This is a genomic window from Algoriphagus sp. AGSA1, from assembly GCF_021390545.1.
Taxonomy (GTDB): domain Bacteria; phylum Bacteroidota; class Bacteroidia; order Cytophagales; family Cyclobacteriaceae; genus Algoriphagus.
Genome location: NZ_JAJUWR010000012.1, coordinates 1 through 57,671, shown reverse-complemented (window position 1 = coordinate 57,671; position 57,671 = coordinate 1). Strand labels below are relative to the sequence as shown.

The window sequence follows — 57,671 nt, the reverse complement described above, 5'->3', positions numbered from 1 at the left end:
TGGAATACAGACCCAATTCCTCTTTGATCATCGGATTGCTCGCTGACTTTTATGCCAATTATCTTCCCGATACCGAAAAATACTTGGAGTATGCGCTAAAAGGTGTGCAGCTGGATGCCGGGTCTAATGATTCCGTGGCTACCAGCTACTTTTATTTAAGATTGGGTAATGCTTTGATCCAAACAGGCTTCGTGGAAGAGGCGGGCTATTATATCGATAAATCCTTGGAATATTTCTCGGGCAACTTGTATTCACGTTATGTAAAGGCCTTTATCAGCTATGCGCAGGATTCCAATCTAAGGCATACCCGTCAATTGTTGAAAATCGAATTTGACAAAGATACCTCTCGCTTTGATATTCTTCAGGATCTGGGGAAAGTCAGTTATTACCTGAGAGACTACGATTCTGCCTATTTCTACTATGAGCGCTTCAACCGCCTCAGAGAGGAGAATAACCTGAACGTGTATGTACACGAAAACATGCTGATCGGCGTGGTGTATGAGCAAATGGGGAAAATGAAAGAGGGCAGAAGATTTATCGAGAGCTATCGGGACTATCTGGATAAAGACCAAACAGTGTACAAAAATCTGGGATTGACTATGTACTATGCCCATGAAGGGGATTTCGACAAGGCGCTGGAACATTTTCGACTTTTTGGCAAAGAGGATAATATCCAGTATTGGGTTATCCTGTTTTTGAATAAGGATCCCATGGCGGACAAGATCAAAAACCATCCTGAGTTCAAAGAGATCTGGACAGGAGTAGAGGATGAATTCTGGCGTCATAATGCTGAAACCAGAGCTCGACTGGAAGAGCAGGGATTGCTGTAAGTGCGGATTTTTAAATAGGGCAGGCTGCAATACGCCAGTAATAGACCAAAAGCTCCTCCCTTCACAGTAGATTTTCGCATATTGAAATAAATTTATGCAGGTATTTTGATCAAATTTTTAGCCTATATCTGTTTTTTGGTCAATATAGAGTCTGTTTTTGATAAATGAGTTAATTTTTCACAATAAGAGATGGCCTAATTTTAAAATATTCTACTGGATTAAATGATTGAAAAATTATCTGTTCAGTAAATTTTATTAACCACTTAAAAATTTTGCCTATGAACCTATTTACAAAAAGGATGGTCTTTTTGGCTATGCTAAGTTACCTTGGAAGTATGCTTTATCCTCCATATGTGGCCGCCGCTGACATTGGAGACAAGACTTCCGCACGCTTCTATGATGGCTACAATCTGGATCCAGATGAAGAGTTGACAGTCAGCGGCACGGTATTCAGTGATGAAGATAATTTACCTCTTCCGGGCGTCACAGTCCTGGTAAAAGGAACCACAAGAGGTGTTTCTACAGATGCCGATGGTAAATTCACCATAGATATACCGGATCAGGGGGCAATCCTGGTATTTAGTTTTATAGGTTTTGCCCCGCAGGAAGTAGAAGTCTATACAGACAAAGAACTTTCAATCACACTAAAAGCAGAGCTTACCTCCATGAATGAAGTGGTGGTAGTAGGATATGGAACTACCAGAAAGGGTGATATCACCAGTTCTATCGCCGGCGTAAAGGAAGAGAATTTTGTGAAAGGTGCTGTTAGAGACGCTGGGCAGTTAATCCAGGGAAAAGTAGCTGGTTTGCGGGTGACTACTCCAAGCGGTGATCCAGGTGCTGGCACACAAATCAACCTTCGGGGAATCAACAGTATCAACGGTACGTCGGATCCTCTGGTGCTGATAGATGGAATCCCTGGGACACTCAATACCGTTCCACCAGAAGATATAGAGTCGATCGATGTGCTCAAAGATGGCTCCGCAGCGGCAATCTATGGAACTAGGGCCACAGGCGGTGTGATCTTGATTACCACAAGAAAGGTAGCAGAGGGGAAAGAAACACTGTCAGCTATGATGCTTATGTAAGTGTCCAGCAAATTGCCAGAAAACTGAACCTCCTTGATGGGGACGATTACCGAAGATTGATCGCTGAAGAGGGTATTCCTTATACTGATTATGGGGGGAATACTGATTGGGTGGACGAGATGACCAGAAGTCCCATCAGCCAGAACCATAATTTAAGTTTTACAGGCGGAAATAAGACCACCAATTACACTGCTGCAGTCAATTACCGAAATTGGCAAGGGATTTTTTTGCGCTCCAATCAAGAGCGGTTTAACATCCGGGCGGATATGAACCACAGTATGTATGATGATAAACTAAGGGCAAATTTCCAGATCATCAACAGGGTGTTTACTTCAGATCAGGGGGGAGCGGATGGTTACGCATATCGCCAGGCCATCATCAGGAACCCGACAGACCGGGTGAGAACTGAAGATGGAGGCTGGCAGGAAAGGGACGGATACTTTTATGAAAACCCTATTTCCAGAATTTATGAGGCGGATTCAGAGTCCAAAACCAAGGAGATGAGAGTAAATGGTAGTCTTACTTATTCTCCGGTAGATAATCTGGATTTAAAAATGATGGTGTCCAACGTGCAAAATAGTAACCTGACTGGTTACGCCACCTCTTTTGAACACACCAATACAAGACTCAATAATCAGAATGGGACTGCTTCGAGATCTACCAGTGCCTATAATGAAAACCTGATGGAACTGACTGCCAATTACAATCATACCGTCGGTGACCATTATTTCACGGTATTGGGTGGATATAGCTGGCAAGATGCGACTTATGAGGATTTCTTTGCCTCCAATTGGGATTTTCCTACTGACTTATACAAGTGGAACAATCTTGGGGCAGGTGGGGCATTACAGGCTGGCCAGGCAGGTATGGGCAGTTCCAAAAACCGGTGGCAACTTGCAGGCTTCTTCGGTCGGGCTACTTACAACTTCAAGGATAAATACCTCTTCATGGCCAGTATGAGAAGAGAGGGTTCTTCAAGGTTTGGGATAAATAACCAATGGGGTACTTTTCCTGCTGCGTCGGTGGGCTGGAAAATCAGCAATGAGCCATTTCTAAGAGATCTGAAAAATGTAGGGGAAATCAAGTTGAGGTTTGGTTATGGGGTGACCGGAACCATTGCCAATTCTCCTTACTTATCCCAGATTAGTTATGATTTCAACAGAGCAAATGGAGCATATATCGGAGGAGAATGGGTTCAGGGATTTATCCCAGCCCGGAATTTCAATCCTGATCTGAAATGGGAAAAGAAACAGGAGATCAACTTCGGTGTCGATTATAGTTTCTTCAATGATCGGGTAAGTGGATCAATAGATCTGTACAGAAGGGATATCAACGATTTGTTATACAATTTCCCCGTGCCGGTTCCTCCATACCTTACAGGCTCAATGACCATCAATGCGGGAGTCTTGCAAAATGATGGGTTGGAGATTCTATTGAACCTGGCACCCATCAGAAAGCCTGGTTTTTCATGGAACACGAACATCACTTATTCCACTAACAGAAACAAATTGGTGTCCTTATCGAATGACCAGTTTGAGGCTACAAATGATTTTTTCACAGCGGGCTATACCGGTGAGCCAATACAGGATTATACCCACAGGGTAGAAGTGGGCGGGCCTATCGGAAGGTTTTTCCTATGGAAAACTGTAGGTGTGACTCCGGATGGAGAGTGGCTGATAGAGAATACCGAAGGGGAGGCCATACCGATCAGTACGGCTTCACAGGAAGACCGGCAGTTTTATGGCAATGGCATCCCACTCCATATCCTTGGCTTCAACAATAGCTTCCAAATCAGGAGTTTTGATGTCCAATTCAATTTTAGGGGTGCCTTCGGACACGAGATTCTCAATTTTCAGAGGATGTTCTATGAAAACCCTTATAATCCGGCCTATAATATGTTGGAAACGGCATACGACCCAGTTTATGGGGAGCGCTTGAACAGTGATTTGGCATTGGTGAGCCATTATATCGAAAAAGGAGATTACTTCAAATTAGACAATTTTACGGTAGGCTATACCTTTCCGAAGGTTGCTTTCCTAAGAAATGCACGAGTGTATGCTTCTGGGCTTAATCTGTTTACGATTACCAATTACAAAGGAATTGATCCAGAGGGAGTGAGTATCACCGGTTTTGATCCAGGCAATGACGAACGGGATAAATATCCCACTACGAGGACTTACACACTGGGCCTAAATCTCACATTTTAATCTGAACAGTATGAAATCGAGCATGTTGCTGGCAATAGACTGAGGGGGGATTTTAGTACATGCGAGATTCCATGTGACCGATAAAATCAAATTATATACACATGAAAATCAATAGAAATAATACAATTAAGTTACTAGTGATCGGATTGGCTTCGTTGGGGCTAAATTCCTGTCTAAATCTTGACGAAGAAGTATATTCCGAAGTACTGGCTACCAATTTCAATCCAACCGAAAAGGATATACCCTCTATAATAGCGCCCGTATATGGGTCTTTTAGAGGATTGATGATGGGCTGGCAGGGGTATTTTGACACACAGGAAGAATCAGCAGACATCATCATAACCCCTGCCAGGCCAAACGGATGGTATGATGGTGGTACCTATCTGCGTATGCATCAGCACAACTGGACTTCCCTGCAATGGCAGCCAACAAATATCTGGCAGAGTGCTTACCGTAGCATCACTACAGCCAATAGGGTGATGTCTCAGATTGAAGAAGGGGAGATACCCATCACAGATCAAAAGGAGGCTGTAATAGCTGAATTACGGGCTGCAAGGGCCTTTGCATATTACTTGCTCTTGGACAATCACGGCAATGTGCCGATTGTGACAGATTTCAAAGATGTTTCTTTGCCCGAGCAGAAAAGCAGAAAAGAAGTCTATGATTTTGTTGTCAACGAATTGAAGGAAGTTATGCCCATGCTAAGCGAAGATGTGAACAATACCTATGGACAATTTAATAAATGGGTAGTTCAGACTTTACTGGCTAAAATCTATCTTAATTCGGAGGTGTATATAGGTGAGGCTGCCTGGCAAGAATGTATTGATGCATGTGATGAAGTGATTATGGGTGGAGCGGGCTACGCCTTAGATGACAACTATTCCGATATTTTCAACTGGGAGAACCATAATTCTCCTGAAATCATCTTTGCGATACCTTACGATGAAATCTATGGTACCGGAAATACTGTGCATATGAAAACACTGGATCCTTTAAGTAGATTTGTGTACAACATGCAGGCAGGGCCGTGGGGGGTAACTGTGCAGTGCCACAGTTTATTAATACGTATGACCCCAATGATACAAGGCTAGGTGACACGTGGCTTTTAGGTCCGCAACTGCATGCTTCTACCGGAGAGCCGGTCATCACTTATGTAAATAAGGTGCCGAGTATGGCTGGAACCGAATCAAATCAAGGTGCCAGAATAGGGAAATATGCCATCAAGCAGGGAGCTACCGGGTCTTTGGATAATGATTTTCCGATGCTGAGATATGCAGATGTGCTCATGATGAAAGCAGAGGCATTGTTGAGAACGGGACGTGCAGATGAAGCTGCCCTTTTAGTGACCGAAGTTAGACAGCGCGCGTTTCTTGCAACCGATCCGTCAAAAGCTGTGGTAACGGGAGCGGAGCTTCTTCAGGGAAGCTCCTACCAGTATGGTATCCAGAATGAGGATGGTACCGTCACAGGGACTGGTGGGGATGACATTGAATTTGGTAGGTTTCTTGATGAATTGGGTTGGGAGTTTGCCGCCGAAGCCCACAGGAGGCAGGATATAATCCGGTTTGGAGTTTTTCAGACCAAAAGTTGGTTCAACCATTCTCCCCATCCCCAGGCGGACAGCAGGACATTATTTCCAATCCCGAATGATGAAATGAACAAGAATCCTAAACTGACCCAAAATCCTGGGTATAACGATTAATTGCAGTTTAGCTTTATCTACAGAGACGGGGACTTTTTCCCGTCTCTTTTTTTGACTGATTCTAGGCGGCTGGGTGAAAATGTATTCTTATATCAATGTTCCAAAACCGAACAAAACCGAACACTTCTGGTTTTTCTTAAAGACTGAAATAGCCCTAAACCGGTTGTACAAAGCGTTTTTCAACGTGGCACAATTTTTTAATACTACAATTAGGAATCAATTGTTTTGCCATGAAGAAATATCAATTGGGGGAATTCGAGGAAGTCGTCATGCTGACGGTAGGTGTGCTGTTTGACGAAGCTTATGGAGTTTCAATTAAATCTGAAATTGAATCAAGACTGGAGCGCAGTGTCAGTGTAGGAGCTTTGCAAACTGCGCTAAAACGATTGGAGGACAAAGGGTACTTAAAATCAAGGGAAGGCGAGAGCACCCATGAGCGGGCGGGCAGACCAAAAAAATATTTCCAGATCACGGCTTTGGGCAAGGAAGCCATGCAATTTACCCGTCGGACCAGAGAGGATCTTTGGAAAGCTATTCCCGATGTCGTATGGAATCTAAAAATGGGCTAAGAGACTATGGGAAAGAAGGGAACACAACCACCCGGATTAGCTCAGCGATTTTTCAGATGGTTTTGTGATAAGGATCTGCTCGCTTCCATAGAAGGGGATTTATTTGAACTATACCATGAGCGGCTTCAGAAAGAAGGTAAGCTCAGGGCTGACCTGCGTTTTGTCCGGGATGTGCTACTGCTCTTCCGACCGGGGATCATTGGGATCAATAGCAAAGAATATAAGACTAACCATATTGACATGTTTCGAAACAATTTTAAAATAGCCAGAAGGACACTCTGGAAGAACAAAGCCGCCACCATCATCAATATGCTGGGGCTTATCGTGGGGATCACCTCATGTATGCTGATCGCTCTTTTTATCCAACATGAAATGAGTTACGATACCTTTCAGCCCAATGCTGAAAGAATCGGTAGGGTGGTCATGGAATATTCCTTTGATGGGGGAGAAGAAAGCTCAAAAGGAACATTCACCAGTACCAAAGTAGCTCCTGTCTTCTCGAGGACATTTCCCGAAGTGGAAAAAGCTATCCGCATGAATCAATCTTCCGCGATTTTGCAACTTGGCGGAAATCCTGTTACGGAAGCGGGTTTCATGTATGCGGACTCTACTTTTTTCGATGCTTTTGCTTACAAGATCATCCAAGGGGATCCAAAAATTGCCCTAAATGGCCCCAGAAAAGTAGTTTTGACTGAAAGTATGGCCAAAAAGTACTTTGGAGAATCTAATCCAGTAGGTCAGGCTCTAGAGGTGGGGGATAATAAAACAGTCTATGAAGTGACCGGGGTGATGGAGGACTATCCTTATAATTCCCAATTTCGATTCGACTTTCTGGCTTCTTTCTCTTCTCTGGGCGTGAATCAAGAGGAATCTTATTGGAATGCAAACTACACAACTTATGTGCTTTTGCAGGATGAAAGTTCCTTTGGTAGTATGGCGGAGAAGTTGCCGCCATTTATGGAAAAGGAGTCAGCGGATTTGGGAGCGACAATCAATTTTACTTTAGAGCATTTTGACAGGGTACACCTGTACTCTCCTTATTCGGATTTTGTGCCCAATACCCATATCAAGTACCTCTACATGCTTGCGGGGATTGCATTGCTGATCTTGGTGATCGTTTGTTTTACCTACATCAATTTGAGCACGGCGAGATCTGTGGAGCGGGCAAAGGAGGTGGGGATCCGAAAAGTCTCAGGAGCCGGACAATCCCAGCTATTCTGGCAGTTTATCGGAGAGTCATTTCTGTTATGTGGCCTGTCTGTAGTTGCCAGTTTTATAGTTGTTTATCTAGTATTGCCCAGTTTCAATAATCTTATTGATAGAGAATTAATGCTTGGGGACTTGCTGTCACTTACGTTTTTGACTTTTACATTGGCCCTTACCCTGGGGCTGAGCTTGATTGCGGGGGCATATCCGGCGATTTTTTTGTCCAAATTCCAGCCCATGAAGGTTTTGAAAGGAATATTCAAAAACACTCCTTCTGCAAAGTGGCTCCAGCAATCACTCACGGTGTTCCAGTTTGGGATTTCAGTTTTTCTGATCATCGCCACTTTGGTAGTACAGGGTCAGCTCAACTATATCCAAAGCAGGGATTTGGGATATGACAGGGCGCATATTATTTCTTTGCCGATAGGCTGGAACACTGATTTTCAGAAAATCAACACATTGAAAAAGGAGTTAAAAGCCAGTTCCCAGATTCTTGAAGTTTCCAGGGCTGCCTCCAGTCCGGTCAATATCAATAGCGGATACAGCATGAATTTGCCGACCAGACCTGAAAATGAGGTGATCTCTGTCAATGCCAATCCGATAGATGAAAACTTCATACCAGCTACAGGGCTGAAAGTGATCGCAGGAACCAATTTTACAGAACAACATATCCGGCAGACAGAAATAGAACCTTGGGAGAAAAAGGAATTCCATTATATCATGACCGAAAGTGCGGCTGGTAAATTCGGCTGGAGTCCTGAAGAGGCTATAGGGAAAGAAATGATTCTAAACCAACAGGGTACTGTAGTAGGAGTAGTCAAGGATTTTCATTTCCAATCCTTAAGAAATGACCTTCAACCATTGGTGTTGTTTTCAGCCTCTTGGGGCGGCAGGTTACTGGTAAAGATCAATGGGGAAAATATGCCTGAATCTTTAAGTTTCATTGAGAAAACCTGGGAGAAAATATTGCCCGAACGACCATATTCTTACCATTTTCTAGATGAGGATTATGATCGAATGTACCAGTCCGAAATGCAGTTGGGCAAGTTGATGAACCTGTTTTCCACCTGTGCCATAGTATTGGCCTGTCTGGGTTTGTTTGGATTGTCTTCCTATATGATTCAGCAGCGATTGAAGGAAGTCAGTATCCGAAAAGTGCTGGGAGCATCGACTTTTCAGGTTCTCAATATACTTTCAGGAAATTTTGTGCGTCTGGTATTGATTGCCATTGTTCTTGCATCACCGATTGCTTATTATGTGATGAGCAGTTGGCTGGAGGATTTTGCTTTCCATATTTCGGCTCCTTGGTGGGCGGTAATGGTCGCGGCCGTCCTGACTTTGGGAATTGGACTGATCACCTCAGGGATCCACGGCCTAAAGGCAGCCCTGAGCAACCCTGCCAATAGCTTGAAGAGTGAATAAGGTTCTTCGCTTCGACCAAATGTCTGCGGATCGAGGCAGTTGTATAAAATACTTTGAAAAATCTGCTAACGGGACAGGATAGAGTTTGTCCAGGGTATTAAGGTGATGCTGCTCTCTAGCCCCAACAGTTTACTGGGAATTGATAATCATCATTTCGGGTGGAACAGCAGGGGCAGTGGTGGATGTAATTTATGCAGCTGGGATTAGGATATTTATCGGCTCGGTCATTCTGACTGATAATCAAATGAGTGTAAATCTGATAGTAGTTGAGTAGGATTATAGACTTATAAAAAGTATCAGGAAGGTAGAAAAGGTACTGGATACCCCACTAATGGATTATTCCATTGGCGATTACAGGGAGCTTTAGCATAATAAAAGTTTTATTGGCCCAGGATTTTATAGGATATAATTTATACTTTGGAGTTTAACTATTTGTTAATCTCTTAATTCGGCCAACAAAGATGCACAAAAGTATATTTGTTTCATTATGATGAATAAGGAAGACAATGATGCTTTAGCTCAGCTATCCTGTAATAATACGGATGGGCTCAAATATATTTTTGACAAATACTATAATGGCCTCTGTGACTTCGCTACCATTTATGTTCGCCCATCCGATGTGTCATCGGATTTGGTAAGTGATTTTTTTATTCGCTTCTGGAACCAGCGCCATCAGATAAAGATCACAGGTTCACTTAGGGCATACTTGTATAAATCCGTGAAAAATGCCTGTCTCAATCATCTCCGGGGCCGAAAGGTGGAAATGATGAATTACGAGGACTATTCTGAAGTATTTATCAGTACTGAGCTATCACCGGATGAACAGATGGAGTTCAAAGAATTCCAGGATAAGCTGGACTTTTTCACCAATTCCCTACCAGATAGAAGGAAATTGATTCTTCAGCTAAAACTTAAATCAGGCTTTTCAAATTCGGAAGTCGCTGAAGCGTTGCAGATTTCTGAAAGCACTGTAAAAAACCAGATGAGGGCTGTAATAAACAGCCTTAAAGAAAAAAACAATCTTTCCTGATATTTTTCAGTAGTTCAATAGTCAAATTCATTTGAAACTGTGTCTTGCCTGTATATGCAGGGAAACATGAGTTTAGAAAATTTTGAATATTTTGAAAAATACTTACTTGAACAGTTGTCCACTGAGGAGGTTTCTGAGTTTGAAAAAAAACTCAGGGATGACGCTCAGTTTGCCCAGGAGTACAGATGCTTTTTAGGACAGCTCGACAATACTTTTGGATCTAAGGGATTTAACTCTGCTGATAAAAATTCAGCTTGGCAGAAAGTGATTACTGGTATCTATATTCCTTCGTCAGGGGTAAAACCGATTACGCAAAGAAGCTGGAGTTGGGGCAGGGCTGCCAGCGTCACTATTATCATGTGTTTAGGATTATTGGCGTTTTGGCTTTACAGGGCTAGCCCTGAAAAAGGTATTGAAATGGTAACCAAATCTACAGTCGAAGGCCAGAAAGCTACGATTACGCTGGCAGATGGAACCACAGTCCGATTAAATTCATCTTCTTCAGTTTCGTATCCTGTCGAATTTTCTGACAGTACAAGAAAAATCATGCTGTCCGGCGAGGCATTTTTTGAAGTAACCTCGGATAAAAGCCGTCCATTTATTATTTCCTCGGGTCAATTGGAAACCAAAGTCTTGGGCACATCATTTAACATCAGGTCATTTCCGGATGAAAAGCGTCAGGAAGTTGCGGTAAAGTCAGGTACAGTGCAGGTGGCTTTTCCAGTGCAGTTATCGGATCCCGTCAATCTTCAGGTTGGTGATGTTGTTATTTATGACAATGCCAGTTCCACAATGGAGTTGGAGAAAGTTGACCCTGAATCTATTGCATTATGGACCCAGGGGTACATATACTTTGAAAACGAGACACTTGGACAGGTGCTGAAAAGTCTAAGCAGATGGTATGGGGTGGAGTTTTCGGTGGAAGATCCAAGGATTCTAAACTGTAGAGTGACATTAAAACAACGCGATGAAACCTTAAAAAATATTCTTGAAATCCTAAAATATGCCAGCTATGTAGAATACGAATTCAACGAGAACCAAATGATCATCATCAAAGGGAAGCCTTGTTAAAAGAAAAAACGGGAGTGTTGCAGCACCCCCGCATTTCTGGTAGAAACGACCTGTATAGATAAGTCTACAGGAGCATTTCCTTTTGTCTAAACTCACATTTAAACAATTCAAAATTATGGAATCACGCTTACTAAAAAAAGTAAAGCCCTGGCTTATGAGGCTATTTTACAGTGTACTTATTTCATGCTTACTCACCACTACACTGCTGGCAGGCAATGTATCCGGACAGGACCTGGAAACGACCAAAGTAAAGTTCAGTTCAAAATATGCAAATCTGGATCAGGTGTTATCAGTTATTGAAAAACAGACTGAATTTCTTTTTACCTATAATGCGGCTATTCGCCCCAAAAAAATAGCTATCCAGATTGGTCCAGGTGAAGGGAGCCTGTTGAAAGTGTTGGAAGATATATCAAGGACTACTAACCTGAGTTTCAAGCAGGTGAACTCAATGATTGCAATCAAGGAAAAGAAAACGGAACTGTCGGTGAAACAAGCCAAGTTCCAGTTGTATTCCGGAACTGTGATGGATGGAGACAGTGAGGAAGTCCTACCCGGAGCAACTGTTCAGATCAAGGGTACTACTACCGGTACAGTGACGGATGTGAATGGGGCGTTTGAGATAAATGCTGAATCCGGGCAGGTTTTGGTGATCAGTTTCATTGGCTATGAGTCGCAGGAAATCACTCTCGGGGACAATCTGAATATTACAGTTTATCTAGGAGGGGATACCAAGGCACTGGAAGAGGTGGTGATCGTAGGGTTTGGAGAGCAAAAGAAAGTGAATGTAACCGGTGCGGTGGAGATGGTTACCCATGAGGATTTGGAAAACAGGCCTACCACCAATACTTCCAATTTATTACAAGGGTTGATGCCCGGCTTGGTAGTCCAGAATTACACGGCCATGCCTGGACAGGATAATGGATCTATAAGGATCAGGGGAGTAAGCAGCATCAACAATTCCAATCCATTGGTGATTATTGATGGGATTGAAGGGAACATGAATATCCTTAATCCCGATGATATAGCATCTGTCTCAGTCCTAAAGGATGCTGCGTCCGCATCCATTTATGGTTCTCGCGGTGCAAATGGTGTGATTTTGATCACCACAAAATCCGGTAAGAGAAAAGGTGCCCCACAGATTAGCATCACTAGTTATTTTGGTATCCAGAAGCCTATCCAACTTCCGGAAATGCTGGGATCTGTGGAAATGATGCAGCTTCAAAATGAAGCACTTCGGAATGTGGGCCAATCCGAAACATACTCGGATGAGGATATCCAAAAAGTAATCGATGGGACAGACCCTAACTTCTCGGCAAACACCAACTGGATAGAAGAAATTTTTAAAGAGCGGGCTCCCCAGCATCAGACGAATGTGTCTGTTTCAGGGGGGGCTGAAAATTTAAGTTATCTGGTGTCTTATGGTAATTTGACCCAAGACGGACTCGTAGTTGGGGATGCCTATTCTTCCAAGCGAAACAATTTAAGATTTAAGTTAAATACGACATTGCTGGATATACTGGATTTAGATGCAAATATTGGATATATCGATCGGGTTTATCATTCCCCACAATGGTCCACGACTGCCTCTGGAGGTGTAATCCGTGGGGCATTGAATATTTCTCCTTTGGTACCTGTCAGATATACAAATGGTGAATGGGGCTATGGTGGAGGGGCCAACAACCCGGTAGCCATTGCTACCGATGGAGGCAGTAATGTCTTTGCTTCCCAGGAATTTACCGCCAATATCACAGCACAGGTCAGCCTGCATCAAAATCTAAGTCTAAAGGGACAGTACGGCCAGGTCATGAGCAATTCAAGGCGGGAGACATTTGTGAAAAAGGTGGTCCATAGACACCCTGATTCAGGAGATGTCCTTTGGTTCAATGTGGAGGAAAATTCTTTGGAAATCAGGGATTATGTCAACCGGTATCAAAATACGTTGGCTCAGTTAGACTATAGAAATTCATGGGGAGATCATAATTTTAGTGGACTTTTAGCTTTTCAGCAGGAATGGCAGCGATATGAGTCCTTTGCGGGCAGCCGCAAAAACTTTCTCTCAGAAGATGTTCCCGCGTTGGACTTAGGTACAAATCCAGTACAGAATAACAGTGGCGACGGATATCATTGGGCACTTAGATCCGGGATAGCACGATTGAATTATGACTATAAAGGGAAATACCTGCTAGAATTGAATGGCAGATATGATGGTTCTTCCAGATTATCCAAGGAAAATCGCTATAAGTTTTTCCCTTCCCTTTCTGCCGGTTGGAGATTTTCAGATGAAGGGTTCTTTGAAGTCCTAAAAAAGGTAGTCTATGATGGAAAAGCGAGAGTGTCGTTCGGTGAATTGGGGAACCAATACCTAAGCGACATGACTGGATATGCAGAGTATTATGCCTATCTACCCGTACTCAATGATGTAGGGACGATGCCGATTGGAGATCAAAGAACCAATGGATTTGCCCAGACTATTTCTGCAGGTACCAACCTTTCCTGGGAGACTGTACAAATGTTAAACATCGGCTTGGATCTATACTTTTTGGATGGCAGGCTTTCATTTACCGGAGACTGGTTCAACAAACAGACCAAGGATATCCTGTTAAGGGTTCCTCAGCCTTCTGTTTTGGGAATAACCCCCAGTGATATCAATGCGGGAGCAGTGGAGAACAAGGGGTGGGAACTGAGTCTAGACTGGCAGGATCAAATCAAGGAATTTAGGTATGGAGCAAATTTCCAGCTTTCTGATGTACAGAACAAAGTTTTGGATATGGGTGATACACCTCCTGCTTATGGGACCAATGTAAATCTGGTTGGCTATGCCAGTGGATCTTATTATGGCTATGTGGCTAAACGCCTGGCTCAAGAAAGTGATTTTGATCTGGTAGATGGCAGACTGGTACCCAACATTCCCGTGGCAGCGAGTGAGTTAAGCAAGTTTGGACCAGGTGACCTGGTTTATGAAGATTTGAACGGGGACGGAGAGATCACAGCAGAAGGGGATAGGACAGTTCTCGGCAATGCTTTTCCTCGATACACTTACTCTTTTAGAGGAAACATAGGATGGAGAGGGTTTGATCTGTCTTTCTTTTTTCAAGGTGTAGGGCAGGCTGTGGGCTATTTGTATGATAATGCACGACATGCCTACAAAAACTCTTCGATGTATCCTCAGACTATCCACAGGGATCGTTGGACTCCCGATAATACTGATGCCTCCTACCCAAGACTTATTTTCGGCGAGACATATAATTCCAGAGTTTCCTCCTATTGGCTGGAGGATGCTTCCTACCTCAGATTAAAAAATCTTCAGATTGGTTACACCTTACCAGTCCATCTGCTAGAAAGGCTAAGAGTGAATAAATTCAGAGTCTATTTCTCAGGTGATAATCTATTTACCAGAACTGATTTCTATTACGCTTATGATCCGGAATCTCCGCTATCGGCGGGAGGGTATTACCCGCAGGCGAAGACCTTTACAGTAGGGGTAAACATCGGGCTTAAGTAGTATGCACTAAGACATAAAAAGATGAAAAATATCAAAACTATTCTAGTATTACTGATTACTACGCTGATTTTCCAGTCTTGTAACGATGACTTTCTAGACAGAGAGCCTTTGGATGCAATTTCGGATGCCAATTTTTGGCAAAATGAGGAACAGTTGCTGTTGGCAGTCAATGGTACCTATGCCTACGTTAAAGGGAAAAATACCGTGGACATGGAAAATATGGGAGACAACACAGTATGGCCTACACAGACTTCCTATCGGCTGATTTCCAGCGGAAATTATAACAATGATCTGGGAACTCTCAATACCGAATGGACGGAAGCCTATGCGGGAATTAGAAGATGTAACCATTTTCTTGAAAACTATGACAAAGCGGAAATGACAAATGAGGAACTCAAAGACAGATATGCAGGTGAGGTCAGGTTTATACGTGCCTACTTATACAGTTATCTGACCTTTTTGTTCGGAGATGTGCCCCATGTGACCCAAGCACTGAATGTGGGAGACCCGGAAATTTACGGGGAACGGAATTCCAGAGAAGAAATTGTAGAATGGATTTTGGCAGAACTTACCGCGGTAGCCGAAGATCTTCCGGAAAGTTATTCTTCCTCGGATTATGGAAGAATTACCAAAGGCACAGCGTTGGGATGGAAGTCCAGGGTAGCCTTGTTTTATCAGAAGTTTGATGTGGCGGAAGCTGCTGCCAAAGAAGTAATGGATCTAGGGGTGTACCAGCTTTATCCTGATTATTATGAACTTTTTACGATTGAAAGTGATGCATCCAAATCCCCATCAAATAGGGAAACCATGTTTACCAGGATTTATACGACCGATATCAGCATGCATAACCTGAGCCGGGAAATTCAGGTTCCTGATCAGTCAGCTAGATGGAATCCTACTAAATCTCTGGTAGATGCTTATTTGTGCGTGGACGGTAAAACAATTCAGGACTCCCCATTATATGATGAATCCACTTATGACAGCCTTTTTGAACACAGGGATCCAAGGATGAAAATGACCATTCTTTCACCTGGTAGTCCTTGGGGGGGCAGGGAGGATGGGAATCCTGAGAATACAGATAATTCTGTCTTTACCGCTCCAAAGTTTAACCAAAACAGACTGGGGTCTGTCACTCCTACTGGGTATTATTTCACTAAATACTGTGACCTGGATGCTGTACCAACTTACAATCGGGATGAAAATGATATCATTATCATGAGGTATGCTGAAATATTGCTCAACTACGCTGAAGCAAGACTGGAGCAGGGAACTCTTACACAGGAGGACTTGGATAATACAATTAACCTGTTGAGAGAAAGAGTAAATATGCATCCCATGATTATTTCTGAACTACAGGAATGGGGAATGGATCTCAGGGAGGAGATCAGAAGGGAAAGACGGGTAGAATTGGTGCTGGAAGGCCAACGGTATTTTGATATTCTCAGATGGAAAAGGGGCGACCTGCTTGCAAGAGATGTAAAGGGGATTAAAAAGGATTTTATCATTCGCCAGGGAGATGTAGAAAATGTTCCTACCGATGAGGAGGGGTACATTGTGTTTTTAACCGGTAATACCTTTGATGAGTCCAAACATTATCTGTGGCCGGTTCCATTGGCCCAGCGGGATCTCAATCCCAATCTTTCGCAAAATCCTAACTGGTAAATTAACCTTGTCCTGGCCCTATAGGGGCCAGGCTTTTCCCTAGAATCAGCCATGCATAAATTTCTATTACTTCTTAGTTTGTTTTTCGGCATTTCTTCCTGCGCCAATTCGGAAGAACCTACTAAACCTGTCCTTCAATATCCAGTTGCTTTGGAGGGCAGGCCAATCAAAGTCCTTTCATACAACATCCATCACTGTAATCCACCTTCTCGACCTGATTTTATAGATCTTGAAGCAATTTCCCGGGTAATAGTGGAGAGCGGAGCCGAAATTGTAGGCCTTCAGGAAGTGGATGTGTTTACTTCCAGGTCTGGATCTGATTTGGATATGGCTAAGGAACTTGCCGAAATGAGTGGAATGCCTTTTTACTATTTTAGCAAAGGCATAGATTATAAAGGAGGTGAATATGGTACTGCCATACTTTCAAAATTTCCGCTTTCGGAGACAGCGACAATTTTGCTTCCTGCCGAGGAAGGTACAGAACAACGGACTATATCCATAGCCACGGTTTCTTTGGAGGATGGTACAAGTTATAAGTTTGCCAATACACATCTGGATTATAGCAGCGCAAGTAAGGCACTTTCACAAGCAGAAAGAATAGTTGATTATTTTGAAGGGGAGAAGAGCCCGTTGATTTTGGTAGGGGATTTTAATTCTACTCCGAATAGTACCCCAATCCTAAAACTGGATGGTAGGTTTACCAGGACTTGTAAAAATGATTGCGCACCTACCATTCCTGTTATTAATCCTAATAAGACTATTGATTTTATCATGTTCAGTAGTGAAAAGGACTTTAAGGTGGAAAGCCATCGGGTGATTCAGGAGACTTATGCCTCTGATCATTTGCCGGTAGTCGCAGAGCTTATTCTCCTAAAATAGGTGTGAAAAATAAAATCATACATTAAAAGTGTTTTAAGAGTGGAGGAGATATCCGACCTATGATACTATAGGAGCATGCTGATAAACGCCAGTAATAGATCAAAAGCGAAAATTTTGAATGATTAGTTTATTTTTCATGCAAACGGTTTTTCTGCAAGTGCATGTTCAATGACGACAATAGGTCTTTATCAAGCCAAACTTGTTCGACTAGGAGAGGTACCGCTTTTTGTAATGGAAAGGTGTTAACCCCGTTACTTTTTTAAAATGCCTGTAAAAATTTGAAACGTTATTAAAACCGCACTCATAACATATTACTTCTATGGGTAACTGATCTTCGACCAACGCTCTACAAACATTCGAAATACGGATTTCAATTAGGAATTCAAAAAAGGTTTTATTCGTCATTTGTTTAAAATATCTGGCAAAACTCGTGACACTGAGGTTGGCAATGGAAGATATCTTCTCTAAACTGATATCATCACGATAATGGGCTAAAACATAGGTGTAAATTTTCTCAAGCCGCCGCATTTCTGAGATATTGGCTAAATGGCTGTTGGCATATCCGGGTGATATGGTCTCATATTCAGTGGTCGAACCCAGGATTTGTAGAATTTCCAAAAAATGGATTAGTCGCTCCAGATTTGTGGTATTGACTGTTTGGTGTAAGAGTATTCCAATTTTCTCTTTGGTTTCACCATGAATGATCATCCCTTTTTTAGCATTTTCATAAAGAGAGGAAATACCTTGGGTTTCGGGTAATTCAAGGAAATCCTTTCCAAAACAAGTGGGCAAAAACTGAAGCACAAAAGCCTCGACTTCCTGCTCGGGATTTCCCTCAAAATACTTTTCCGAACAGCGCCAGGTATGGGGCAGGTTTTCTCCCAAGAGGATCAAGTCCCCACCGCTGAAGCTGCTTACCGTATCACCTATATACTGTGTGCCTTCACCCTGTATAATATAATGCAATTCCAATTCAGGATGAAAATGCCAGAGGGTTCCGAAATTCGGTCTTTTGTCATACCTGATGGTAAAAGAAGTGTCCGATGTACTGGGTACTTTATGAAAGTGTGGTCTCATTGAGATTGGCTTATCCTTTATTTTGTTATACCTGCCTTCCACAGGTCTGGCGTACCTAGACTTTTTCAGCAGTGCCTAACTAAGTATGGGGTTCGAAATTTAATTTTGGGTGAAGTCGATGTAGTTACCCGATTTCATTATAAGTAATGATAAGATAGTATAATTTTTTGGCAAAATGTGATAATTCGTCACTTAGGTTTTCTCTCATATTTGTAAAGTTCATTCAGTAAACCAGAGAGAAAAAGATGTCCAACATGGTCAGGCTTTTTTCCAGATATTCATTTAAACCTTTCAACATTTTTAAATCATAATTTATGATATCATTTTCATCAGATACCTCCCCCTTGCGTGGAATTATCCCTCCCATGGTTACCCCTCTTAATTCTGATAGCTCACTGGATGCTACAAGTCTGAAAAAGCTGATTGAGCACCTAATAGAAGGAGGGGTTCACGGGGTTTTTATTCTGGGCACCACAGGGGAGTTTTCCGGATTAAGTTACCAGACCAAAAAGGAGCTTATCTCCAAGACATGCCAACAGATCCGGGGCAGGGTCCCGGTTTTGGTGGGTGTTACCGATGTGTCTCTGGAGGAAAGTATCATGCTGGCCGATTTTGCCAAAGCTGCCGGTGCCTATGCGGTAGTCGCCGCGCCCCCGTTTTACAACAACATCGACCAGGAAGAGTTGACACGCTATTACATGCAATTGGCAGACCGGATCAGATTGCCTCTTTTTCTTTATAATATGCCGTCCCATACCAAGCTGACCATCGATGTGGATACGGTTATTACACTTTCTACCCATGACCGTATAGTTGGATTGAAAGACAGTTCTGCAAATGCCGTATATTTTCAGTCCCTGTGCCATGCCTTTAGAGATCGGCCTGATTTTGTACTGATGGTAGGGCCAGAGGAAATGATGGCCGGAGCAGTGCTGATGGGAGGGGCTGGCGGAGTATGCGGCGGAGCCAATCTTTTCCCAAAACTCTATGTGGAACTTTATGAAGCTGCCATGGCCAGAGATTTTGAAAAGGTGAAAATCTATCAGCACATGGTCATGGAGATAAGCAGAAATATTTATCAAATTGGCCAATACAAGTCAAGTTACATGAAGGGGCTGAAAACTTCACTTGCCTTTCTTGGATTATGCCAGCCACAGTTTGCCGCTCCTTTGTGCCCGTTTTCAGTAGAGGAAGAGATGCAACTTCGATCACGTTTTGAGATTATTTCGGCTTCTTTACACGCTCAGCTTAATTAATTCAGGCATGCTCACAAAAAAAGATGAGGCTCCAAAACCCATACTATCCCATATCTAATGGATTTACCCTTAGTTGACTTACTTGTTTTTCTGGTTTACATGGCAGCCATCGTGCTGTTTGGAGTCTCTTTTTCATTTAGGAAAAGAACATCCTTGGAATACACCACCGGAGGGGGTAGGCTTCCAAGCTGGGCAATAGGCATGTCCATCTTTGCCACCTTTGTCAGCAGTATCAGTTTTCTGGCACTGCCCGGAAATGCTTATTTATCAAATTGGAACGGGTTGGTGTTTAGTCTTTCCATCCCTTTGGCCGCATGGGTAGCTGTTAAATATTTTGTGCCTTTATACCGGGATTTACAGAGCGAATCTGCCTATTATTACTTGGAAACCCGCTTTGGTTCCTGGGCCAGAACCTACGCGTCTATCTTTTACCTATTGACCCAACTGGCAAGAATGGGCGCGATTATGTACCTCTTAGCCTTGCCTATGAATGCCTTATTCGGATGGAGTATTCCTTTGATTATCATCTGTACAGGAGTAAGTGTGATCATATATGCGATGTTGGGTGGGATAGAAGCAGTAATCTGGACTGATGCCATCCAGGGAATCGTATTGATAGGAGGGGCGCTTATATGTGTGCTGGTGATCCTGTTTTCCATGCCTAATGGTCCAGGGGAAGTCTTTACCATAGCTGCAAAAGCAGACAAATTTAGTTTGGGGAGCTTTGAGTTTAATTTTGTAGAATCTACTTTTTGGATGATTCTGGTATATGGTCTTTTTATCAATCTTCAGAATTTCGGTATTGACCAAAGCTATATACAGCGGTACATCACGGCTAAAACCGAAAAGGAAGCCAAGCGGTCCACCTGGTTCGGAAGCTTACTGTATGTTCCGGTTTCGCTTTTGTTCTTCTTTATAGGCACAGCGCTTTTTTCCTATTATCAGGCATTTCCGGATCTGCTTCCTGAAAACCTTAGAGCCGCGGAGAATGCGGATAAAGTTTTCCCCCATTTTATCGTATCGGGACTGCCAACGGGACTTACAGGATTGCTGATCGCATCCATATTCGCTGCCGGGATGAGTACGGTTTCGACAAGTATCAATAGTTCCGCTACGGTTTTTCTTTCGGATCACTACCGGAAGTATATCAATAAAAGCACAAGTGAAAAGCAGTCCATGCGCGTATTGCTCATCACTTCCTTTTTGATGGGAGGATTGAGCATTCTTGTGGGATTGGCCTTTAATGGGGTTACAAGTGCCCTTGATGCCTGGTGGGCATTGTCATCGATCTTCAGTGGAGGTATTCTCGGTCTGTTTCTACTGGGATTTGTGGTCAGGAAAGCCCCTGGCAGGGCGGCGGCAGTCGGCGTTTTTTGTGGGGTTCTGGTGATCGGATGGATGAGTCTTTCTCCGGTTTTGCTGAGTGGAACGTTCTTGGACGGATTTCGGAATACCTTACATACCAACCTGACAATCGTCATGGGTACACTGACGATTTTTATTGTTGGTTTTCTGTTGACCGGCTTATTGTCAGTTCAAAACAATAGTGTAAAATGAATTTTGTGGTAGGCAAGTCCATGGCCCACCCCACCCGAATCCACGATTTGAACACAGCATTTGTTGATTTGATTACTTAGGGCGCTTTTACCTTAAGCAACTTTGTATTGTCAACCTAAATCAATACAAAATGGAAAACATGAAAGGAAAAGTAATTGCGATCACAGGTGCCAGTAGCGGTATAGGAGAAGCTATTGCCCGTCATCTAGCTGGTCTTGGGGCCAAAGTTTGCTTGGGCGCAAGAAGGGTAGATGAACTGGAAAAAATAACACATGAAATTTCAAAAAATGGGGGACAGGCTATTTATAAAAAAGTAGATGTTACCCAGTCCGATGAGGTCAAAGATTTTGTGGAATTTATTGTCGGAGAATTCAAAACAGTAGATGTGTTTATAAACAACGCCGGAGTAATGCCGCTTTCCATGATAAATGCCTACAAAATCAATGAATGGCATACAATGATCGATGTGAATATAAAGGGAGTATTGCATGGTATAGCTGCCGCCCTTCCTGTTTTCGAAGAAAAAGATAGCGGTCAGTTTATAAACATAACTTCAGTGGGAGATCGCTGGGTAGGCCCCACCTCTGCCATTTACAGTGCTACAAAGTTCGCCGTCAGGGCTATTTCGGAGGGTTTACGTCAGGAAGTAAGTGAAAATATCCGGGTAACTATTATAGCGCCGGGAGCCACTGAATCCGAATTAGCGGAAAGCATCTCTGATCCTGAATTGAAGAAATTGGCAGTGGAGAAATTCAGGATCAATTTATTACCTGCTGAAGCAATTGCCAGAGCTGTTGCTTTTGCAGTGACCCAACCCGCTGATGTGGATGTAAACGAACTGGTAGTAAGGCCAACAGCCCAAAAAGCATACTAATGATGTGTACCCGACGGATGGCAGTTTTTTTACTCGGCTTATTCACTTTGATGATTAATTCTACCATCATCAAGGCGCAGGATGTGATGCCTGAAGAGGCCAGCCTTACACCGAAAGAGTTGGTCGCCTTCTATTTTGACAGATGGAAAAATGAAGGTGCCAGCTTTTTCGATCTCTTAGAGGAAGATGCTGAATGGATTGTAGCAGGGCGATCTCCGGTATCCGGAACCTACCACGGGAAAGCCGATTTCATGGAAAATGCTGTAAAGCCTATTTTGGCACAATTGGCCACCCCGTTAAGACCGGAATTGGTAAGCCTGACAGCTGATGGACAATTTGTTTGGTTGCATTTCAATGCAAGCGCTACCACAGTAAACGGCCAGTCTTACAAGAATACCTACGTTTGGAAGATGCAACTCAAAAATGGAAAGATCATAGCAGGTGTTGCCTTTTTGGATACGTATGAATTGGCTGTATTAATGAATAAAACAAAAAAAGAAGTAACGATGGATAATACAATGCAAGAAAGTGGGAAATATATAGGGATGTGGGTGACAGAGAATGGCCATATCCGGCACGAATTATTACCTGGAAATCGCTATGACGAGGCCCGGGGTAGCCGCAAAAGTGCATATCAGGGGATATACAAGGTCACAGGCAATCATATAGATTATGTGGATGACACCGGGTTTTCCGCAGACGGTGAATTTATTGATGAAAGAACGCTGCATCACGGCGGTTATATCTTCTACAAAGTTGAGGAATAATCCAATGGCATTGATATAGGTTCGTTCATCTATAGTGTGTTGTAAAGAAGTAATAATCGTTTAATTTTAAAAAGTTCCTTTTAAATCACCGCGACCCATAATTAGAAGTAAATCATTAGGGATAAATCAGCTGAAATCAACTAAGTTAACTTATGGAGAAAACATTTCGATTGCACTCATTGTCCGAATTTCATTCTCTTTGTGATCTTCCGCAACCTGAGCACCCGCTCATCAGTCTGATTGATTACAGTAAGGTGGACTATCCATTTGAAGAGAATCAGATAAGCTGGATCCAGGATTTCTATTCCATTGGGCTAAAGCGAAATGTCAGTGCTAAATTTAACTACGGGCAGCAAGTGTATGACTTCAATAAGGGGGTGCTTAGTTTTATTTCAGCGCTGCAGTATCTGAAAATTGAAATCAATCAAGAAGCAAAAGTAGAGCCCAGTGGCTGGCTGTTGCTTATACATCCTGATTTCCTGTGGAATACGCCTTTGGCTAAAAGAATCCAGTCATTTGACTTCTTTGGTTATGCGGCCAATGAAGCGCTTTTTCTTTCTGAAAAGGAAGAAAAGGTGATTGAGCAAATTTTGCTGACTATAGAAGCTGAGTATCAATCCAATATTGACAAGTTCAGCCAGGAGCTTATTATAAACCAGATTGAACAGCTTCTGATTTATGCGGAACGGTATTATGAAAGACAATTTTTCACCCGCAAAAAAACTAATTATGAATTGTTGGAGAAATTTGAATCTATCCTGACTTCTTATTTTGTTAAGAAGGAGGGACTTGAAAAAGGATTGCCTACAGTAACTGCTGTTGCTGAAGCATTAAATATTTCACCTAACTATCTAGGAAGTCTATTGCGGATACATACACGTCAAAATGCCCAGCAGCATATCCAAAGCAAAATGATTAACTTTGCTAAGGAACGCCTAAGCAATACTACTATGACTGTCAGTGAAATTGCGTATGAACTGGGCTTTGAATATCCTCAATCGTTTAGCAAACTTTTTAAACAGAAAACAGATAAAACCCCTCTGGAATTTAGAAAAGCTTTTAATTGATGATAATTACATTTTAGTGGTTTGCTGTTGTGACCGGGGAACGGATAATGTTTATTTCCTGACGAAAAACATTTGATTCCTGACGGAAAGTAACCAGCAGATTGAGGAGAAGAAAAGGCAGTTTATTTTGGCTTGATGAAACGTATCTTTCCTGCCGAAGTCATCGAGTTTTCCCTTGAAGGCCATTTTCATCGGCACCATTCGAGAACCTCGATCATCTATCAGTTGGTGATTTCATCTTTGGTTATAGGTTTCGTCTCACTGTTTTTTATCAGGGTGACCGTTTCCGTGAATGGAATAGGGATACTCAGGCCTGCCAGTGAGCGAAATACGGTCAAGTCACCTGTTAATGGAAGGATTGATGAGGTATTTGTCCAGGAAAACCAGTTTGTGAAGGCAGGGACGGTATTGTTTACGCTCCAGGCAGACCTGCTGGAAAGACAGGATGGCTATGTAGAGGAAAAGCAGCGTGAGCTTGGAAAGCGGATAGAGGATCTCAATCGGCTGACCGGGATACCGAGAGAGGAGCTTCCCACACTGCCTCTGACCACTCCACTTTATATGCAACAGTACAACCTGTACCGACAGCAATTGGAAGAGGCTGAATTGGCCTTGACCCAAGCGCAGGTCCAGTACGATCGGCAGAAGAAGCTGCACCAGAATAAAGTGATCCCGGATATGGAGTTTGAAAAGGATGTGTTCGAATTGGAGAAAGCGGAGTCGCAGTTGCGGATTCTGCATGACAGGCAAGTGAGCCAATGGCAAACAGAGCTCAATAGACTGCTGTTGGAATCGGCTGAGCTGACTGCCCAAAAACAACAGTTGGACAAAGAACGGGAACTTTACACCGTGGAGGCTCCGATGGACGGCACCATCCAGCAGTTCAATGGCGCTCAGCCGGGCAGTTTCATGGCTTTGGGAGAGACCCTGGCGGAAATCTCACCCGATTCAGATCTCATCGCTGAGGTACAGGTATTCCCTAGGGATATTGGCTTGCTGCGTACCGGGATGCCGGTCCTGTTTCAGATAGATGCGTTCAACTACAACCAGTGGGGTATGGTAAAGGGGCGTGTCCTGGACATTTCTGATGATGTAGTGATGGGGCAGAACAACACTTTTTTCTTCCTGGTGAAATGTGAGCTTGACCGGCACAAGTTGACCTTGGCCAATGGCTACGAAGGCAAACTCAAGAAGGGGATGGGCTTTCAGGCACGTTTCCAGTTGGCCGAGCGGACGCTGTCCCAGCTTTTGTACGATAAGGCCGATGACTGGCTAAATCCAAATCTATAGCTTCACCCGATGTCTAAAATAAAAGTAAAGCAACATGATATGACCGATTGCGGGGCAGCTTGCCTGGTTTCGGTTGCCAACTATTTTAGGCTGAACCTGCCTATAGCCCTTGTCCGCCAATATGCATCGACAGACAAAAAAGGGACAAATGTGCTGGGACTGATTGAGGCGGCGGAGAAGCTGGGGTTTGTGGCCAAGGGAGTGAAATGCCCCTGGGACACCCTGTCTCAAGTCCCACTGCCGGCCATTGCCCATCTCGTGGTGGGAGAAGGTCTGCATCACTTCGTGGTGCTATATCGGGTCACCAAGAGAACCGTTCACGTGATGGATCCGGCGGATGGGCGATTCCATAAATTGTCCTATGCTGACTTCAAAACCAAATGGACTGGAGTACTGCTGTTATTGGCACCTGGAAAAGAGTTTAAGCAGAGAAGTGAAAAAGTGTCCGTTGTACAGCGGCTGGGCTTCCTTTTGCGCCCGCATCGTAGTGTATTGGCACAGGTGCTGGTAGGAGCGGCCTTCTATACGGTTTTGGGACTGGCTACCTCCATTTTCTTACAGAAGATAGTGGATCAGGTGCTCCCAAATGCTAACCGCAACCTGTTGAACCTAATGGGAGTGGTGATGGTCGCGCTGCTGTTGGTACAAACTTTTATCAATCACGCCAAAACACTGCTTACCATCAAGACAGGGCAGTATATTGATGCCCAGCTTATTTTGGGTTACTATAAGCACCTGCTCCGGTTGCCCCAGCGCTTTTTTGACACAATGCGCACCGGCGAAATCATCTCCCGGATCAATGATGCGGTGAAAATAAGGGCTTTTATCAATGATGTACTGATCACCTTTGCAGTGAACTGCTTCATTGTTGTTTTTTCTTTTGCTCTTATGTTCAGCTATTACTGGAAACTGGCTCTGGTCATGTTGTTGGTGGTGCCCATGTATGCGTTGATATATGTGATCTCCAATAGGGTCAACAGGAAGACCCAACGCAAGGTAATGGAGCATTCGGCCGAGCTGGAATCCCAACTCGTGGAATCGGTAAATGCCGTCGGAACAGTGAAGCGGTTTGGCCTGGAAGAGTATGCGAACCTGAAAACCGAAAATCGGTTTATCCGTTTCCTGGGCACCATGTACCGTTCTTCGGTAAACGCACTCTGGATCGGCAATTCAGACCAATTTACTTCGGGGCTGCTCACGATAGTGTTGTTGTGGGTAGGAGCGGGCTTTGTGCTGGATACTCTGATTACCCCAGGAGAGTTGTTGTCCTTTTATGCGATCATCGGCTATTTTACCGCGCCGGTCAGTAGTCTGATCGGGATGAACCGTACCATCCAGGACGCACTGATCGCCGCCGACCGCTTGTTTGAGATCATGGATCTGGAGCAGGAAGAGTCCGGGGAAAAAGCAGAACTGCTGCCTGAAATGGTGGGAGACATCCGTTTCAAAGGGGTGCATTTTCGTTACGGGTCTGGAAGAAAGATTTTTGAGAACCTGAATCTGCTTATTCCCAAAGGAAGGGTCACGGCAGTGGTTGGGGAAAGCGGTTCGGGGAAGACCACGCTACTGTCTATTTTGCAGGGGATCTACCCGATAAAGGAGGGAAGTATCACGATCGGGGATTTTGATATACGTTATCTCGGTCACGAAAGCCTGCGCCGTGTGGTGAGTGTGGTGCCCCAGCAGATTGACCTGTTTGCGGGAAATGTTATCGATAATGTTGCTGTGGGGGACTTTGATCCTGATATGAGCCGGTTGATGCAGGTGTGTACCAGTCTGGGAATGATGGAGTTTATCGAAAAACTTCCTGCTGGTTTCCATACCTACATCGGTGAAAATGGTGCCACATTGTCCGGTGGCCAGAGACAACGCTTGGCTATCGCAAGGGCCTTGTACCGAAACCCGGAAATACTGATCCTGGATGAGGCTACTTCATCTCTCGACCCGGTTTCCGAACAATACATCCATCAAACTTTGATAGGTATGCGTGAGCAAGGGAAGACAATCATACTTATAGCCCACAGACTCGGGACCGTGGCACAGGCTGACCAAATCCTGGTGATGCAGTCGGGGACTGTTGTGGAGGAAGGTAGCCATCTTGAGTTGATGGAAAGAAAAGGGGCTTATCATCGGTTGTGGCGTCAGCAGATCCCCGCTTTTTTTGAGTCAAGTATGATCAATTCAAATAAGTGAGTAGGGTTTTCCTGTTGCCGTGCCTTTGGTTTGTTTTCCAGATGCTACTCTGCAACAAGCCGAAGGTACACATACCGGAAGTTATTCCTAAGCGGTGATGCCGAATGCCATCGGGAACATGATGAAACGAGTTGGAACGCATACAAACCCATTGGGATCGCTTTCTGGTTTTGTTGCCACGTTTCTGAACTGTGTCTTGAGATGAGGTCTGCGCATTATTAACTTAGGTTCGTTGTACAACAAGAACAAGTTTGAGTTTTTATTCACGTATCAAAATCAGAAAATCATGAATTTAGAACAATTGAATGTAGTGTCCCTCAGCTCAGAGGAAATGGTTGAAACAACCGGAGGATATTGTGGTCCTTATCCGTCGCAAGACCCAGATGCTTATGACTGCTATTGTTATAATGTATATGTTTACAAAGATATAACTCCTTGTTAAATAAGGGTATAACGTGTAGATGCTATTCTCTAAGTTCGGAAGTCCCTCTTTTTTTAAACGCATACAAACCTAGAGAGGTCGCTTATTGGGTTAGCCGGCACGTTTCTGCATTGTGCCTTGAAGTGAGGCCTATGCTTTGCTACCTTAGATTCGTTGTACAACAGTAACAAGTTTTATTTATCTATTCACATATTAAAATCAGAAAATCATGAATTTAGAACAGTTGAATGTAATGGAGCTTAGCTCTGAGGAAATGGTTGAAACAACCGGAGGAAAGGCAGAGCCGGTACGGAACTTTGCTTTCCTTAACATGGCATGGACTGATGCAATGGTATATTGGGATCTTGACTATTAATTATAATCCTAATGTTTTAGTAAGATTATATGGTGCCGGTATTGATGGCTCCCTATTCTAATAAGTTTTAGTTATTATTCACGTATTAAAACCAGAAAATCATGAATTTAGAACAGTTGAATGTAGTGGAGCTTAGCTCTGAGGAAATGGTTGAAACAACCGGCGGACGTTACATCATGCCCATCACTGACAAAGATGTTTGGGACGAAGTCTTTGTGGTGAGAAATCCGCTTTTTTACTAACGTCTCGGCATTATGATTCAGGTGCGGGTATTGCCCGCACTTTTTTCAAATGCTTTTTATTACAAGTTGTTTTGCCAGGTCATGTAAGAATACGCTGATGCATATAAGCAAGAGAGTTCAGCTTATATGCCCAAAACTACTTTTTTTCACCATTGATGAAAATGATTGCTGCTCCAAGTAGGATTTAGCCTTTGTTGAAGTTGGCAATCCATTGGCCTTCTCCCCATTTTAATCAGCTCCAACAAACTCCCTGAAATTTTCTTTTGAAATGACCTTGCTATCTGCCTCGTAAGTTTCTACAAAACTAGACGGAATCTTGACCTTTGCGTTTGGGTTCCATTTGAATTCAAAGCCTGTTATTTTTCCGTCCGATTCTTCTACATAGTCAATTTCCTGTTGTTGCTTGGTTCTCCAAAAATAAGAATTGCAGTGTTTTTTGTAGTAATGATTTCGCTTGTGTCTTTCAGACATCAAAAAATTTTCCCACAATGCCCCTGCATCGTTTCGTAGTGCAATAGGATTGAAATTCTGGATAATGGCATTGCGGATACCATTGTCATAAAAATAAATTTTCCGGTTGGTTTTGATCTCGTTGCGAAGATTGCGACTGAATGAAGTCAGCGGATAAACAATGAACGAAAGTTCCAATAAATGAATATAGTTCGAAACAGTGTTTTTGTCAACTCCCGTTAGCTGTGCTATTTCGTTATAACTGACTTCGCTCCCCAGTTGAAAGGCCAAAGCCCTGAGAATTTTTTCAAGAACTTCGGGTTTCTTAATATTTGCGAATGAGAGAATATCTCTGAACAAGTAACTTTCGGCAATCTCGTTCAAGATGTTCCGTTCCTCCCCTCTGTTATTAACGACATCGGGGTAAAATCCATAAATCAGGCGATTCTCCAAATCTCTGACGGCATCTAAATACTGAGTCGATTTTTCGTATTCCGCATAGGATAGTGGATATAGAAAATACTCGAACTTTCTTCCCGTAAGCGGTTCGTTGGTACGGTTTCGAAGTTCGAAAGCAGATGAACCACTTATGATCAACTGCACGTTTTTAAATTGGTCGTGAATGATTTTTGCGGTAATCCCGATATTCTCAATCCGCTGTGCCTCGTCTATAAAAACTATTTCGGAAATTCCGATAATGGTCTCAATTTCTTTGGTGTTCGGGTTAGTTAGTCGTTGCCTAACCAAAGGGTCATCTCCATCAAGAAACAAAAAATCCTTTCCCAGCAATACCTCTCGGATAAGTGTTGTTTTCCCGACCTGTCTTGCACCAATAAGCACAATGGTTTTTCCCTTGAACAGCTTACTGGAAATCTTGTTTTTAAGATCCCTTTCGATCATAACCATTTTTTGTATTCACCAAAAGTAATGCTTTTTAGTGAATTAACTCACCAAAAGTAATGCTTTTTGGTGAATTATAATTAAATAGGGCTTGCTGAAAAAGTCTCAGCTATGCCAGCTTCAAGGCGGCCGAGTGAAGATGTATGCTTATACTTCGAATGAGGCCAACACAGAAGATGGTATGGCTGAGGCTAGCCTGAAAATTCCGGTTTTTGTCTTTTTTGGGTGCATGGGTATAGACCTATTGTAGTAAAAAAGCTTGCACTTGCTGAAAAACCTTTCGGATGAAAAATGGGCTAATCAGTCATAATGATAGCCTTTAATCTTTTTTGGCGTTTTTCAGCACGCCCTAAATAGGGGTTTAGAGCGCCTAAATTCTCAGCTCATTTTCTTACACAGGCTCTCCTGGTACCTTTTCGGAGAAAGTCCTATTTAACGTTTAAAGGTCTTGGGAAATTTTCAAACTCAAAGTCTATCTGCATACCTTCCCCGGCCACTAAAGCGTTTATGTTTTCGCCGTTTTTCCAATAGTGGATTTTATTGGGGAAATCCAAGGTGTCGTGGGTAAAGGTGAACGTATCCTTTTTTAGTTCAGCCAAAGAAAAGGAGATAAATGTGGCTTCATCCGGTGTTTTTACCAGCAAATTCCATTGACCGTCTTGCTGGACGATCTTCATACTTTCCTGGTTGATCGTGTCTCCATCTTGCATGGTAAATCCGATCCCCGAATATTCTGTCGCACTTATTTTATCCCAGTTTTCAAAGGTTTCCATACCGGCTTCCTCGTTCAGACGTTTCCATTTTCCAGTAAGCCAGTCAAAATTTTCTGCCATTTCCTTATGGGTAAGGTTGGCTGCGTTTTCGTTAGATCCATCTTGGGATTTTTCTTTCTGGTCACAGGCGGTAGCCAATACAATTGCAGTGAGTAAAATGGTGGTTTTTTTCATAATGTTGGCTTTTTTATATACATCATTTAGTTAGCTATTGATCCTTCATTTTCAAATCTTTTTAGTCTCCCAAATCATCAATAAAGAATTCCATACAGAGAAGAAATATAATTACAAATCCATTCTTTTACCAGCCCTGGGCTATAAGACACACTGTTGTCTGCTCTCTTTTCCACTGACGATATCCAGCGTATCGTTTACAAAATCGGTTTTCCCAAGTACATAAGAACCTCTGCCTTTATTTCGGTAAAGAAATTGGGTTTGTCCAATATCCTTCGTAACGCTTTTAAATCCGTCTATAACGTTTTAGTATTCGTATCGGTCCTTATGGATTCTAATGCTTTTCTTACGAATGTGAATTCTGTCATTCTAAGTGCTTTTGGGGTGTAACTGCATAAATTGATCTTCCTGCCAGAACCGGACACATTTCTGAGACCAAGGCAAATGGTAAATTGATATGGCTCCGGAAAACTATGGGAGGATTTTCTAAAATGACCGAGTCAAGGCAAATGATCCGTGCCGAAATAGCTGCGGGGAAGTCCTTGGGACATGTGGACAGAAAGCAGCGGCAAGGGAGAAGATGGAAATCCCTTGATGTAGGTGTTGTAATGAGGCATCGTGATTTATCACCGTAAATACGGTTTGCTGTATTCCCATTGATGTCAGCATAGGTAGAATTTGTCGTGGCCTTTGAAAACACACCTTTGTGTCATGGATAAGCGTCCCGTACGAAAGTAGCTCCACAAGAGAATAGATCGATTGGCATAATTGACAGGGAGAGATTCATTTTATTTATCCGCACCTACACCTATGGATTAAAACTTGACGGATATCTATCTATGGTTTGTCATCAGCTAGGTATATGTTAATTTGTCTTGCAATTTAAATCGATTTGAAAATGATATTTTTTCTACGGCACCCGGAGTACAAATCTCAATACTGCCCCAAAGAAGCCACATTCAAAGTCAATAAAAGAAGAGATTCTTCTATGCTAGAAAAGAACAACAACTTTCAAGTAAGCAAAAGATGATCAGAACACTTATAATCGAAGACGAACCGGCTATCAGAAAAGAGATTGAATGGTTGATAGGCAAGGAGGAGGACTTGGAGTTGTGCGGTTCTGCTGCTAACGTTGCAACAGCTTTGGAATTGATCACTAGAGCAAATCCTGAATTGGTTTTGATGGATATCCAATTGACAGACGGAACGGCTTTTGATGTTCTTGGGAAAATGGAAAGAATACCTTTTCATATTGTTTTCATCACGGCCTACGATCATTATGCCATCAAGGCCATCAAGTACGGGGCGTTGGATTATTTGCTGAAACCTCTGGACGAAACAGAATTGCAGGCAGCGTTGGGAAAAGCCAGAAGAGAACATTTGGACGAAACCATACAACAACAGCAGGTGAAAATAGCCCGGTCCCAATTGGAAAAGAATGAGCTAGACCTGAAAGACCAGATTGTACTGCATACGATGGAATACCTTCAGCTGCTGCAGCTCAAGGAAATCATCTATTGTAAAAGTGAGGGGAGTTACACCACATTCATACTGACGGACAAGCGGGAAATCATGGTTTCCAAACCCTTGAAACACTACCATGAGCTGTTGCCCGAAAAGTGGTTTTTGCGCCCTCACCAGTCTTATTTGATCAATACCCTTTATATTGACAGGTATGTAAAAACAGGCTATATCCTCCTGAAAGATAAAACCTCGATTCCTGTGTCGGTCCGTAAGAAAGAAGTGGTATTGCAGAAACTGATGAATGGGTGATCCAAAGATCATTCGTCTCCATACAAAGCCCGGAGGTATGAAATGAGTTTTATAAATATATATGACCTGCTAAAACAAGTTTCAGTGATGTTGATTTTGGTCTTCTTGTCTTCTTGTGAAAAAAAAATCATGGATAAGAAACAGCTTAGGTCAGATGCTCTGGAATCATTGAAAGAACTTGAAAAAGAAGGTCAAATTCTTTCCGGTGATGAACAAACGGTTTTTTGGGCAAAAAGTCTTACTCAAAAACCCTATTCGGGAGATTCGGTAATAATGGCACGTATCCATTATCGACTGGCAGGGGCATATTATTACAAAGGCGAGTTGGATTCCATTAAATGGCATATGCGTATGGCTTGGGATCTGATGGAAGCCCAAGAGGGTCATCCGGAGATGATGGCACTGTTATATTATGGGGAAGGCAACATGGCCACCATAGAAGGAAACCTACATCAGGAGAATTATTACTTCAACCATGCTTCCCAGCTCATTTTTTCAGACAGTCTGATCGATTTGACCCCGGTTCAGATAGCGAGCTTATATATGGCTACAGCCCAGTCAGATGCCCGCTTGGGGCAGTATAAACAGGCAATGGAGTGGAACAGAAGGGCTATTAAAACATTGGAATATGACATGGCTCCCGCGGCATTACAGTTTAGGGCATTCAGACAATTGGCAAATAACTATCGCATATCAAGTGATGATACCGATTCGGCTTACCACTATATGCAAAAAATGGAAGTTCTCAGCCGCCGGTATCCGGATCAGGTGAATCCCCGCTTTTTGTACGATGAAAAAGCACATTACTTTGCGAAAACCGAAAAGCTGGATTCCGCAGTGGTCTATCACCTCAAGCTTTTGGAAATAGACAAAGAGACTGTTGCATCCTCCAATCCCCACCCCAGCTTTTTTTCCAACTTGTTTAGGGATTATGTCTATTTGTCCGATAGTTATTTGAAGTTGGGCAAACAAGAGCTTGCATATCAATACATGCAGCAAGCTTTCCGGTTTTTAGAGGAGGAAGAAAAGTACCTGACAGATGCTGATTATGTCCTGTATCAGCAAGTCTTGGTGGATTATTTTTTTTTTACCCATCAATATGAAAAAGCATATCAAGCGTATGGCTTGCTTATGGACAAAAACCAAAAACTTTATGAAAATGAATATGCGCAATCTATTGCGGAAATGTCCACAATATATCAGCTTCAAGCCAATGAGAGACATATTCTGGGCTTGAATCGACAGGTGCTCCTTGCGGAAAGCAAATTGGCCCATAATCGCTTACTGCTAGTCATATCGGCACTGTCTGCTTTGCTGGCCATAGCTATTGTGGTGATCCTGTACATTGGCAGAAAACAATTGAAACTTAAGGAAGAAAAAGAAAAGGTGCAGCTGCAAAAAAGCGCGATAGAATTGGAACAGCGTCTGCTTCGTACGCAAATGGAGCCGCATTTTATTTTCAATTCACTCTCAGCGTTGCAGAGTTACATCAGGATAGAAGAAAAGGAAAAAGCACTTCGATATCTAAATAAATTCAGCCGGCTATTGCGCAACAGTCTGGAACTTTCAAGGGAAAGCCAGGTGCCTTTAGAGGACGAGATTGAGACATTGGAGTACTACTTGGAATTACAGCGGATGCGTTATGATGAGAGTTTTGAATTCAAGATTCACAAGCCTACAGGTGAGGATGCCTTGCACCTACTGATTCCTCCTATGCTTATCCAGCCGTTTGTTGAGAATGCTATTTTGCATGGGGTGGCCAATGCCACTGGGCAGGGAATGATTACAGTGTCACTGAGTCTCCACAAAGAATCACTTTATGTGAGTATTGTTGACAATGGTCCGGGAATCAAAGCTGTAAAACAGAAACCTGATGGTAAACAGAAATCCCTCTCCACGACTATAAGCCGGGAGCGTTTGGAAATTCTGGCCAGGGCAAAAGGGGTAACGATCCAGGTAACCATTCTGGATAGGCATGATATGGACAGTACCCTTACAGGGACTCAGGTAGAGCTGGTTATCCCGTTGGAGAGAGGCTTTTGATCATACAGCTAGCTCGCATAATAACAGGAGCGAACAGTATTCAGGGATTCTCAGCGATATGTGAAAAGAAGCCTCTTCCTACAACGGCCATACGCAACTTGTGATAGATGATCATAAACTTTTATCCATATATCAACTTTAATTCAAAATAATTGGTTTAGACACTTATAACTTGGATTTTATTATTATGGATTTGGAACAGACAGAAGGAATACAATCATTTCTCGATTTTACGCTCTTGATTGAAAGGTGGAAGGAACTTGCAGATAATACCCATCCCGGCACTTGTCTTTACCATGATTATTTAAACAGGATTCAGAAGTTTCCTCAGTTATTGAAAAATGATATTGATCCCCTGATCTTGAACAATGAAGAAAACAAGTTGGGGTTTGGAGTCATTCTAAGTTCCTTAATCCCGCTTTCCGGTCAGGATGAAAAGAAGATTTTGGCGATCTCAAAACCTTTTGACTACAATCCAATTTATGCGACTCCAGCATTTTCAGAGCAGTTTTTAACCCATGACAAATCAATAAAACTCCCTGATAACCTGGATTATGAGCAGATCTCCTTTAATAAAACAATTCAAATCTATGCTAAGATTTTAAGCCAGTTATATGGAATACAATTAAACCAGTTCCCTCCCATGGTCTTGAAATTCAGAGGGACTAACGGGGTCAACAGACACTATCAGATTCAGTTTAACACCCAGTTCGTAAGGGTAGTGGCAAAAGTGCCCCTTCCCCAAATCCAGGATGAGTCAGAATTCTGTAGGATAGATCAACCATACAGTTTTGAACTTGACCAATTGAAAAATTTGCTACCCTTGGACATGTTTGAATTTCATGGGTTTGTCATCATGGAAGCCAATGATTTGACAGTGGCTCAAAGTGTGGCCACTCTAAATGCCGCTGTCTTGAAGCAGGATGAAGTCAGTTCCGGAGAGTTTATGCTCATCGTTGAAGACGCTGTGAAGAGCCTATTGGATCGTGGAGGGTTAAAGATCGGGATAGCCATTCTTCAGAACGTATCCGGTAGGGTTATTATGTCAGAGAGCCGTCTTGCCTATAGCTATCTTATCAGGGAACTCTTGGTTCCCGGCAGTGAGGGGCCATACCATGCGATCGTGGATTTTCTATCGAGAGTCGATAATCCTGTGTTCTTAAAAGATATTCAGGAAAATACAGATGATTCCGAGTTGGTCCAGCTTATGGTAAGCATGGGGCTACAGGAAATAATCCTATATCCGCTTCGCCACAACGGAAAGTTGGTAGGTGTTCTGGAAATCTGTTCGGTGAAAAAGGGGGTGTTTGATCCATTGATGCTTCATACCCTTAACTATCTGGCTCCGTCACTTTCCCTTGCCCTGCACAGACAGGCTGAGAATCTGGATCACAAGATCAAGGCTATAATCCGTAAGAACTTTACCGCAATTCACCCCGTGGTAGAATGGAAGTTTGATGAAATTGCCCTGGATTATGTCCTAGAGGAGGAGGAAGGCAAAAGACCTGAAATCCAACCGATTTTGTTCAAAGATGTATATCCTTTATATGCCGCAGTAGATGTTAAAAATTCATCCGTTGAACGGAATAAGGCCATCCATGATGATTTTGTGATCCAACTTGATAAGGGGAAAGAGATTTTAAAACTTGCCAGAAGCTTGCATTATTTTCCACTCCTTGATAGCCTGATAGACCAGATAGAGGAGTACAAGCGGCGAATCAATCTGATCTTACTCAGTGAAGAGGAAGTCAGGATCACTGAGTTTTTCCTTCGGGAACTGGAGCCTACTTTTGTCCATTTAGGTGAGACTTACCCCGATTTGAAAGAGGAGGTGAAATCCTATTTTGACGCACTGGACCCTAAGCTGTCTGTCATAAGCATCCATAGGAAGGCTTTTGAAAGGAATCTTCAGTTTATCAACCAAACGATAGGGGGGTTTTTGGATGAGCAAGAAGCTATGATCCAAAAAATCTACCCACATTATTTTGAAAAGTTCAAAACTGACGGCATTGAATACAATATCTATATCGGCCAGTCTTTGGTAAAAGACCAGAAGTTTGATTTGATGTACCTCAAGAATTTAAGACTTTGGCAACTTCAGAGCCTGGTGAAAATCGTGAATCTCATAGAAGAAAAGAAGGTGAAATTTGAAAATCCCCTGGAAATCACCCAGCTGATTCTTGCGCATAGCACTCCTATTTCAATCAGTTTTAGGCTGGATGAGCGAAAGTTTGATGTGGAAGGAGCATATAATATCCGCTATGAGATCATGAAAAAACGTATTGATAAAGCGCTGATATCAGGAACCCAGGAGCGGTTGGTACAGCCAGGTAAAATAGCCATTGTCTATTCACAGCAGCGGGAAGCCAGGGAGTACCTGGACTTCATTACTTTCTTGCAGAATAAAGGTGAACTTCAAGACCAGGTGGAAGAGTTCGAGCTGGAGGAAATGCAAGGTGTCCATGGACTTAAGGCGCTGAGGGTTGCTGTCGCTCCTAAAATGGTTAATCCTATAGATAATACATCAAAACTGATATCCAAAAGTGAAAAAGGGTAGAAATTCTTCCTCGTTAAAACCTACTGAAAATGTAGCGACAAACTGATTTAAAGGAGCCAGCCACAGCCCGGCTCCCAAGGAATTGTGCCACTTATCCGATTGCTCGTTTTTGACCCACACGCGTCCTACATCATTGTATGCCAAAATTCCAACGGTGGCGGGAAGGAGATAGGTTTTTAAATTGAAAAGTCGGATTCTGACTTCAGTATTGTTATAGAACACCGCATCACCGTTAAACCTAAATCTTCTATAACTTCGGAGATTATCCAGCCCTCCAAGAGTCTGGCCCTGGAAATATTCAAAACCACCCCAGTTTTTCCCACCTCCAAATCTAGTCGCCCATACCAGTCTGGAGGGATATCGGAACGACCAATAGAGTGCTAGTTCTCCATCCATACTGGTAAAGTCCCCGGAAAAATCATTGAGTCCCCACATTCTTTTAGCCTGACCCTCAAAATATACCCCCCTCGTAGGCATGTTTTTATGGTCTCTCCGATCAAAAACTACTTTAGCGGAAAGTCCGGTGTAGAATTTGGCTTTGTCCAGATGAACCTGATCAAGGCCACTTTCAGCAGAGGTGATGAACTTGCCTGAGTTTTCATCGGCATCAAATCTATAGACCTGGTAATGTGGGCCTAATGTGAAACTCCCACTTTCGCCAAGCTTAGACTGTAAGCCTCCTGAGAGCTCATACCAGCTAAACCTTGCCCTATAGTAATCTATACCGTTGATATCTGTATCATAGGTTGTCTCATTTCCGGTTCCGAAGAAGTTGAATGCATAATCCGGCGCGCGCACATCTGCTTTCCAGACCATGTCGAAATTCCCAATCACATCAACTGCATGACCCTTATATTCAATATTGAAAGCGGATGAACTGATTGCATAATTTGCAATTATGGATTGCCGGACGGCATAAGGCTCTTTTTTGAACCCGTGTTTTTCCCATAGGACACCAGCCCCCAAGAACAAACCGTCATCCTTATTAAGCGCCACCGATACCAAGGGCATCAGTTTATCGTATTTAAACTCTTTTCTGTCATAGTTGAGGTAAGAAAGGGAGGGGGCGTACTTTATTTTCGAACTGTGGCCCACCTCCATCAGCCGTTTTTCGTCGCGATTCTGATAAATGAGTGTATTCTTTTTTCGTGTAAAGCCTTCATCTTCCACTGTCTTGTCCCCCGTTCCGGGTATTATCCTTACTTTGATTTTTCCGGGTCCCTCTCCCTTTGTGCGAAATATGTCTCCACCTTTCAGCCCATAAAGCCTTATTTCCTGGGTTTCTTCAGGGAGGAAAGTCCGATGATAGAGCTTCTGCTCCAGATTTCCGGATTTATCTATTTTTCTCACTTCCACTTTTACCCGTCCATCTTCTCGGTAGGTTATTTCAAATTCCTCGTTTTTGTTTGAACCAACAACATCTACATTCTTGGAAAGGAATGCGTAATGTTTTAGCATTTCTTCCTTCAGCCAGATTTTACGCTGACGAAGCTTGGCTTGGATCTCAGGGGCACTGCTTGCCGCCACTGCGTCCGGCCAGTCCGAAAATGCCTCAGAGATGGCTTGTTCGCTCATTTTCGGGATGATCTTATCCAGCGATTTTTCCCAGTCCTTTCTGTCCAGCTCATTTAGGAAGCTGCGATCAAAATACCTGGGATTGAACATGAAGCCTGGCACAAATCGGGGAGGAGTATAATCAAATCCCTGAAATCTAGGATCAGCCCACTTACGGCTTGCAATCTTTGGTAATATGCCCTGATTCACGAAAAATGCCTGGTCTCTATCCCTTGGCATGGGCGAGAATTCCCAACCCTTTTTCCCTCTTTCGCCTATCCATCTCCACTGGTCATCGTGCCGGTCCCAGTCCGATATCCAAAAATCAAAAATCCGCGCTTTCAGGACTTCTTTCTGTAGTACCTGATGGTCATTGTCTCCATGGATTTTCTTCAGCATTTTATCGGTGCTGAAAAACTTAATGTCTTCCGGGGCATCTTTTGCGGCTATTTCCCGTTCCTCAAAAAGATATAGTTCATTCCCAAAGTCTTTCCTGTATATCCCCAATAAAGGATCATCGGGTAAATAGACAATCTTTGGATTGGTGTGTACTACCCCGACTTCGTCAGCCAGCCTGGCTACCGCAAGGGCGGCATAGGGATGGGAGGAAGAGATCTGATCTTCCACTACCTGTTTGGCGATGGTCTTCCTGAGCTCCGGAGCCAGCGCCTTTTCAGGATACTTATTGATAGATCGCAGAACATATTCCTTACCTTCCTTGTCGGCCAGTCGAAGTGAACGGGTCTGCAATCCTCCGCCCTTTTTGATGATCGTGAGGCCTTCTTTTGCAGTGGTAATATCCACTGATTCAAAGGTGGCAGGAATAGCCCAAGCATCCCGATAGTTCTTTCCCAGGAAATTGTAATATCCCTTTCCATGTAAATATTGGGTAGAAATAGGCCGTGTCACATTTCTCGGGATCTTCCGATCGAATAGGGTAAGTTCTGAAATGTTTTCTGCGAACGGTTTGACCAATTGAGCCTCGTATAATGGTTCTTTTTTGAGGGGGTCATAGAAAGTGATCCTTACTTCGTGATCCTCATAAAAATCCAAGGCCGCATAGCCTTGTAGCGGATAGGTGAAATCTGCTGCGTTGTTTTTTTTGATAAAGGTGCTTTTGGCGCCCGCTCCACTTATGACGTGATGTAAATTGTCCTCCCTGGTATATGCCAGACCATGCTCATGTCCCGCTACATTAATCACATTTGGATGGTCTTTGAATATCCCTTCCAAAGCTCTGGCCATGGCTGTGTATTTAGGATGTGTGAGATCTTGGATGTCCCCAAACCAGCTTCTATACAGTGGATATATTGATCCGACCACAGGTAATGGGACATACAATTTCGGTGAAACTACCGTAAGTGGGAAAAAATGATCTTTCCAGCTGTAAGCACCATTATGTGGCCCATAGGATCGAAGTGGATGATGCATGGCCATAAGGATGGTCTTATCCTGATTTTCCTCAAAAACGTACCTCAGGGCATCCAGAACTTCTTCCTCTGATTTGTATTCACAATCTGAATCAATACCGGGTTTGTTCTTTATTTGGAGCCACCACTGGCTATCTAAAGTGATCAATAAAGTCGTGGGATCCAACTCAACCACATTAGGGCCTGGACATCCACCAGTGGGTACCCAGACCACCCTGTCCTCTGGGTAATTGTCCTGGACATATTCTTCCGCGCGTAGCACGGCTGCCCAGCCTTTGGATCTTCCCCGTTCCCAATCATGGTTTCCCGGCACCATCCAGATTTTCCCGGAGAGGTACTGATATAGATCAAGCTGTGTCTTCAATATCAATTCCGCCCGATCCCTCTCTTTATCCTTAGCTTCGGGCATTCCTTTGGGATAAATATCATCACCTAGATAAATAATATGGGTGGGGGTGTTTATGTCTTTCTGAAGTTTGTCCCGTACATCTTCCACTACCGGATGATGACCGTTTGCCATTTCTCCCCCATCCCCGATGAGGTAAATCCGGAATTTCAGGGAAGCTTCCTGTTGTGCCCATAGCGTGGATGAGAGGGTGCAAAAAATCAGGAGAAAAATGTATTTCTTCATGGATTATATGTGAATTTCAGGATATTGGCATTTCCGTCTTGGGCTTCATTTGATATATACATATTGCCTTGAGGATCAAATGTTATTCCTTCAGGTTGCTTAAATAATCTGGGGTTAAGCCTATATACTTCCTTAGGAGTGAAATCTGTATCCGTGATGCATAGCCACTTACCACTGGAGGAAAGAATGTAGATGAGGTCTTCTATCGGGTGCCATGCAGCCGCAGAAGGTTGTATTTTCAAAGGTTCTGTCTTTATAGTCTGGAGTAAAGGTTGCATGTCTTCTCTTTTCAAGGCTGAGAACGGAATAGAGTCATAGCGTTTGGTGGTCAAATCAAACCTGAAAATGGAAGCTTGATCAGGGCCAATGTCCCATTTACAGGCTTTACAAAAAACAAACAGATATGGTTCTGTTTTAGATGCTACAATTGCCTCAATATCCCTCTTTTTTTTGACGGGGAAGTGGTATTGGGATGTTTTTTGGTTTTTGCTGAGTGGGGAAGAGACTTCGTAGAGGGTGCCGTTGCTTTGTAGAACCCAAGCGACCTGGTTCACTACCAGAAGATCTTCTATGTCCTTGTTCTTGGCAAATTTTCTTTTTCTCAGAATTTTGCCTGACATAGTATCCAGTCTATAGATAATGGAAGATTCATCTTCTATGGCCCATAGCTGATCCGTTCCGACCCACTCCAAACCGGAAATTTCTTCCATTTCACTTTGTAGTATGATTTTCTGGTATGTTCCCGGTTTATATCCCTCAGGAAAAGGAGCGTTTTCTATTTCCGATACATCCGGGCTACATTTACCGGTAATAAAGAGGAGTAAGACTAATATATTGAAGTAATGCATCGTTATTCACTGGGAACTAATTACCTTGAATTTAGTATTTCCAAAATAAGTGAATAAGGGTGGATAAACAACTGGAAAAATTCGAATCCTGGATCAGGAAAATGTTTGAAAACCGGCAAAAATCAGAATTTTGCTATCACAACATTGAGCATACTCTGCAGATTGTTGATAAAGTGAGGGAGATAGGTGAGTATTACGGATTGGAAAAAGAGGAAAAGGAAGATTTGTTTTTTGCGGGATGGATGCATGACGTAGGTTACTGGGAAGGAAAGGGGGAAGGGCATGAAGTACGTGGAGCAGAGATGGCTGAGGAGTACTTGATCCAACTTGGGATTGACAAGCAACGGGTAGATCGTATAAAATCCCTTATTCTGGCTACTAGAATCCCCCAGAATCCACAAAATCTGTTGGAGGAAATTATTTGTGATGCTGATTTATTTCATTTGAGTTCAGATCAGTTTTATGATCAAACACTTTTGTTAAAAAAGGAAAAGGAAAATTCAGGTTATGGGGAAATTCCGCTGAGCGAATGGCTTGCAGGCAGTCAGATATTCATGCTGTCGCATCACTACCATACCGAGTATGCCAAGAAGTTTCTTCAACCCGGCAAAGAGAAAAACCTGAAACTTATTGATATGAAAATCAAAGAAGCCCTCGAAGAGAAAGTCTCCAGTTCGCAGGGGAAGAAGAGTAAAAAGGAGAAAAAGAAGTCCGAACGGGGGGTGGAGACGATGTTCCGCGTTACCTCCACCAATCATTTGCAACTTTCTGCTTTGGCGGACAACAAAGCCAATATCATGATATCCGTGAATTCTATCATCTTGTCTATAGTAGTGACAGTTTTGGTACGCAAGCTGGAAGAGTATCCCAACTACATTGTCCCAACATTTCTGCTGGTAACTACATGTCTTACGGCCATGGTTTTTGCTATTTTGGCTACCCGGCCTAAGGTATCTACCGGACTGGTGACTAAAAGCGACATAGACAAGAAACAAGGAAACCTTCTTTATTTCGGGAATTTTCATCAAATGACTCTTCCAGATTATAAAGGTGGGATGCACGCTTTGATGGAGGATGGTAATTATCTATATGACAGTATGATTACGGATATTTATTATTTAGGAAAAGTGCTCTCCCAAAAGTATCAATTGCTTAGAAAGAGCTACAGTATTTTTATGTTTGGTTTTGTGATTTCTGTGATCTCCTTTTTGGTAGCGACGATTTTTTTCGATCCTGTCCAATACTGAAAGTGGATCGATAGTCAACAACGGTGTTTTGGGTGTTTAGGGTCTGCTGAAATTATCTCAAGTATGCTAGGCCTGCCTACGGGACAGGCAGGTTCAAGATGGCCGAATGAAGGTGTATGCATATACTTCGAATGAGACATGTCAGCGCTTTGGTGAATGAGTTAAATACAGCAAAGTATTTGGTTTTGAAGTATTTTAAGCTCGTAATAGGAATTCTAATGCACATTTCGGGTTTAACTTCCTAAAAGTAAGGGCTATCTCATGACTCATAATTGTCGCATTGAGTGAAGTCGAAATGGGCTTAATTAGCACCTGAAAGGCTTCGACTTTCATGCCTTCGGCAGACTGGCTGCTCAGCCTGACAAGAAAACCTGATTATGAGACAGCCTCCTTTTTCCTAAGCAAGTAAGAGCTAATTGACAATATGTAATAATCAATGATAGTAATCCTGACCACCATGGCCTTTTAAACAAAGCATATTGGGACGTTTGAACAAAGCGTCTCGTTTTTCACACCCCTACATTTGTCTGAACAAAAACAAATAAAGTCATGAGACAAAACAATTATCAGGGTGCATTGCAGAGACCTATCGGTTCAGGATTTGACGCCAAAACCACAACTTCTGAAGTAATCAAGGGAATTGACCTCTCGGGGAAAACAGCCATTGTCACAGGAGGCAGTACAGGCATAGGACTGGAAACGACCAAGACCTTGACGGGAGCAGGTGCCACTGTGGTTGTACCCGCAAGAGACATGGCAAAAGCGGCACAGAACCTCAAGGGCATTGCCAATGTGGAACTGGAGCCCATGGACTTGATGGATCCCTTTTCCATAGATGCCTTTGCCCAAAAGTTCATTGAATCAAGAAGGACACTGCACCTGCTGATCAATAATGCCGGGATCATGTGGGTTCCCCTCCGAAGGGACATTAGAGGTGTTGAATCACAATTAGCAACCAACTATCTGGCAATGTTTCATCTTACCGCAAGGCTATGGCCTGCTCTAAAGAAAGCCAACGATGCCAGGGTGGTAAATGTATCCTCACATGGGCATCAGTTTGGTCAGTTCAACTTTGAGGATCCTAATTTTCTGACTGGAGAATACGAAACGCTCCGGGCTTATGGTCAGTCCAAAACAGCGGTCAATCTCTTTACCCTTGAGTTGGATAATAGGGCACATGCCTATGGTGTACGCGCTTACAGCCTTCACCCGGGAGCCATTGGTGGAACTGAGCTAGGGAGGGAGGCTTCGCCGGAATTGTTTCAGCAGATGGGGTTTTGTGATGCTGAAGGCAATATCTTGCCTGAGGTAGCCGCTTCTTTGAAAACCATCCCCCAAGGTGCCGCCACGACTGTGTGGTGTGCCACTTCACCAAAGCTCAATGATATTGGAGGAGTATATTGTGAAGATGGGGAGATTGCGGAGTTATCCCATGTACCGGGCATGTCCGCAGGCGTAAAGGCCTATTCATTGGATGAAACTTCTGCCGCTAGGTTGTGGGAGTGGAGTGAGGGTATGACAGGTATTGAATTCCGTTTGCAATCGGCTCATAACCCAAACATTATATAGCGGAACTGCCGAAAAATTGTACCTTAAACAGAGGATACCTGCCCTATGGAATTTAAAGCAAAATATATAACGGACGACATCAAGCTTTCCTGCTATGAGGATAAGTTCTTTAAATCGGACATCATGTTTGACCATCACATGCTCGTGTGGTTTATTTCAGGAGAGACCAAAATCGTACAGGCTGATGCCACCTACCTGTTTAAGAAAGGGGATATTTTTCTGATTCCCAGAAATCAACTGGCTACCATAATCAATTATCCCAAAGATGGCAGGCCACACAAAAGTGTGGTCATGCATCTTTCTACCGAAAGACTGCGGGGATTTTATGCCAAGCTGGATATCAAACCCAGAACCGAAGAGCAGCGGATTCTTCGCTACAGTGACCATCCCCTATTGGAAAGCTGCCTCTCATCCCTGCTTCCTTATTTCGAGATGGAAGAGCTTCCAGATGAAATCGCTGCATTGAAGATCACTGAAGCGATCAGCATATTGAGGAGCATTGACCAAAGAATCGATCATGTATTGGCGAATTTCGAAGAGCCCGGAAAAATTGACCTGATTACTTATATGGAGAAGAATTTCATGTTCAATCTGCCTTTGGAGAAGTTTGGATACCTTACCGGACGCAGTCTCACCACATTTAAGCGTGATTTTGGCAAAGCTTTTAATACTACACCCCAGCGCTGGCTAACCCAAAAGCGGCTGGAGCTGGCCCACTACCATTTTGTGGAAAAGAAGAAAAAGCCCATTGAAGTTTGCTATGAAGTAGGTTTTGAAAACCTTTCACATTTTTCGTTCGCTTTTAAAAAGCATTTCGGATATCCACCTTCTTCGCTGTTTCAATAAGCATGTGGTCTTCAATCGTAAAAATCTGATCTAATCTTCTCTCAAGGACAATTTAAGGAACAGACCCAATCCTGCCTAGTATTATCCATTGTGGATGCTGCTCAGTTTCCCCAGGGTGTATGGAGCCCGAACCATCCACTGCATTATTTAATGTTTTGATAAACGGTTTAAATTCCCCGCTCTCATTTAAAATTCTAGAATTGTAGGATATTTAGCATGAAACTGTGAAAAATCTACAAGACAGCGTTTTGATCAAAATGATCAAGCAATCCAACCACATAGCATTTCATGAATTTTATCAAAGGCACTGGGAGCAGCTTTATTTAAGAGCTTTTTCCATTTTGCAGGATTCTGATGCTTCTGAGGATATTGTTCAGGATGTGTTTTTGGAAATTTGGAACAAGAGAACCGATTTGAATATCGATAAACCAAGCCAGTATCTTTTCACCTGTGTCAAACATGCCATATTCAAAGTACTTCAAAAACAGAAATTAAAGGAAAGGCACCTTCACACACTAAATTCCATTGATTTGCTGGTACAAGCAGAGGCCAGCATGGACACCCAAGAGATCGAACAGGCAATTCTCAACCATTTGGACCAGCTTCCCGGTCGCTGCAAGGAAATCTTTGTGATGAGTAGGTTCGAAAATATGAGTAACCGGGAAATTGCATTAAAATTAGGCATCAGCACCAAAACCGTAGAGAATCAAATTTATAGGGCATTGAAATCCCTGAAATCTTTAATACCACAATTGTTGGCTATTTACCTCCTGTTAATTTTTGAAGACTCACTCATTAAGGAATTTGAGTCAATTTTAACTTTTTGTTAATTCAATCCGGATTGGATTTTTTGAGTGGGTGATTATCCTACCGAGATGCTCTTTAAAGTATAACCACCAAACCGGGCATGGATCAAAAGAACCCCTTTTACAGATATCTCAACAATTCACTTTCGGAGAAGGAGAAAAGCCAACTCGACAGTTTTTTTGAAAGGGAGTCTCTTCGCATCAAGGAATGGGATGAAGAGTCGATGGGCAATAAAGAGCTAGTTTCAGATAGGATTTGGTCTAAGATTCTGAAAACCGGTAAAAAAGAACGAAAACCTACTCTTGTAAGCAGAATTTCATTGGAATTTGCCGCGATTGTACTTCTCTTGATCTTTGGAGGTATGTATGTTTTGATCAACCAATCAAGCGATAATGGTACTGATCAGGATATGTGGAAGGAATATCACACCGTCGCCGGCCAAAGGTCAACTATTACCCTCCCCGACGGTAGTACGGTTATCTTAAATTCGGCCAGCAAGCTTTCCCATCCCCATGACTTTCAAGGTTCGGCACGCCGGGTAAAATTAGAGGGCGAGGCATTTTTTGATGTCTCGCATGACAGAGACAGACCGTTTATTGTCGTCAACGAGCAGTTTACCACACAGGTATTGGGAACTGAATTCAATGTTAAATCCTACGCAAAAGAGAGGTCATCCGTGTCCGTGAAGTCGGGTAAGGTATTAGTACAACAGCGCATTGACTCCGGTAAAATTGGATTGAAAGAGGTGATCCTGTATCCAAACGAATCCGCCTACATCGACGTCAATGACGGCGGGCTTACGAAAGATAAGGCTGATCTCAAGGAAGATTTGGCCTGGATAAGCGGTGAGATCTATCTGAAAGAAATGTCCCTTGATGATCTTTCAAAAATCTTGGAACGGACCTATGCGGTAAAAGTCAATTTCCAAACCCCTGAATTGAAACAATGCCGAATTTCCGGGAAATTGGGAAGAATGAATATCTCACAGATTATGGAGGTAATCAGCAGTACCATGGGATTGCAATACGAGATGAGCAATAGGAGAATTTCCATCACAGGCAAAGCATGTAAAACAACCAATAAACAGGAAGCCTATGTAAACCGGTAAAAGTAGAATAAAACCCGAGTGTGTTGGCGCACACCCGGATTATGGATTTTGATAATCCTATTTTCTAAATGTAAACATTTAAAAGCAATCAAAAATATGACATTATTTACAAAACTCACAACTAAGATAATTTTACTTTGTTGCCTTCCACTGGTATTGGGCTTGACCTATAGTGAATGCTTTGGGCAGGAAGGCGCCAGTGTCGGAAATATATTAGACAGAACCATATCATTCCAGTCTAGCACCGAACCTTTGGAGAATATTATCAGTCAATTGACTGAGCAGTTGGCAATTGGATTTTCTTACGACAACTCTTTAAAATCAAAACTGCAACAACCCATCACATTGGGATCAGGGCAAAGGCCTGTAAAAGCCCTTTTGGAGGAAGTTCTTATCCCCAATGGCCTCTCCTTCCGGATGATTTCAAACCAACTGGTAATTACCGAATCAAGGCCACCGTCAGCCAAAGCCCTAAAAGGCAGCATCTCAGGATCCTTGATCGGAATGCCCGAAAATATCCCTTTGGGTTTTGTCGTGGTAAGTCTTCCGCAACAGAGAAGGACGGTAGTGTCTAAAGAAGATGGCAGTTTCTTTTTTGGGGAGTTGGAAGAGGGGGAAGTGACTATTCAGGTATCGTGTTTGGGATACGAGTCAGTAACTGTGAAAACCAGAGTAAATGCAGGGGAAAATCCTCCGATCAGGATTCAACTGGATTCTAAGATGAGCGAGCTGGAAGGAGTTACCATTTCCGGAATCAGATTGGGAGAGGTGAAGGCATTGAGCCAAATGCAGAATGCAGAAAATATTAAATATGTGATGTCGCAGGAACAGATAGAACGTTTTCCAGACCTTACGGTGGGAGAGTCATTGCAGCGGGTTCCGGGTGTAGCCGTGGGATATAGCTATGGAATACCCCGAGATGTGATTATCAGGGGCTTGGGACAAGGCTTGAGCAGTGTGACCATGAATGGCAACAGGCTTCCGTCCACCGGGGCGGGAAGCAGGACAACGGACCTTAATGGGATATTGGCCAATTCAATAGAAAGTATAGAGGTCATAAAAACCCTGACACCTGACCGGGATGCCGATGGTACCGGCGGCGCGGTGAATATCGTCACCAAATCCCCCAGAATCAATGAAAAGATGGTCGATGCCAAACTGGCCGGCGGATACAACGGGCTATTAGGAAAAGGAACCTACGACCTGGGACTGACCTATGGAGAAAGGAAAAACAAGTGGAGCTACCTGGCAGGAGCCAGTTATTCCAGAAACTGGAGGGCAGAGGATCGGGTTGACAAAAGCTATTCGACTTATTCTATTAACGGGGAAGACAGGTTATTGCTGAGCAACATCGACCTGGATGGATATGAGATCAAAAGAGATAACCTGGCACTGAACGGTGAGGTTAAATACTATGCCTCCGAACGCTCCACATTTTATTTAAGGGCATCGTACAACAAATATTACGAAATCCAGAATAGGTTGGAGCGGATCATCAATATCCGTTCCTATGAAAGTGAAAGCCAGCTGAAAGATGTCAGAATCACCCAGTCCGGAAACTGGAGGGACTATCACCGGGATCTGGTTCAGGCCTCTGTTGGAGGAATGCAATTCTTTAAGGATTGGAAACTGGATTATGATTTGACCTACTCATTGGGGAAATATGACCAACCTACCTATTACAGTGCCGCATTTGTGAGAAATGGTCTGCAGGGGGCGTTGGATCTGAGTGACCCTAGAGCACCCCAGGTCGATTTCACGCAAGAAAACCCCTATGATCCCACGGAATATACGACAAACCGATATATCAACAGGCATGACTCTTCCATGGACAGGGACGGTCAATACTCTATTAATCTTCAAAAGACGATCAAATTGGGTGAAGTCACAGGCAATCTAAAATTCGGCAGCAGGGGAAAGTACAAATACAATGACCGCTTTAGAAATTACTTCCAGCATGACCTTATCACCGGCCATTTCGTACTATCCGATTACCTCTCTTCCTACCAAAAAGACGACCATTACCTAGGGGCATATCAGATGTTCAATTTCCCGGAAGCCAAATCCATGGAAAGGTATTATCGGCAAAACCCTGAACTGTTTAAGGTGAATGACAACTACACCAGACAAAATACAGACCCGGACTCCTTTACCGGCAATGAGTATCTGCTGGCATATTATGCCATGACTGAATTAAACTACAAAAAGCTAAAAGTAATCACCGGGCTACGCTACGAAAGCACTGGATTCAAGTACAATGGAAATCAGGTGAACTTTGACGATACGGGGAATTATGTCAATACGGTTTCCGTCAATACCGACAAAAGCTTTGACGGCTTTTTCCCTTCACTGAATATGAAACTTGCCGTGACACCCCATACAAACTTGAGGGCAGCGGTAACACGTTCCTTGGCAAGACCCAGTTATTACGATTTGGTTCCCTGGGAAGAAGTGGAAACCAACAGACTGAGGATCTCGAAGGGAAATCCTGATTTGGTCCAGGCTACAGCCGTCAATTATGACTTACTGTTTGAACATTATTTCAAGTCTGTAGGACTGCTTTCAGGCGGGGTGTTTCAGAAAAACCTGAAGAATTACATCTTTGACACCTCCTTTACCCAAGAGGGAGGAACTTACGATGGGTATTTGGTGCGGCAGACCATCAATGGGGCTGATGCTTTGGCCAGGGGTTTTGAATTTGCATGGCAGCAGCAATTTACATTTCTGCCGGGTGCTTGGAATGGCTTGGGCGTACATGCCAATTTCACCTATATATATAGTAAATTTGAGGTTCCCGGAGAAAACTCCACCAGAACAGTTAAGCTCCCCGAAATGAGACCACATGTGGGCAATATTTCTTTATCCTATGAAAAATATGGGTTTTCGGGTAGGGTATCCATGTATTTTTATGGTACGTTCAATTCGGAACTCAGCGAAGATCCAAACAATGACCTCCAGGAAAAAGGGCGTCACCAACTGGACTTCTCCGCATCCCAGAAACTCACCGATAAACTTAGCCTTTTTGTCGGAGTCAACAATATCACTAACCAGCCTATCTCAGACGTGTTCAGGGATGGGAGACCGCAGAATGATGCCTACTATTCAAGATGGGGTAATATTGGGATACGGTTCAAGACTTATTGAGTAGGATGGTTTGGTTTTGACCAACTAAAAGGGGCAGAGGAGATCAGGTTTGAAGTACAAAAAAAACTGGATCCTAACTAATAAATTTAGCAAAAGCCATTGGGACAAAAAACCAATGGCTTTTGACATAGGATCAAACTTCTTCATCGACCAAAATATATTGGTTTAAAATCATTTGAAAATGTGGCTACTATGGCCAAGATCAACACATTAACGATTTTAAACTCTACATTGATGATATTCCAACAGGATATTTCAAGCCTCAATAAAATATATGCATTGTAAAAGAGGAAAAAGTTCAAAATCTTCCCTACTTCTATTATGATACTTTCGTGACGATGAATTAATCATTAAAGGAGATGTAGGGAAAACAGTGCTTTTTTAGACCGGGGAAACTAGCAGTGAAATTGCAAAAATATCCTGAAATTTAGTACATATGGAAGAGAACCTGGATGGTCAATTGAAGATGAATTAAAATGAAAGCATTTACAAAATCCAAATATGGAGGTCCGGATATACTTCGATTGGAAGAAGTACAAAAGCCTATTGTACAGGATGATCAGATTTTGATAAAAATAAAGGCTAATTCAGCTAACCCAGCTGACTGGCATATTCTTCGGGGAAAGCCTTTTTTTGCCCGATTCTCTTTTGGATTATTTAAACCCAAAAACAAAATTCTTGGAGCTGACTTTTCCGGGATTGTGGAAGCTGTCGGAAAGAATGTACATCAGTTTAAGATTGGAGACAGGGTGTTTGGAGAGGCATTGCTAGAAGGTGCATTTGCAGAATACATTTGTGTAAAGGCAGACGTTTGTGCCATCATGCCCGACGGAACAGATTTTTCTGAAATGGCATGTGTGCCTATAGCGGGATTAACTGCTTTGCAGGCAATCAGTACGCATGGAAAACTCAAAAAGGGTGAATCTGTGTTAATCAATGGTTCTTCGGGAGGGGTCGGGCATTTCACAGTGCAAATTGCAAAGGTCTATGGGGCTAAAGTTACCGCAGTCTGTTCAGGTAAAAATAGTGAATTTGTAAAGTCATTAGGTGCCGACAACGTTATTGCTTACGACAAACATGACATTCATAAACATGAGGGTAAATACGATCTTATTATTGATACGCACGGAAATCTTTCCCATAAAGACTACACCCGTATGGGAGACAGAGGTATTGTGGTCGGTTTCACAACCATGGGGAATATGATCTCTTTACTTGCGAGAAAAGTTTTCAGCAAATTTCCTTTGGCTCAATTTACAGCAGAAGCCAACACAGGAGATTTGGAAGCACTGGCTGGAATGATCCAGAAAGGAAGCATTAAAGTTCATATCGACCGAACTTATACGCATAATGAAATTCCGGAGGCAATCAATTACATCGAAAGGATGCGTACTAAAGGGAAGGTAGTCATGACTTGGGAAAGCTAGGCGTGCAAGCCACAATAGGATATCTATCAATTTACCCTTCCATCACTTTACTTAGATATACAAAAACGGACTAGGATTTTAGCATCCAGTAAAAGGCCACCATCCTGGCTCCACGCCATAAATGTCCACATGACATTTATATGACGCTCAGCCCTCCTTTTGGGTTAGGCCAAAAGAACAAGAAAAAACACCTGTCCAATACCATTTCAGGTTAATTATAGAAACTGACAACAAGTTATCGGTTCGTCACTGATCTGGATTTGCAATCCCGATCTCAAACCGTAGGATTTCTAATCCGGAAATTCACAGACGCTGCAGACCTCCTCGGGACAAACCTTGGTTTTATCACTATACTTCGTTTCCTGCCTGTCCTGGCCTTTGGTCTTTTTTTACACCGGGTTGAAACCCAATGTTATAAAATCAGCCATGCCTGCCTGCCATCCGGGAGGCGGGCCTACCGGTCAGACAGGACTACGGTATTGCTCCGCTTCCACCGGATTTTGAAGATCAATCAATCCAAATTCTCATCACCTGTACAGGCTAACCTTTGACTATTAACATTTAACCAATCCCAAACACCAGATATCGCCCATCTGGTGGATGGTAATCAATGGTGTGGGACTTTATCTGCCCTATATTTTATTTCATTACCTGATCTTCGAGCGATTTATCGCTATGTGGCGCTTTAGTGGGAATGTGGGTTTTCTGTTTTACACGGCAGATGCCCTTGGCTATACTGGTAGCGTGGGGGTGATGCTGTTCAAAGCTTTCAGTGATTCCCAGGTGACTTGGGTGAGTTTCTTAGGAGACCTCAATCAAGCCGGTGGCATCATCATGACAGCTGTATGTATAGTTACGTTGATTTTGCTTCAGGGAAAGTCAAAAAAGCAGCCTGAGTTTGCATTAAATACTTAAATCATTGTGATGAAATAGAGGACGAGCATAACAGCGTCGGCATTCGTTTCATTTCTGGGCACATGAGGAATATTACCATCAAAAAACAATGAGTCACCTTCTTCTAACAAGAGTGTCTCCGGCCCAAGATCATACTGTATATTTCCTTTATATATATACTCGAATCCTGAAGTGGAGAGACGCACTCTTTGGGCATTACTTTGGAGGGTTAATAGAGAGATTTCCATCGATGATTTTTCTAAAGGATGGTTTAGGATCTTCTGATATTCGAAGCCAGTGGGCTCCTCCTCTTTACTAAGAGTTGTGTACCCCTTCTTTTTTCTTAAGATGTAGCCTTTAAACTTATTGTCTGATTTCAGATCACTAAAAAAGTCGGAAATATTCACATTAAACGCTTGGATAAGCTGGATCAGAGAAGGCAGGGTAGGGATAATCCGACCATTTTCAATTTTGGATATCATGGCCATGCTCATGCCTGACTTTACTGACAGTTCCCCCAGTTTCCATCCGTTTTCCTTACGGAGTGATTTGAGTTTATTGCCAATCTGAACGGTCAAATAATCTGGGTTGCTCATGTCCTGATAGTTGATTTTAAGCGAAGATAAATCTCCTGAATGATTTTGTCGATCTTCTATGCCATTTGCGCTTAGTGACAGTTCAGTTCTTGTAGTGAAAAATGATCAAATTTAACGGGGATGATTTCTGTATCTTTCTCTCTTCCTTTAATGGCGAAAATCCCGATGTATTTGGGAGTGAATTCAAAATTAAAACTCCCAACTTCCTTTAATCCGGCATTTGGAAGGGAACTTGTCGCCACTAATACCCGGATCCTGTCGCCCTTTTTTTCTATTCGCAACTTACAATAGCGGAGATTGTCCCGGATAAGCTCTTTGGATTCTGGTAAGATCTCGAACAGTTGATAATGCAATACTTCCTCAGGATTTTCAAGGCCATTGGTCTGGACTCCCTGGAGGATAATTTCTGGCGAACTATCGAAACCTCCAAAAAAATCATTGTAGGCAATAGATATTCTGAGAGCCCTGGAATTGAAGGCTAGATCTTCCATCAAGATCAAACCTGCCTGTTGCCACCTCTGTCTGGGAAAAAATTCCTCTATATGGGTTTCAGCCTTAAAACAAGAGGATTCCAAAGGCCTGACCAATAAATTTTTGATTTCAGGTTTTTGATTGGATTCCGGCCAATTATCTGAATCCAAGGTGAATAAAGTCAGGTAGTTTTCGGTTTTATCGGACTCTTTCCAATAGTGGGTGTCGGGGGAAATCAACTTCCAAGACCTGGTTTCTAATGATTCCCTATCCACATGGTTAAATTCCTCAATAAAATCTGCTTCCTTGCTAGAATGGATAATAATATAACCCAGAAGGATGACTCCCAGAACTCCACTCAGGAGTATAATGAAGGAGGGCTTGGTTTTTAGTTTTACAGCAGGTTTGTAGGGAACCTTCCTTTGGTAATTGTTCCAATAGGGAAAATGGTTTTCAAATTTCAACCTTTCTGCATCAGTGGTGAAAGGGGCATTCAATGCATACCTTGCCAGAGTATCCAGAGAAGAAAGCGAAGGGTTTATGGTTTTGGAATCGTTCTCTTCACAGATATAAACTGAATAGTTTTTCAGGGTCTTATATCCAATGATCAAACCGGTTTTTTCCTCAATTTCTACTGAAAGAATCTTACTTTGATTTTCATTGAGTTGACTGGTGAGTCCATGGCCAAAACATTTTTCAACTACTTCTCTAAAAAGGAGGATAAAAGCCTCGCTATCAAAGTTTATTTCAGATTTCCGTGACATTTCTGTGGTAATTCCGGGCACATTTTGATGTAGAATTCAAATTGCCTAAAAATAATTAACGCGCTAACAGAAATGAAACTACCTAAACTAATTTACCCAATTATCTTCTGGTTTTTACCACTGGTTTCTTCCGCTCAAAACTTTCAACTTCATTATGATTTAAGGCATACGCTTGACCCGGAGATCCAAGAAAAAAACTTTCCCATGATAAGTTTTGAATATTTCAAGGAATTTGATTCCCTGGGCTCTTTCTTGTTTAAAGGACAGACATTTTTGAATGGTGAAAATAATAATCTTGGGGAAACATTTATTAAGGTATCCCAATCGTTAAAATTCTGGAAACCCCAGTGGTATTTATCCTTGAATTATAGTGGGGGAGTGGGGACCACCCCAACAAATTTCGGGTATTACATCAATAATGCCTATGCGGTGGGAATCAATCACCCTTTTGGATGGAAAGGGGCATTTTTTTCGGCAAATGTGCAATACCGTTATACCGCATTTAAAGCCCCAAGCCATGATCTACAAGTAATTTTTTACCTGTGGAAAGGGATGTTTGACTACAAGTTGGTTATGGCTGGAAGTCTTGTGGGATGGACGGAAAACCGAAATCAGGGAACTGAATATACCTCGGCATTGACAGGAAAGAAAATCGCTTTTTTTGGAGATCCCCAACTCTGGTTGAAAATAAAAGGTTGCTTTTCAGTAGGAACTAGGATCAACCTGTATTACAACATATTTGGGGATAAAAATGACTTGAAGGTTTATCCTACAATCGGTACTCAAATTAAATTTTAAAAACCAACGCCAGATTCAGTATTTGGAAAGTCCAGGTGTTTTCGGTCCAAAAACTATTTCCAATTGGAATATTATCCATTTATATGTATATCCGCTTTTTGCCAGTAAAACAATAAAAGCATCATAGGATTCGGAAAACACCAGCGTCAAGGCCACTTCGGTCACCCGTCTTCGGTCTTCCGTCCAGTAAAGCAAAGAGAATAGGGTTACTGGCATCATTGCGGATAATCACATCCATTTAATTAGTGTGGATACCTGTTGGAAACAGAATGAATTCAAAATACTTGCCCGTTGCCTCTGGGGCAAGCTCTAAGAAAAGATCTGCCACCCGCATGAGGAGGATGTAAGGATGATTATAATTGCCCAAAAAGAATTAGTAAAAACCACCATTGAAGACTTCCCAGATATCAGAGAGTTGTTGAGATGACCAAAACTCATCAGGGAAAAGCTGGATACAGGGTTTGGGGAGGGATTGATTATTCGGATGTGCAGAAGGAAATAGCTGACTCCAATCAGTACAAGATGGTTGTGGCTGATACTATGGCCGGAATAGTCAGTGTTCAGTATGAGGATGCATTTATATGGGGCGTAAGGGACAAACAGGATGCTACCTACCTGCATAGGATAGCCGTTGATAAAAGTCATCAAAGGCAAAGGCTCTTTGAAGCATGGGCAAAAGGCCATGAAAAATGGCAAGCTAGAAGATTTGTCAGAATGGATACCTGGGCTGACAACGCCAGGCTTATCAGGTACTATCAATCTTTTGGGTTTGAGACAGTGGACGAGGTAATGACTGGCAATACTTCTCAGCTTCCAATACAAAACCGGTATCTCAGGATTGTTATGCTTCAATTGGCAATTAATAACCAGGAGTAAAATATTAAGGATATGTCTTACCCAAATGTAACAGCTATAGCTGGTGAGTTATTAAGTGTTTTCTAACGCAACTATCATGTATATGAAACAGATCCTTTTACTAACCCTATGGTCTATTTTTTTGGTAACCAATTCTTAATTGGGATATCAACAAATATTGATCAACGGTTGTTGCGTTCATTGTAAAAAATCGACATTTTAAGAGGATAGGTTATCTGCAGAGAGTGTATGTCGGATTTATACAAGCTTGTTTTTGAAGAACGTAGTTGATTTGCTGAGGAACTTGAAAGACTAAATGATCAAGATTTATTATAAATTATGTTATCCAAACGACTAGCAGATATTGTGGCTGCACTTCCTCTTCGAGATAATATCAGAGTTTTGGAAATTGGATGTGGGCCTGGAGCCATGGCAAGGGAGATTTCAAAGAAAATAGGGGACGGTCATATCCTTGCTATAGACCGTTCAGCCAAAGCCATAGAACAGGCTGTTGGTGGCTCACAAAATGAGTTGAGATCTGGGAAGCTCTCATTTCGCCATGTGACCATAGAAAATTTTCAATTAGAACGGGGTGAAGCGTTATTTGATCTGGCAGTTGCTGTTCGTGTAGGAGCATTGGACGGTCGACATCCTGAGATCGAGGAACGATCGCTGACCAACATTGCAAATTCCTTAACCAAAAATGGGAAGCTATTTATTGATGGCGGAAAACCCCTGCAAGAAGTATCCTTAAAGAAATACCGCTAAGAAAAGACAATGAAGATTGAATTTAAAACTCTGGCAAAGGATGACATTGATGACTTTAAAAAGTTGATCCATGTATTTGAAGAGGCTTTTGAAATGGAAAACTTCATCATGCCTCATGATCAGCATCTCCATAGACTTCTCGAGAGAGATTCATTCTTTGCCATAGTGGCTAATTCAGAAGAGAGGATTATTGGAGGACTCACGTTGTATATTCTTGATCAGTATTATTCAGAAAGACCACTGGCATATATTTTTGATTTGGCAGTATCCAATTCTTATCAGCGGAAGGGAATCGGGACACAACTAATAGAATTTGTAAAGGATTTTTGTCGTCAAAATAACTTTGAAGAGGTTTTTGTCCAAGCGGATCGGGTTGATGGCTATGCAGTTGATTTCTACAGAAAAACCAGGCCAACGGAAGAAGAAGACGTCATTCACTTTTATTACAACTTGTAGATTAGGCACGATGCGAATATGGGGGATAAAGTATCACTAATGCCCGGCTTTTGGGCTCTGCTTCGTAGCTGTTTACTAGTTAGGGCTTGCTGAAAAACCTTTCGGATGAAAAATGGGCTAATCAGTCATAATGATAGCCTTTAATCTTTTTTGGCGTTTTTCAGCACGCCCTAGTTATGGGGTTTTGGGAAAAAAAAGAGATGGATGAAACCCCTGATCAGAAAGCTCATGGAATCGGAACTAAGGAAAATTGTAAAAGGACAAATAAAGACGAAATACCCTATGAAATTTGTGTAAGAAGGGTATGCGGAGCAATACATTGAGGATGTTAAAAAATAGCCCAGTGATGTTTTGAAGGTAATCGACTGTACTGGGGAGTGTTAGCTAAACTCTGTCCTTCCCTTCCCTTGGGGTACCCCAAGGGAAGGGAACTAAATAATTAATTCAATCTACGTCCAAAACCAATCTCCCTTCAAATCTAATGGCAAACTGTTGGACTG

Annotated in this window: 44 protein-coding genes and 1 pseudogene (1 of these 45 running past the window's edge); 37 read left to right on the top strand and 8 right to left on the bottom strand. The window is 42.7% G+C overall.

Features of this window, described 5'->3' with window-relative positions; all coding sequences use genetic code 11:
* From LZF95_RS11125 to LZF95_RS11070, 12 genes and pseudogenes are all read left to right on the top strand, one after another.
* Positions 1–830 carry the 3' portion of a helix-turn-helix domain-containing protein gene (locus tag LZF95_RS11125; protein ID WP_233755072.1) on the top strand. Its footprint begins 1,234 nt before the window's first position, so the window shows 830 of its 2,064 coding nt (coding positions 1,235–2,064); its start codon lies off the left edge, out of view; it ends in the stop codon at positions 828–830.
* A gap of 278 nt (positions 831–1,108) precedes the next feature.
* Positions 1,109–1,918 (top strand): carboxypeptidase-like regulatory domain-containing protein, encoded by an 810-nt coding sequence (locus LZF95_RS11120; RefSeq protein WP_233755071.1) that lies wholly within the window; start codon positions 1,109–1,111, stop codon positions 1,916–1,918.
* Positions 1,919–1,926: 8 nt separating this feature from the next.
* Positions 1,927–4,125 (top strand): annotated as a pseudogene (locus LZF95_RS11115) (SusC/RagA family TonB-linked outer membrane protein); the annotation flags it as partial.
* A 101-nt stretch (positions 4,126–4,226) separates the two neighbouring features.
* The gene (locus tag LZF95_RS11110) at positions 4,227–5,216 is read left to right on the top strand and encodes a RagB/SusD family nutrient uptake outer membrane protein (protein ID WP_233755070.1); all 990 of its coding nucleotides are present in this window, start codon (positions 4,227–4,229) and stop codon (positions 5,214–5,216) included.
* Positions 5,153–5,827: a RagB/SusD family nutrient uptake outer membrane protein gene (locus tag LZF95_RS11105; RefSeq protein ID WP_233755069.1), complete on the top strand. Its 675-nt coding sequence runs from the start codon at positions 5,153–5,155 to the stop codon at positions 5,825–5,827. The genes LZF95_RS11110 and LZF95_RS11105 overlap by 64 nt, the downstream gene beginning before the upstream one ends.
* Positions 5,828–6,057: 230 nt before the next feature.
* On the top strand, positions 6,058–6,396 hold the full coding sequence (locus LZF95_RS11100; RefSeq protein WP_233755068.1) for a PadR family transcriptional regulator: 339 nt from the start codon (positions 6,058–6,060) through the stop codon (positions 6,394–6,396).
* Between the two features lie 6 nt (positions 6,397–6,402).
* Positions 6,403–9,024: an ABC transporter permease gene (locus LZF95_RS11095; protein ID WP_233755067.1), complete on the top strand. Its 2,622-nt coding sequence runs from the start codon at positions 6,403–6,405 to the stop codon at positions 9,022–9,024.
* Between the two features lie 487 nt (positions 9,025–9,511).
* Positions 9,512–10,054 (top strand): RNA polymerase sigma factor, encoded by a 543-nt coding sequence (locus LZF95_RS11090; RefSeq protein WP_233755066.1) that lies wholly within the window; start codon positions 9,512–9,514, stop codon positions 10,052–10,054.
* A gap of 66 nt (positions 10,055–10,120) precedes the next feature.
* The gene (locus LZF95_RS11085) at positions 10,121–11,125 is read left to right on the top strand and encodes a FecR family protein (RefSeq protein WP_233755065.1); all 1,005 of its coding nucleotides are present in this window, start codon (positions 10,121–10,123) and stop codon (positions 11,123–11,125) included.
* 154 nt (positions 11,126–11,279) lie between these two features.
* Entirely contained in the window at positions 11,280–14,627 is a 3,348-nt protein-coding gene (locus LZF95_RS11080) for a TonB-dependent receptor (protein ID WP_233755064.1), read from the top strand.
* Positions 14,628–14,648: 21 nt separating this feature from the next.
* Complete coding sequence (locus tag LZF95_RS11075) at positions 14,649–16,289, top strand: RagB/SusD family nutrient uptake outer membrane protein (protein WP_233755063.1); 1,641 nt, start codon at positions 14,649–14,651, stop codon at positions 16,287–16,289.
* 51 nt (positions 16,290–16,340) lie between these two features.
* Entirely contained in the window at positions 16,341–17,168 is an 828-nt protein-coding gene (locus LZF95_RS11070; protein WP_233755062.1) for an endonuclease/exonuclease/phosphatase family protein, read from the top strand.
* A 207-nt stretch (positions 17,169–17,375) separates the two neighbouring features.
* Here LZF95_RS11070 and LZF95_RS11065 read toward each other — a convergent pair whose 3' ends face one another.
* Positions 17,376–18,245 (bottom strand): AraC family transcriptional regulator, encoded by an 870-nt coding sequence (locus LZF95_RS11065; RefSeq protein WP_233755061.1) that lies wholly within the window; start codon positions 18,243–18,245, stop codon positions 17,376–17,378.
* Between the two features lie 314 nt (positions 18,246–18,559).
* Here LZF95_RS11065 and LZF95_RS11060 point away from each other — a divergent pair, with 314 nt between their 5' ends.
* From LZF95_RS11060 to LZF95_RS11020, 9 genes are all read left to right on the top strand, one after another.
* Complete coding sequence (locus LZF95_RS11060) at positions 18,560–19,501, top strand: dihydrodipicolinate synthase family protein (RefSeq protein WP_233755060.1); 942 nt, start codon at positions 18,560–18,562, stop codon at positions 19,499–19,501.
* Between the two features lie 57 nt (positions 19,502–19,558).
* Positions 19,559–21,058: a sodium:solute symporter gene (locus LZF95_RS11055; RefSeq protein ID WP_233755059.1), complete on the top strand. Its 1,500-nt coding sequence runs from the start codon at positions 19,559–19,561 to the stop codon at positions 21,056–21,058.
* 130 nt (positions 21,059–21,188) lie between these two features.
* A complete protein-coding gene (locus LZF95_RS11050) occupies positions 21,189–21,932 on the top strand; it encodes an SDR family oxidoreductase (protein ID WP_233755058.1) in 744 nt (247 codons plus the stop codon).
* 50 nt (positions 21,933–21,982) lie between these two features.
* Complete coding sequence (locus tag LZF95_RS11045) at positions 21,983–22,699, top strand: Atu4866 domain-containing protein (protein WP_233755057.1); 717 nt, start codon at positions 21,983–21,985, stop codon at positions 22,697–22,699.
* Positions 22,700–22,851: 152 nt separating this feature from the next.
* Positions 22,852–23,766 (top strand): AraC family transcriptional regulator, encoded by a 915-nt coding sequence (locus tag LZF95_RS11040; RefSeq protein ID WP_233755056.1) that lies wholly within the window; start codon positions 22,852–22,854, stop codon positions 23,764–23,766.
* Between the two features lie 135 nt (positions 23,767–23,901).
* A complete protein-coding gene (locus LZF95_RS11035) occupies positions 23,902–25,056 on the top strand; it encodes an HlyD family secretion protein (protein WP_233755055.1) in 1,155 nt (384 codons plus the stop codon).
* Positions 25,057–25,065: 9 nt separating this feature from the next.
* Positions 25,066–27,249 carry a peptidase domain-containing ABC transporter gene (locus LZF95_RS11030; protein ID WP_233755054.1) on the top strand — a complete coding sequence of 728 codons (2,184 nt, stop codon included), beginning with the start codon at positions 25,066–25,068 and terminating at the stop codon, positions 27,247–27,249.
* Positions 27,250–27,899: 650 nt separating this feature from the next.
* The gene (locus tag LZF95_RS11025; protein WP_233755053.1) at positions 27,900–28,046 is read left to right on the top strand and encodes a hypothetical protein; all 147 of its coding nucleotides are present in this window, start codon (positions 27,900–27,902) and stop codon (positions 28,044–28,046) included.
* 101 nt (positions 28,047–28,147) lie between these two features.
* The gene (locus LZF95_RS11020; protein ID WP_233755052.1) at positions 28,148–28,288 is read left to right on the top strand and encodes a hypothetical protein; all 141 of its coding nucleotides are present in this window, start codon (positions 28,148–28,150) and stop codon (positions 28,286–28,288) included.
* Between the two features lie 228 nt (positions 28,289–28,516).
* On the opposite strand, the gene LZF95_RS11015 is transcribed toward LZF95_RS11020, so the two are convergent.
* Entirely contained in the window at positions 28,517–29,644 is a 1,128-nt protein-coding gene (locus LZF95_RS11015; RefSeq protein WP_306422316.1) for an ATP-binding protein, read from the bottom strand.
* A gap of 422 nt (positions 29,645–30,066) precedes the next feature.
* Positions 30,067–30,585: a DUF6265 family protein gene (locus tag LZF95_RS11010; RefSeq protein ID WP_233755051.1), complete on the bottom strand. Its 519-nt coding sequence runs from the start codon at positions 30,583–30,585 to the stop codon at positions 30,067–30,069.
* A 473-nt stretch (positions 30,586–31,058) separates the two neighbouring features.
* Here LZF95_RS11010 and LZF95_RS11005 point away from each other — a divergent pair, with 473 nt between their 5' ends.
* From LZF95_RS11005 to LZF95_RS10990, 4 genes are all read left to right on the top strand, one after another.
* A complete protein-coding gene (locus LZF95_RS11005) occupies positions 31,059–31,220 on the top strand; it encodes a hypothetical protein (protein WP_233755050.1) in 162 nt (53 codons plus the stop codon).
* A gap of 391 nt (positions 31,221–31,611) precedes the next feature.
* On the top strand, positions 31,612–32,358 hold the full coding sequence (locus tag LZF95_RS11000) for a LytTR family DNA-binding domain-containing protein (protein WP_233755049.1): 747 nt from the start codon (positions 31,612–31,614) through the stop codon (positions 32,356–32,358).
* Between the two features lie 129 nt (positions 32,359–32,487).
* Complete coding sequence (locus LZF95_RS10995) at positions 32,488–34,401, top strand: sensor histidine kinase (RefSeq protein ID WP_233755048.1); 1,914 nt, start codon at positions 32,488–32,490, stop codon at positions 34,399–34,401.
* 187 nt (positions 34,402–34,588) lie between these two features.
* The gene (locus LZF95_RS10990) at positions 34,589–36,958 is read left to right on the top strand and encodes a GAF domain-containing protein (RefSeq protein ID WP_233755047.1); all 2,370 of its coding nucleotides are present in this window, start codon (positions 34,589–34,591) and stop codon (positions 36,956–36,958) included.
* Here LZF95_RS10990 and LZF95_RS10985 read toward each other — a convergent pair.
* On the bottom strand, positions 36,926–40,573 hold the full coding sequence (locus LZF95_RS10985) for a BamA/TamA family outer membrane protein (protein WP_233755046.1): 3,648 nt from the start codon (positions 40,571–40,573) through the stop codon (positions 36,926–36,928). The two genes, LZF95_RS10990 and LZF95_RS10985, sit on opposite strands and share 33 nt — an antisense overlap.
* Entirely contained in the window at positions 40,570–41,421 is an 852-nt protein-coding gene (locus LZF95_RS10980; RefSeq protein WP_233755045.1) for a hypothetical protein, read from the bottom strand. Before LZF95_RS10980 ends, LZF95_RS10985 begins: the two co-directional genes overlap by 4 nt.
* A gap of 59 nt (positions 41,422–41,480) precedes the next feature.
* Between LZF95_RS10980 and LZF95_RS10975 the strand changes: the two genes are divergently transcribed.
* The 8 genes from LZF95_RS10975 (at position 41,481) to LZF95_RS10940 (ending at position 52,484) form a co-directional block, all read left to right on the top strand.
* Entirely contained in the window at positions 41,481–42,668 is a 1,188-nt protein-coding gene (locus LZF95_RS10975) for a Pycsar system effector family protein (RefSeq protein WP_233755044.1), read from the top strand.
* A gap of 549 nt (positions 42,669–43,217) precedes the next feature.
* On the top strand, positions 43,218–44,237 hold the full coding sequence (locus tag LZF95_RS10970) for an SDR family NAD(P)-dependent oxidoreductase (protein ID WP_233755043.1): 1,020 nt from the start codon (positions 43,218–43,220) through the stop codon (positions 44,235–44,237).
* Between the two features lie 45 nt (positions 44,238–44,282).
* Complete coding sequence (locus LZF95_RS10965) at positions 44,283–45,083, top strand: AraC family transcriptional regulator (RefSeq protein ID WP_233755042.1); 801 nt, start codon at positions 44,283–44,285, stop codon at positions 45,081–45,083.
* Positions 45,084–45,307: 224 nt separating this feature from the next.
* Positions 45,308–45,913: an RNA polymerase sigma factor gene (locus tag LZF95_RS10960; protein WP_233755041.1), complete on the top strand. Its 606-nt coding sequence runs from the start codon at positions 45,308–45,310 to the stop codon at positions 45,911–45,913.
* A gap of 77 nt (positions 45,914–45,990) precedes the next feature.
* A complete protein-coding gene (locus tag LZF95_RS10955) occupies positions 45,991–46,998 on the top strand; it encodes a FecR family protein (protein ID WP_233755040.1) in 1,008 nt (335 codons plus the stop codon).
* A 96-nt stretch (positions 46,999–47,094) separates the two neighbouring features.
* Entirely contained in the window at positions 47,095–50,142 is a 3,048-nt protein-coding gene (locus LZF95_RS10950) for a TonB-dependent receptor (protein ID WP_233755039.1), read from the top strand.
* A gap of 476 nt (positions 50,143–50,618) precedes the next feature.
* Complete coding sequence (locus tag LZF95_RS10945; protein ID WP_233755038.1) at positions 50,619–51,569, top strand: NAD(P)-dependent alcohol dehydrogenase; 951 nt, start codon at positions 50,619–50,621, stop codon at positions 51,567–51,569.
* A gap of 582 nt (positions 51,570–52,151) precedes the next feature.
* Positions 52,152–52,484, top strand: coding sequence for a DUF5690 family protein (locus LZF95_RS10940; protein WP_368670775.1), 333 nt, complete (start codon positions 52,152–52,154; stop codon positions 52,482–52,484).
* Here LZF95_RS10940 and LZF95_RS10935 read toward each other — a convergent pair.
* Together LZF95_RS10935 and LZF95_RS10930 are read right to left on the bottom strand one after the other, a co-directional pair.
* Positions 52,481–53,059 carry a helix-turn-helix domain-containing protein gene (locus LZF95_RS10935; RefSeq protein WP_233755036.1) on the bottom strand — a complete coding sequence of 193 codons (579 nt, stop codon included), beginning with the start codon at positions 53,057–53,059 and terminating at the stop codon, positions 52,481–52,483. The two genes, LZF95_RS10940 and LZF95_RS10935, sit on opposite strands and share 4 nt — an antisense overlap.
* Positions 53,060–53,130: 71 nt before the next feature.
* Positions 53,131–54,315 (bottom strand): hypothetical protein, encoded by a 1,185-nt coding sequence (locus LZF95_RS10930; RefSeq protein ID WP_233755035.1) that lies wholly within the window; start codon positions 54,313–54,315, stop codon positions 53,131–53,133.
* Between the two features lie 51 nt (positions 54,316–54,366).
* Here LZF95_RS10930 and LZF95_RS10925 point away from each other — a divergent pair, with 51 nt between their 5' ends.
* Positions 54,367–55,092, top strand: a complete 726-nt coding sequence (locus LZF95_RS10925; protein ID WP_233755034.1) for a DUF5020 family protein — start codon at positions 54,367–54,369, stop codon at positions 55,090–55,092.
* Positions 55,093–55,107: 15 nt separating this feature from the next.
* On the opposite strand, the gene LZF95_RS10920 is transcribed toward LZF95_RS10925, so the two are convergent.
* Complete coding sequence (locus LZF95_RS10920; protein WP_233755033.1) at positions 55,108–55,311, bottom strand: hypothetical protein; 204 nt, start codon at positions 55,309–55,311, stop codon at positions 55,108–55,110.
* A 204-nt stretch (positions 55,312–55,515) separates the two neighbouring features.
* Between LZF95_RS10920 and LZF95_RS10915 the strand changes: the two genes are divergently transcribed.
* From LZF95_RS10915 to LZF95_RS10905, 3 genes are all read left to right on the top strand, one after another.
* Entirely contained in the window at positions 55,516–55,968 is a 453-nt protein-coding gene (locus tag LZF95_RS10915; protein WP_233755032.1) for an N-acetyltransferase, read from the top strand.
* Positions 55,969–56,286: 318 nt separating this feature from the next.
* On the top strand, positions 56,287–56,715 hold the full coding sequence (locus LZF95_RS10910) for a trans-aconitate 2-methyltransferase (RefSeq protein ID WP_233755031.1): 429 nt from the start codon (positions 56,287–56,289) through the stop codon (positions 56,713–56,715).
* A 9-nt stretch (positions 56,716–56,724) separates the two neighbouring features.
* Positions 56,725–57,171 carry a GNAT family N-acetyltransferase gene (locus tag LZF95_RS10905; protein WP_233755030.1) on the top strand — a complete coding sequence of 149 codons (447 nt, stop codon included), beginning with the start codon at positions 56,725–56,727 and terminating at the stop codon, positions 57,169–57,171.
* Positions 57,172–57,671: the final 500 nt, after the last annotated feature.

Bases quoted from the DNA above. Each gene is read 5' to 3' on its own strand.
- LZF95_RS11120 (WP_233755071.1), top strand. From the start codon at position 1,109: ATGAACCTATTTACAAAAAGGATGGTCTTTTTGGCTATGCTAAGTTAC.
- LZF95_RS11110 (WP_233755070.1), top strand. From the start codon at position 4,227: ATGAAAATCAATAGAAATAATACAATTAAGTTACTAGTGATCGGATTG.
- LZF95_RS11100 (WP_233755068.1), top strand. From the start codon at position 6,058: ATGAAGAAATATCAATTGGGGGAATTCGAGGAAGTCGTCATGCTGACG.
- LZF95_RS11095 (WP_233755067.1), top strand. From the start codon at position 6,403: ATGGGAAAGAAGGGAACACAACCACCCGGATTAGCTCAGCGATTTTTC.
- LZF95_RS11090 (WP_233755066.1), top strand. From the start codon at position 9,512: ATGATGAATAAGGAAGACAATGATGCTTTAGCTCAGCTATCCTGTAAT.
- LZF95_RS11085 (WP_233755065.1), top strand. From the start codon at position 10,121: ATGAGTTTAGAAAATTTTGAATATTTTGAAAAATACTTACTTGAACAG.
- LZF95_RS11080 (WP_233755064.1), top strand. From the start codon at position 11,280: ATGAGGCTATTTTACAGTGTACTTATTTCATGCTTACTCACCACTACA.
- LZF95_RS11075 (WP_233755063.1), top strand. From the start codon at position 14,649: ATGAAAAATATCAAAACTATTCTAGTATTACTGATTACTACGCTGATT.
- LZF95_RS11070 (WP_233755062.1), top strand. From the start codon at position 16,341: ATGCATAAATTTCTATTACTTCTTAGTTTGTTTTTCGGCATTTCTTCC.
- LZF95_RS11065 (WP_233755061.1), bottom strand. From the start codon at position 18,245: ATGAGACCACACTTTCATAAAGTACCCAGTACATCGGACACTTCTTTT.
- LZF95_RS11060 (WP_233755060.1), top strand. From the start codon at position 18,560: ATGATATCATTTTCATCAGATACCTCCCCCTTGCGTGGAATTATCCCT.
- LZF95_RS11055 (WP_233755059.1), top strand. From the start codon at position 19,559: ATGGATTTACCCTTAGTTGACTTACTTGTTTTTCTGGTTTACATGGCA.
- LZF95_RS11050 (WP_233755058.1), top strand. From the start codon at position 21,189: ATGGAAAACATGAAAGGAAAAGTAATTGCGATCACAGGTGCCAGTAGC.
- LZF95_RS11045 (WP_233755057.1), top strand. From the start codon at position 21,983: ATGATTAATTCTACCATCATCAAGGCGCAGGATGTGATGCCTGAAGAG.
- LZF95_RS11040 (WP_233755056.1), top strand. From the start codon at position 22,852: ATGGAGAAAACATTTCGATTGCACTCATTGTCCGAATTTCATTCTCTT.
- LZF95_RS11035 (WP_233755055.1), top strand. From the start codon at position 23,902: ATGAAACGTATCTTTCCTGCCGAAGTCATCGAGTTTTCCCTTGAAGGC.
- LZF95_RS11030 (WP_233755054.1), top strand. From the start codon at position 25,066: ATGTCTAAAATAAAAGTAAAGCAACATGATATGACCGATTGCGGGGCA.
- LZF95_RS11025 (WP_233755053.1), top strand. From the start codon at position 27,900: ATGAATTTAGAACAGTTGAATGTAATGGAGCTTAGCTCTGAGGAAATG.
- LZF95_RS11020 (WP_233755052.1), top strand. From the start codon at position 28,148: ATGAATTTAGAACAGTTGAATGTAGTGGAGCTTAGCTCTGAGGAAATG.
- LZF95_RS11015 (WP_306422316.1), bottom strand. From the start codon at position 29,644: ATGGTTATGATCGAAAGGGATCTTAAAAACAAGATTTCCAGTAAGCTG.
- LZF95_RS11010 (WP_233755051.1), bottom strand. From the start codon at position 30,585: ATGAAAAAAACCACCATTTTACTCACTGCAATTGTATTGGCTACCGCC.
- LZF95_RS11005 (WP_233755050.1), top strand. From the start codon at position 31,059: ATGGGAGGATTTTCTAAAATGACCGAGTCAAGGCAAATGATCCGTGCC.
- LZF95_RS11000 (WP_233755049.1), top strand. From the start codon at position 31,612: ATGATCAGAACACTTATAATCGAAGACGAACCGGCTATCAGAAAAGAG.
- LZF95_RS10995 (WP_233755048.1), top strand. From the start codon at position 32,488: ATGGATAAGAAACAGCTTAGGTCAGATGCTCTGGAATCATTGAAAGAA.
- LZF95_RS10990 (WP_233755047.1), top strand. From the start codon at position 34,589: ATGGATTTGGAACAGACAGAAGGAATACAATCATTTCTCGATTTTACG.
- LZF95_RS10985 (WP_233755046.1), bottom strand. From the start codon at position 40,573: ATGAAGAAATACATTTTTCTCCTGATTTTTTGCACCCTCTCATCCACG.
- LZF95_RS10980 (WP_233755045.1), bottom strand. From the start codon at position 41,421: ATGCATTACTTCAATATATTAGTCTTACTCCTCTTTATTACCGGTAAA.
- LZF95_RS10970 (WP_233755043.1), top strand. From the start codon at position 43,218: ATGAGACAAAACAATTATCAGGGTGCATTGCAGAGACCTATCGGTTCA.
- LZF95_RS10965 (WP_233755042.1), top strand. From the start codon at position 44,283: ATGGAATTTAAAGCAAAATATATAACGGACGACATCAAGCTTTCCTGC.
- LZF95_RS10955 (WP_233755040.1), top strand. From the start codon at position 45,991: ATGGATCAAAAGAACCCCTTTTACAGATATCTCAACAATTCACTTTCG.
- LZF95_RS10950 (WP_233755039.1), top strand. From the start codon at position 47,095: ATGACATTATTTACAAAACTCACAACTAAGATAATTTTACTTTGTTGC.
- LZF95_RS10945 (WP_233755038.1), top strand. From the start codon at position 50,619: ATGAAAGCATTTACAAAATCCAAATATGGAGGTCCGGATATACTTCGA.
- LZF95_RS10935 (WP_233755036.1), bottom strand. From the start codon at position 53,059: ATGAGCAACCCAGATTATTTGACCGTTCAGATTGGCAATAAACTCAAA.
- LZF95_RS10925 (WP_233755034.1), top strand. From the start codon at position 54,367: ATGAAACTACCTAAACTAATTTACCCAATTATCTTCTGGTTTTTACCA.
- LZF95_RS10920 (WP_233755033.1), bottom strand. From the start codon at position 55,311: ATGATGCCAGTAACCCTATTCTCTTTGCTTTACTGGACGGAAGACCGA.
- LZF95_RS10915 (WP_233755032.1), top strand. From the start codon at position 55,516: ATGACCAAAACTCATCAGGGAAAAGCTGGATACAGGGTTTGGGGAGGG.
- LZF95_RS10910 (WP_233755031.1), top strand. From the start codon at position 56,287: ATGTTATCCAAACGACTAGCAGATATTGTGGCTGCACTTCCTCTTCGA.
- LZF95_RS10905 (WP_233755030.1), top strand. From the start codon at position 56,725: ATGAAGATTGAATTTAAAACTCTGGCAAAGGATGACATTGATGACTTT.